This is a genomic window from Enterococcus sp. DJ147D b, from assembly GCF_058216655.1.
In genome coordinates, this window is record NZ_CM177104.1 from 1,153,433 (window position 1) to 1,211,103 (window position 57,671).

A 57,671-nucleotide genomic window follows, 5' to 3' on the forward strand; every position below is an offset into this window, starting at 1 on the left:
CAGATGATTTACCAATTAAGATGACAGTGGTACCAAAAGGGTTGACTGTTTATGTACCAATCAATAAATAGCCTTTACATTCAATAGTAGTTTAGGGTAATCTTAAAAAGTACGATTTGAAAAGGAGAAAAGATGGAAGTTTTGATACACAACCCTTTATGGTTCTATTTGATTATTGTTAATTTGTATTTGTTTTGTTTGATGGGCTATGATAAACACCAAGCAAGAGTTGGCGCATGGCGCGTTCCTGAAAGCAATTTGATTTTTGTTAGCCTGCTTGGTGGTGGATTGGGAGGATTGATTGCTCGTAAAGTTTTTCGCCATAAGACATTAAAGAAAAAATTCACGATTGGCTTTACTGCAGGTGTGATTGTTGATGTAATTTTGATTTATTTTTTCCATTAAGGAGTAACGGATGTCGAATAAACGAACAAAAACGAAATTATTTTTAAACTTACTATTATTATTATTGATTCTTGGCATCATCTACTATTTGATTCAACATTCATTAGCAGACATTTTAGCAGAATTATTATCAACAAGTTTTGTTGTATTACTTGGTGTTCTTTTGTTGGGAACAATTTACCAGATAGCGGAAGGTCGTTCCATTAAAGAAATTGCGAGGCCTTTTGCTCCAGAGTTTTCAACGAAGGATGGTTTTTGGACTTCCTGCTACGTGGCATTTTATCGAATTGTTTCTTTTGGTACAGGAACCTTGATTTCTGAAGTCTATTTTTATAACAAAAAAGGGATGCGGTTTTCGCAAGGGGTAGGGGTAACAGCTTTACACATGATTATGTACAAGATGGCAGTCATCACCTACGCAGTAATCGGCTTATTGATCCAATTTTCATTGTTTTATACGAAAGCACCAAAAATGATCCCTTTTATTTTAGCAGGAATCATTTTAACAATTGTTATTGTGAGTGCTTTGTTAGTTTTATCAATAAGTCTCAATGTCCAAGTATTGTTTGTAAAACTAGCTAATCGACTGTGTAAACGAAACAAGACACGAGCATTAGTTGATAATTGGAATATCCAGATTTATTCGTTACGCGAAACAGTTCAAACAATCGTAAAAGATCGGACAGCATTGGGCTGGATTTATTTTTGGAATTTAGTTAAGTTACTCTTTTGGTACATTATTCCTTATTTGACTCTAGTTGAGAATCACCCATCAGTGGACTTTTTACTCACATTTTCTTTTGTTAGTTTTTCTGTAGTCTTAGCAGGAGTCTTGCCAACTCCAGGTGGGATTGGTTCATTTGAATTTGTGTATTTGTTATTATTCCGTCCACTTGTTGGAACCGTTGATGCGGTATCTTCGTTATTGTTGTATCGCTTTAGTTCATTTGTATTACCATTTATCTATGGCATGTTCTACGTTCTAGTTGAACGACGAGCAGTCATCAAACAAGAAATTAATGAGGTTAGACGAAAAAAAGTCAGTGAGTCTAGCCGAGAAGAAATATAAAAAGTCTAAAGGTAGAGAACCTGTTTCAGTTGTTCTTTTACTTTTAGATTTTTTTTTGAAAAGTCAGAGTTTATTCTTTGACCAATGTTGACCAAAAGGGTATAATGTTTGTTGTAGGATTGATAAGTAAGAAACAATTATCCTTGAACTTTCAATATAGGAGGTAGTTTATATGAATATTGAAAAAATGACAACTACGCTTCAAGAAGCGATTGCAGAAGCACAGCAAGTTGCTGTGACGCGAAAACATCAAGAAATTGATATTGCGCATCTTTGGAAGATCTTTTTACAACCAAGTCATTTTGGACGGAATTTCTATACGGATGCGGGAGTTGACGTTGATCAATTTGAACGCGAAGTTGACCGCTTATTAGATGAATATCCAAGTGTTTCAGGTGGGAATATTCAGTATGGTCAAAATTTAAGTCAAAATTTATTTAGCTTGTTAAATGAAGCAGACCAATTAAAAGAAAGCTTTGGAGATGAATTTCTATCAACAGAAATCGTTATCCTAGCATTGATGAAATTAAAACATTATCCTTTAACAACTTATTTAGTTAAACAAGGAATCACAGAAAAAGAACTTCGGAAAAACATTGAAGACATGCGAGGAGGGGAAAAAGTGACCTCAAAAAATCAAGAAGAACAATACAAAGCATTAGAAAAGTACGGTGTGGACTTAGTACAACAAGTCCGTAGTGGCAAAATGGATCCAATCATCGGACGTGATGAAGAAATTCGAGATGTGATCCGAATTCTTTCGCGAAAAACAAAGAATAACCCCGTTTTGATTGGGGAGCCTGGGGTTGGTAAAACTGCGATCGTCGAAGGCTTAGCACAACGAATCGTTCGTAAAGATGTTCCAGAAAACTTGAAAGATAAAACCATTTTTTCATTAGATATGGGCGCATTGATTGCAGGAGCAAAATTCCGCGGTGAATTTGAAGAACGATTGAAAGCTGTTTTGAAAGAAGTAACAAAAAGTGAAGGCAGAATCATCCTATTTATTGATGAAATTCATAACATTGTAGGGGCTGGTAAAACAGAAGGCAGTATGGACGCTGGAAACTTACTAAAACCAATGCTTGCTCGTGGTGAACTACATTTGATCGGCGCAACAACTTTAGATGAATATCGTCAATATATGGAAAAAGATAAAGCTTTGGAACGTCGTTTCCAAAAAGTGTTGGTGAAAGAACCAACTGTTGAAGACACCATTAGTATTTTACGTGGTTTAAAAGAACGATTTGAAATACACCATGGGGTCAATATCCATGACAATGCTCTGGTTGCAGCTGCTACTTTATCGGATCGTTATATAACAGATCGTTTTTTACCAGATAAAGCAATCGATTTAATTGATGAAGCAAGTGCTACGATTCGTGTTGAAATGAACTCAATGCCTACGGAACTTGACCAAGTCACTCGTCGATTAATGCAATTAGAAATCGAAGAGGCAGCTTTGAAAAAAGAATCAGATGATGCAAGTAAAAAACGTTTGAAAAATCTTCAAGAAGAACTAGCGGACTTACGTGAAGAAGCAAATGCGATGAAGATGCAATGGGAAACAGAAAAAGAAGAAGTAAATACTGTTTCAACAAAGCGTGCGGAAATCGACAAAGCCAAACACGAATTAGAAGATGCAGAAAATAATTATGATTTAGAACGTGCGGCTGTCTTACGTCATGGAACAATTCCTCAACTAGAAAAAGAATTAAAAGAACTAGAAGCTAAAGCTAAAAATGATGATATCAAAATGGTTCAAGAATCCGTGACTGAAAATGAAATCGCACAAGTGGTTGGTCGGTTGACAGGTATTCCAGTAACCAAATTGGTTGAAGGTGAACGTGAAAAACTAATCAAACTAAATGAAACATTGCATAAACGTGTGATTGGTCAAGATGAAGCAGTGGATGCTGTAAGTGATGCAGTTATTCGTTCACGTGCTGGATTGCAAGATCCAAATCGTCCACTTGGCTCGTTCTTATTTTTAGGACCAACTGGGGTAGGTAAGACCGAATTAGCTAAAGCACTGGCAGAAAACTTGTTTGATTCCGAAGACCATATGGTTCGAATCGATATGAGTGAATATATGGAAAAACATTCTGTGTCACGATTAGTCGGAGCGCCTCCAGGTTATGTTGGCTATGAAGAGGGCGGTCAATTAACTGAAGCCGTTCGTCGCAATCCATATACGATTGTTTTACTTGATGAAATCGAAAAAGCACATCCGGATGTCTTTAATATTTTATTACAAGTGCTAGATGATGGGCGCTTAACAGATTCCAAAGGGCGAGTGGTTGACTTTAAAAATACCGTGTTGATTATGACAAGTAACATTGGTTCACAACTATTGTTAGAAGGTGTGACAGCGGAAGGCACGATTCCAGAAGCAGTGGAAGAACAAGTACGCACGATTTTGCGTGGAAACTTTAAACCAGAGTTCTTGAACAGAATTGACGATACGATTCTATTCACACCATTAAGTTTGGAAAATGTTAAAGGAATCGTCAATAAAATGGTTGCTCAATTAGCTCGTCGTTTAGAACATCAAGAAATTCAGTTAGAGATTAGCGAAGCCGCAAGAACATGGATTGCCGAAACGGCATATGAACCAGCTTATGGTGCACGTCCATTGAAACGTTTTATCACAAAAGAAGTGGAAACACCTTTAGCAAAAGAAATCGTTGCTGGTCATGTTTTACCAAAATCAAAAGTAACGATTGACTTTCTTGCTGGAAAACTTCACTTTTCAACAGAAGAATTGCCAGAAGAAGAATAAATGGATGAAATAAAAACACTTCAATCATTTCGATTGAAGTGTTTTTATTATGGTATCAGCGCAAGTAAACAAGGGTTATTTCTTTACTTTTTCTAAACGATAACTTTTGAAGTAAGCTAAATTCTTTCGGCTGTTTGCCCAAGCAAAGATTCCCATGAATAGGGCGCCCATTGTATTCGTAAATAAATCGCCCATTGTGTCCATCAAAGCAGCTCGCCCGATAAATAACGTTCCGTTAGAAGCGGCAAATCGTTGTAAATTCATTCCTAAGAATTGATCACAAAGAAACTCCCAGAATTCCCAAAAAACACCACAGGTTCCAGCAAAAGCAAAACCAAATAATAGAAATAACCAAGGACTAGTTTTTTCAATCGTCGCGTCTTTCATTAAATAACCAATCAAACCATAACCTAATGCTGTTAGAACCATTGGGCTAACAGCATGAAGGATTTTGTCCCAAAAGGGAATGATGCTGATCAAATGCAACCCTGTGCCTAAAAAGACAGAAATGAAAAGAAAAAACCAATAAAACAAAACAATCGCAGCAGGGATTTTTATTTTAACTAGTTTGAAAATAATCTGTGGTAGGAAAATCAAGACGATACCAGCTAAAGATTCGACAATGAAGGTGATTCCTTGGGTAGTAGAATATTTTTGCGTAACAAATTCAAAAATATTGTAACTAACAACAAAAACTCCAAAAGCTAGTAGAGCAATTTGCACTTTTTTTAACTCATTAATAATCATTGTGAGACCTCCTCAGTTAAGTACTCTTTAATTTTTTCCAATAATTCGGTTTCTGAAGCGACCACTTCACCATTTAATTTGATTAAGCCGACGGTATAAAGGTTCAGATAATGAAATTGGTTTTCTGCAACTTCTTGTAAAGCAGCAATTTTTTTAGGATGTGTTCCACCTTGTTGACGGGTATCTGTATATAGACCAATCACGGGAATTCCTTTTGCATAAGCAACACCAATTTCAGATGCCACTCCAGCATCAATCGTTAATCCATCAAGTAATGCAACCATCAACTGACTTTCCAAAACTTTTTCAGTATCTGCCAATGCAATCATTTGACTATTGGCATAAGCTGTTTTATCGTTGATTGCTTCATTTTCTTGTGGTAAATAAACAGCAATTTTTGGTGAAATCTCGCGAATTTGAGCAACAAGATTAGCGTTGTATAAAAGGTCGCTTTTAGCGAACATAGGTCCAGCAAAATAAATGTTCATTGTTTATCATCCTTAATTTTAGATTTTAGAAATAATCACTAAAGTAAGCTTCGGTATCTGGAATGATCCGCTCAAGTGATCGTAAAGTTTCTTTGTCAGTTGTGATTCGTTCGATTCGAGAAAGGTACGCAGCTCGGCGGTAATTCATCATCAAACAAGTTAACGTTTGGATATCTAGGTAAACAGCTTCACCAATAGGTTCATCAAGAACCTGTACTTGATCTTCGTCATCCCAAATCAAGCCAAAGATACCATTGTTCCAAGGTGCAATCGGATCTGTCAAAACAAAATGGAAAGGTTTGGCCGTGCTAGCAAAAGGAAATGCTTGCAAGAATTCTTTGACATCCACGATTCTTGCCATAAAATAGGGTTCGATTTGTTCCGTAATTTGACTATCTTCAAGTAAAAAGGCCAGTGGCTCGTTTTTATAAATATCACCTTTAACCCAATAAATCATGGAAAAATGTGCAGAAATAAAATTCCATAAGCCGTTGCGTGCTTCTTGATTCAAGTAAAACATTTCTTTTACATGGAATACTTCTTCTGCTACCCAGTAAAACAAGACACCAAGAGGTTCTTGATTGGCACCATAGTAAACAGCAGCAGTTCGTTCTTCTTCATTTTCAAAGCGCCAATATTCTTCCCAATGAAAACCACTGCGAAAAAGGGCACCGTGATTTTGACGTGCAAATTTTTCATAGACGGCATAAACATCTTCATGATCAACTGGTAAACGTTCAATCATTCCGTTAACGGGTACTTGTTTAGGCAATTGGGTATCACGTATTTTAAAGGAAAGTTTATCGGACATGATTTCCCAACCTTTACGACGATAGTACGGAATATTATAAGGGTAAAGATAAGAAATCCATTGTTTCTTTTTTCTCATATTATCTAAAGCAACGACAATCAAGTCTTGCATTAACCCATGGTTCGCATACTCTGGATACGTACCGACTCCTGTGACACCACCCATCAAATAAGGTGTACCATGAATGTTGACTTCACATGGATAGATAGCGATTTGTGAAATTAATTGGTTGTCATAAAACCAACCAAATACTTCTGATAGTTCTAAGATAGGGCGTTTTGATTTGATAAATTCTCGTTTACTTTCAAAACCACTTTCCTCGATATCAGATTCTGTCACTTGAAAAACGTAAGACAATAGTTCGTTAAATTGATCTACGTTTTCTTCTGTAACTGGTTTTAATTCAAGATTTTCTCTGAAATCTTTTTGATCCATTCTTTCATCTCCAATTATTTGATTGTTATAAGTATAACAAAAGTTAGGGAAAAAAACTTCTAAACGCTCACTAATGAAAAAGGCTTTAAATTCCTGTATTTCGTTGGTATAATGGAAAGTGCTGATTAAATGAAAAGAGGAGACGCTATGGATATAAATAAAATGAAGCAACGCCAAGAGCAAATTCGTAATTTCTCGATTATTGCTCACATCGACCATGGAAAATCAACGTTGGCCGATCGTATTTTAGAAATGACGCACACTGTGACGTCTCGTGAAATGCAAGATCAGCTGTTAGACTCAATGGATCTCGAACGTGAACGTGGTATCACGATAAAACTAAATGCTGTTGAATTAAACTATACAGCAAAAAATGGCGAGACGTATATTTTCCACTTAATTGATACACCTGGACACGTCGATTTCACTTATGAAGTTTCACGTAGCTTAGCTGCATGTGAAGGGGCAGTTTTGGTTGTAGATGCAGCGCAAGGAATCGAAGCACAAACATTAGCCAATGTTTATTTAGCTTTAGATAACGATTTAGAAATTTTACCAGTCATTAATAAAATTGATTTACCTGCGGCAGATCCAGAACGTGTGCGTAAAGAAATCGAAGACGTGATCGGTATTGATGCTAGCGAAGCTGTACTTGCTAGTGCGAAGGCTGGAATTGGGATTGAAGATATTCTTGAACAAATCGTAGAATATGTTCCTGCACCAACTGGTGACTTAGATGCGCCACTGAAAGCATTGATTTTTGACTCTGTTTACGACAGTTATCGTGGTGTCGTTCTAAATGTCCGAATCACTGACGGGGTAGTAAAACCTGGTGACAAAATTCAAATGATGAGTAACGGCAAAACTTTTGATGTCACAGAAGTCGGCGTGTTTTCACCAAAAGCAGTTGCCAGAGATTATTTGATGGTAGGGGATGTAGGCTATATTACTGCCAGCATCAAAACTGTACAAGATACACGAGTTGGGGATACCGTTACGCTTGCCGACAATCCGGCTGAAGAAGCTCTCCCTGGTTATCGTAAAATGAATCCAATGGTTTATTGCGGTTTGTATCCGATTGAAACTTCTCGTTATAATGATTTACGTGAGGCTTTGGAAAAATTACAATTAAATGATGCTGCGTTACAATTCGAACCAGAAACGTCACAAGCACTTGGATTTGGTTTCCGTTGTGGGTTCTTAGGATTGTTACACATGGATGTGGTGCAAGAACGTTTGGAACGTGAATTTAATTTAGAATTGATTACAACAGCTCCTTCAGTAATCTATCATGTAAATAAAACCGATGGGTCAACAATCGTAGTAGACAATCCAGCTGATTTCCCGGAACCTGTCACAATCCAAGATGTTGAAGAACCTTTTGTAAAAGCACAAATCATGGTTCCAAACGAATTTGTTGGTGCAGTTATGGAATTGTCTCAGCGTAAACGTGGTGAGTTTATTACAATGGATTATCTTGATGATTATCGTGTGAATGTTGTCTATAACATCCCATTGTCTGAAATTGTTTTTGATTTCTTTGATAAATTAAAATCAAGTACAAAAGGTTACGCATCACTGGATTACGAAATGTCAGGCTATCAAAAGAGCAAGCTAGTGAAAATGGATATCTTGTTGAATGGTGAGAAGGTTGACGCACTTGGATTCATAGTTCACCGAGATTTTGCTTATGAACGTGGAAAAGCGATTGTTGAAAAACTGAAGAAACTGATTCCAAGACAACAATTCGAAGTTCCAATCCAAGCTGCAATTGGCCAAAAAATCGTGGCTCGCTCAGACATCAAAGCCTTGCGTAAAAATGTTTTGGCTAAATGTTATGGTGGAGATGTTTCACGTAAGCGTAAGCTTCTTGAAAAACAAAAAGAAGGTAAGAAACGAATGAAACAAATCGGTAGTGTCGAAGTCCCTCAGGAAGCCTTCATGGCTGTTCTGAAAATGGATGAGGATGAGCCGAAGAAATAGCAAGGGTTTCATCATTTTTGATGGTTCAAAAGATCGTGAAATTAAAAAATATTCGCCCTATGTTCGCCCAAGTTTTTGTTTGGGCGAACATAGGGCGTTTTAGTCCATAGATCTTTTTAAACGTTGGGCGAAAATATCTACAGCTTCATTTCTCATTTTCTTTGTAACGTGAACATATTTATCCATAGTGGTTGAGATGCGTGAATGTCCCAGACGTTCTTGAACAATTTTCGGTTTTACACCATCTTCTAACAACATAGTTGCGTGTGTATGACGCAGTGAGTGGAAATTAAACTCTATGTTCAAATCTTTCTTTATTTTACTTGCAGACCACTTAATAGAATTTGGCGTTACTGGTTCGCCGTTTTCTTTTGTGCATACAAAATTACTTTCATAGTAATGATTTCCGTATCTTAATCTATTTTCCATCTGTCTTTTTTTTGCTTTTTTTAGTTCGTCAACGAGCATATCGTCAATGCTAATGGTGCGATAGCTTGCTTGTGTTTTAGGTGTGCCAATTTGAATCCCATTTTTATCTTGTAGCATAATACGCTCGACTGTTAAAGTGTGTTCGCTAAATGAAATATCATCCCATGTTAAACCACAAACTTCACCACGTCTTAATCCTGTGTGAAAAGCAATGATCAAGGGCATATGAAAAGAATTAGCAGGAGGGACAGCTTCCAATATTTTGATGTATTGATCCATGGTAATGATTTTCATATCATCTCTAGATTGCCTAGGCTTAGATTCAAAAGAGGGCATCTCTACATAATCCATAGGGTTTCGATTTAACAATTGCCATGGGAAGACCGCACGCTTAAAAGCTCCTTTAAGTACAGTGAAAATAATTTCTACAGTATGTTTAGATAAATTTTTGCGAAATCCGTTTGGTAATTTATTGACTAGCTCTTGTAATCTAGCTGGGCCAATAGATTGTAGTTGATATTTTCCTATCTCTGGTTTTATATACTTAGTCACTACATTTTTATAATTTAATTGTGTATTATATTTGAGCTTTTTTTCTACATAATTTTCAAACCAGTAGTCAAAGTAATCAGATACACTGATATCTGTGAGATCGATTCGTCCACCACGTTTATATTCATTTAAAGCTTCTCTGAGATGCTCTTGTGCCTCTGTTTTTGTATTCCATCCGCCTCTTTGTATACGTTGGCGTTTTTCATCTACTTTAGCCATTTCTATAACATAATGCCATTTCTTGCCAATTTTTCTTACGTGTCCATTCATTATAAATGCCTCCTTAGATATGATTTGTATAGTTTATGCTGATAAGTATACGAACGTATGTTCTTTTGTGGTTAAAAAGAAAAGCCCGGAGGCTTTCCAGTTCATCAAATTTTTTTGAGCACAATCTTTTCGGTTGAATCTAATTTAGTAATAGGACTTGCAAAAAGATATTCATTAGCCATTCTTTTTTTATTAGCTGAATATTTCAAGGAATATTCAAAGGTTTGTTCAATATTAGCGTATAAGTCTGCTATTTGAGGCGCTTTATCATACGTCAGGATCCAATAATAATCATCCATGCTCAAGATCTTATCCTTCATTTCAGCATGTTGCTCATGATTGTAAAAGGATAAATATAAGGACTGACCTTTATCATAATAAGGAGGATCAAAAAAAGTAAATAATCTATCTTTGGAGTAGTCGTTTTTTAGGATAGAAACTAAGTTTGATGCATCTTCGTTGTAGAGATGTATTCTATTTTTGTGTTTAGCTATATTTTTAATTTTTTTTATTAAGTTATCTTTATTGAATCTACAGTCAATTTTATATTTTCCACTTTGTGATTTTCCGCCAATAGGTCCTCCAGAAATTATTCCACTAACATTTGTACGATTTAGAAAGAAAGTTGCGAAAGCTCCTTTCAACGATTCGGAATTTTTCCCATATTTAAGATATATTTCTTTTTGATTATGCCATTCTTTAATAGTAATTGGAGTAGCATTAACTAAGTTTACAAACTCTTCTGAATTATTAATACACATATTCCAAAAAGAATATATAGCAGGGTCAAAATCGTTTATTATAACTTCGTCAACATGATTTCCTAATAGTAATTCAATTGTTACTCCAGATCCACCTGCAAAAGGTTCACAGTATATAGGATTTTTAATGTTATTCAATTCAATAAGTTTTTTTACAAAATTCCATAATTGGCTTTTTCCACCAGGATAACGTAATGGCGATTTAGTATATGGCATCATTATCACCTCAATTATAGAGTATCATATACGAGAAATTTTGGCCATTATTATATAGAAAAACTATTTATAATTGTTAATTATTTTAGCTCTGTAAATCCATTGTTTTTTCTAATCTCATTTATATAGTTTAAAAGTTTCTTTTTGAATGGAATAAATAAATCTTGATTATCTTTTACATAATAAGTTAGATATTTATTTATTTCATTTTTATTATCAAGATACCATTTTTTAAAATTTTTAACACTTTCTTCTTTATAATTATCGGTTTCTAATGGGATTTCATAACTAACGAAAGTTTGTTTAAACATTTCTTTTGTTTTTTTGAAATTTTTAAAAAATCTATTATCACCATTCAAATTTAGTATATATTTAACAATTTCTTTTTCGAATGGCAATCCATTAAATAATGAAGGTATAGAAAGAACATATTTATAATTTCCAGTGTTCATACTCTCTGAGTCCATATCGGCATCAAAGACGACAATTGCACCGGTCTCTAACAATATTGAGGGAAAACTACGACAGAGAGTTGCAAGTAATCTGTAACTTACTCCAGGATTATCTGGTTTAACCGTGTGCGAAATAGATAATTGATTCAATAATTTTTTAGAAGAAATAATTCTTTTCAAAAGAAGGGAAGCGACATCATCTTCACATAAAATTTTAACCTTTAATAAATCGCTATCTTCATTTAAATTTGAAAGGGTTAACTCGTTGTATGCCACACTATAAGTAGGATTTTCTAAAATTGCTAGTTCATTGTCTTTTTCAAATTGTGAAGCAATAAAATTAATTAATATATCTTTATACTTTAAGTCATTTTCATGATCTAAGTATATATTTTGAATTAAGAATAGAGAATGAGTATTCAAAATAATTTTTACATTGTACTTTATAGCCCATTTATATAGAAAATTAAACAAATTGACCTGCGCAATAGGATGGAGGCTAGCTTCAAATTCATCAATAGATAGTATACCAGTTAGTTTATTTATACCATTTCGTTTATTTTTTTCATATACTCTCATAAAAGACAGTAAAACATCACAAAATGCACTTAGATTGTCTTCTCCTGAAGATATAGAATTTATATCGTAATATGATTCGTCTGGACCATAAGGATTTTTGTGAATTCCCTCATTTTTAGCGGAATATTTTGTGAACTTAGAAAATTCTGTTCTTAATAAGACTTGCTGGTATAAACTAGATATGAATTTCTTTTCCTCCTCTGTATATTCTACAGGTGATGATTTAATTTCTCCACTATCAATTAAGGGATAAAGTCTCTTCAAATTGATATACATAGAAGGAAGTGAAAAGTAGCCATCACCCTTAGCTCTTCCACTAGGAACAAGGCGATGTCGATCTTTTTGGCTAAATTTTGATTCGGGATTCCCAGGTTGAAAGTAAAGAGGGATGGGTTCCTTTAGTAAGATATTATCATCAATATTTAATTTAATATGATACACATAATCATCAGTATCTTTTTCAGAAGATAGTTTAAAGACGTCACTGAATTTTGTTTGCATAAAATTATCATAAATATCTTTTTGATCAGTCCTATATGGTTGAGCAATTAAACCCATTAAGGTAGATTTCATCGTACCGTTTCTGCCTGAAACAACAGTAATCCGTTTTCCTAGATTAAATATTTGTTTATGAAATAGTCTGAAATTTTCAATTTCAATTCCATAAATATCATTAATAATCATGTTCTTATTATTTGTTAAATTATAGTGTTTTTTCCCAAAAAAATTATAATCATTAATTGGATTTTTAGATTGCGTATGAATCACTCCTTTTTTATTTCATAATCCCTAGCGGGAATCGAAACGATAGTCGCCCATAACAAAAAGAAAAGCCCGGAGGCTGATCTTTTTCATTTCTTTCTCTAAGGAATAAAAAAGATTTACTTCTACTTTAGGAAGGAAGTAGTAGCCGCCAATTAAATTAAAAATCTATACACGTTTTCAGGAAGCCCATACAAATTTGTTAATTCCTCAACTTTTCTAGGGTATTTATCGTTGTCTTCTTTATAAAGAGAAACAATGAGATTAGCAGCAAAACAATTTGCTTCGCTTTCAGACTTGCTTCTCGAGTTTCTTGTCGATACATAATAACTAGAGATTTCTTTATGAAATAGGGCATGTCCAAGTTCATGCGCACAAATGTAAAATCTTTCCTCAGAATCCTTTAATTCTTCATTTAAGAATATGAAAGCTTGTCCACGGATTTCTTGAAACTGTCCCTTTGGATTTTCCAAGAAGGGGACATACTTGATTTCTATTTCCATTTTCTCACTTATGACGAATGGATTAACAGAGTTATATTTTCGCTTAATATCTCGAACTAACTTGATAATGTCCATTTCCATAAAATCACTTCTTTTTTTCTCTATCTTTTTTTACAAGATCCCAAAAAGTACCAGAAAGTATATCTTTTACACGTTGAATTTGCTCAGGTGTTAAGGTTTCTCCACCATATGCCATGTTCACGTTCGATTCTAAAAGTTTATCGAGTTCGATTATTTCATCATCAGTCGCCCACTCTGGTGTTTGATTTCTCCCATGAAGATAATCAAGTGTTACACCAAAATAATCAGCGATTTTGTTCTGTAAATCAGCGTCTGGAGTGCGCTTACCTTGCTCGTAAGATGCATATGTGGTTTTTGCAACACCCAAGATGTTAGCCATATCTTGTTGAGTAAGATGTTTCTTTGATTTACGCAATTCTTTAAGCCTTTCAGCAAACATACAAATCGACCTCCTATTTCTATTCTACTATTACAAATTGCGTACATAAAGAGAAATTAAAAAAGTATCAAAAAAAGAGTACTTTTCTATTTACAAAGTACTCGATATGTATTATTATAAAAGTACGCAAAACGTATTACTTTTTTGAAAGGAGATATATCATGACTAAATGGCTAAAAGAAAAACGTGAAAAACTTGGGTTCACTCAAGAAAGTTTTGCCAAGCAAGTAGGTATAGCGAAAACAACGTATTCATCTTATGAACAAGGACATCGAACACCTTCTGTAGCTACTGCACAAAAAATGGCGGAGCTATTAGAAGTTCCCTGGACAATTTTTTTTGATGATGAAGTACTCGAAACGTATGCTAAAAGGAGGTGGTCAAATGAAAGATGAATTAAGGTGCAGTGAATGATGTCCGTATTAAGGATATCTATTTGACTTTATAAACAAAAAGCCCCTCGTTGAGGGGCAGTACATAAGATTTCTTGGGAAAATATTGACAAAAGTTTTTTTTTGTGAATCAACCATGTGTATGATAATATGAAGAAAAACAAGGGTGATATAGAGGTGAGTTTAACATGCTAAAAGTTATGGATATTGCAGATTTTATTTTAAAAAATAGAATTGAGGAAAATGATCCTATTACGAATTTAGAACTTCAAAAATATCTATATTTTGCCAATGCTAAATTTTTGTATGAAACAGGGGAGCCTTTGTTCGAAGAGCCAATAGAAAAGTGGAAGTTTGGCCCCGTTGTTGGCGAGGTATACCATGAATACAAAGATAATAGAGCAAATAAAATTACAGAACTTAGCAAGCATGAGAGTATTAACTTTATGGATACAGGAATTAAAATCATAGAAAATGAATTTAATGAGGAATCAATCCCCAATGATATTCAAGAAAAACTAATTTCGGTCATTAATAATTTATCTAAATACGATTCATTTGATTTAGTTGAAGAAACTCACAAGCATAGTGAATGGAAAAACGATGAGGAAAAAATTCTTAATGGAGTTTCTCATCTTGTCTATAATCAAGATGCATTAAAAAAATATTTTGAAGAACATGAAGAAGCAAGAATATGGCAAAAGTAAAAGATAGTAAAAATTTATCAGAATATTTTACTCAAATAGTGTTAGAGGCTGATAATGAAAACTTTTTAACTGACAATGAATCCTATATAGTTTTTCTTCTGAAAGAGATAAACGAATGGAATAGTCTTTCCCCATATGATTTATTGACTACTTACATTTTTGAGAATGATATAGACAATGCTGAGGAGTTAATTGCCCTTTTTGATTTTACTGAAGAAATATTCAAAAATAATGTCGAAAGTTATAATGACTATGGAAATGTTGAACATTTTTTTGACTCAATACGAAGGCATATAAATTTAGCGGTTATTCAGCAAAAACATATCGTAGCAAGTTCAAAAGCTGCACTAGAAATTAGTAAAGAAGCCGAAAAAAATATAAATCAAACTCAAGAAAAAATAAAAAAATTAGAAAAAGATTTAAATAAAGCAGAAGAAACAATTGATAATATGGAAACAATTAAAGGTAGTATATACACAGAATTTATAGCTATTTTAGGAATTTTTTCTGCTCTTATCTTTGGGCTATTTGGTGGATTTGATGGTCTATCCAAAGCAATTGTTAGTTTAAGTAGCAAATGGTCTATGGGGAAAGTTTTAACAATAAGTTCTGGAATTATGCTGTGTTTAACGTTATTGATATTCGCTCTACTCCAATGGGTTGCTAGAATTACTGGTAGAAAACTAACTTCTTGCGATTGTTATAAAGAAGGTAGAGAATGTACTCATTCCTTATTTAGAAGACATAGAACTTTATTTTCCATTATTTTTTCTTTTATTTTTATTTTTATTTTAGGCGAATATATAGAGTCTTATGAATATATATATGGAATATATGATTTTCAACAAAATCATAGTACAATTTTTGGTGTTTTAGCTTGGGGAATACCAGTAATATTTATTGTAATAATGATAGCAGTAGCTTGGTTCATATTAAAGAAGCCCAAAACAACAAAGTCAACTACCGAAAACCAGTAAAAATAAAAAAGCTCAGTCATGAATAATTGACTGAGCTTTTTTATTTTTCGCCAACACCATATTCACCTTTACGGTAGGAGGCTAAATTATGAACTGTCCTGACAGAAACAGCTAATTTCTCAGCAACCTCTTGTGTCGTAAGCAAGTAACTCATTAACTTTAAAGGTAATTCATGAGCGTTATACAAGCAATAATTTCTTTTTTGGTACATAATTGTTTAAACAAATAAGAAAGGAGAATTATAATGAAAACTTTAGATATTATTGCATTAACTTTGTTGATTGTGGGAGGACTGAACTGGTTGTTGGTAGGCCTGTTCGAATTTGATTTAGTTGCGACGATCGCTGGTGGTTCAACAACCATTTTTGCAAAGATCATTTATGTTGTTGTAGGTATTTGTGCAATCTACTGCTTAAAATTCTTTCCAATGATTAACAGAAAAGTTGATGAAACACATTAAAAAGCTAGCATTTTTTATGAGCCTTCCGATCTATTGATTGGATTGTATGCATTTATTCTCCAAGTAATAACCTTAAGGGACTATCTTAATTTATACTTAAGATAGTCTTTTTTCTATGCTATATTTCATTTTGCTTCTTAAGTAAAACAAGTAAATCCTCAAATGTCATTAGTTTATGCTTTGTATACTTCAAACTCTTAATGTTCTGTTCATAATCTTTACTGTTCTGGTTCTGGTAAATATTTAAAAGTAGCATACGTTATAATAAGTCAATATTTTTACTCCCCTTACTTTTTGTAAAGTTTGAATGCGAATAAACTATAAAAAATAGCCTCTCTTTTTAGAGAGGCAATACTTTTCTATAATTAAATGAAAAAAGCTTATTTATTTCGCCATTTTTTCGCCTAATTAAAAAATATGATACCAACTTTTTTAGTATCTATAAGTATTTATAGAGAAAGAGGTTCTTAATAAAGAAGTTGGTATAATAGTATTTATAGATATTATTAGGTAATAATAGAACTTTGTGAATAACGAAAACTTATAGGAAGCCTTCATGGCTGTTCTGAAAATGGATGAGGATGAACCGAAGAAATAGTAAGGGGTCTAGCCGTTGAGCTAGACCTATTTTTGCATTTTTCCACGACTTTCCCACGGTTGTATGGGAAATAAATTTATTTTTACATAACCATACGCTAACGTTCGAGTCTAAAAGTTTATCGAGTTCGATTATTTCATCATTTACGATTTAAGAAGCCTGTCGACTAAATAATGACACTGGACATACGTTGCTAGCAAATCACATTTTGATAAGACGGCGTAGTAGCAAAAGGAGAGAGTACAGATGCAAATGGTTGGAAATATTCTAACGGAACGAACTCTTAATTATTTTGTATGATAAAATGTAAATATATATTTTTTAGGAGTTGTTTTTTTGAAAAAAGTTGCGTATAGAAGAAAAATTCAAAATGTTTTTTTTCACGATGATGGTGATACTTTTGACATAGAATATTTTGATGGACAGTTAAAAATCAATAATACAAAAAACTTAAAAGAAGGAGACATTCTTGATTTTGAAGATGATGAAGACGATATAAAAGATACAAATAACGAATATTTTGACATAAGTAGTGTTTTTGAAGCTAAAATTTACAAAAATAAGTTTAGCAGTAAATCAATATATATAAGATCTAAAAACAGATTTGTTTTAAAAAAATTTATTGTTGAAGATGATTCTTACCTTTTTCAAATTGACTTTAATTTGTCTCGAGCAAGATTACCGGTTAGCAACTTGTTTATCTCAATTGAAAATAGTAATCCATCTATGTTGAATTTAAGTATGCTTTTAACACAATACAATATAAAAAATAACACAATTACTTTCAGTGTAAAAAAAGATCACTTAGACAATTTCTTTGCAGATAGTAATCAAGTAGCCAGCTTTTTTGTTGGAGAAAATGAACCCGCGTATCGTGTATTCTCTCCTAAAGATGAGACTAGCAATATCTCAAAAGGAGTTTTTGGAGAAGCGCTAATTAAGTCAACATATCGAACCAAGGTATTTGTTTTAGGTTCTTGTTATAGCAGAAGACTTTTTACGTCAACTGAGTATTTCAATAAAAATTATAAAGATTTTTTTGACGTGACGGGTACACAATTTCAATCATCTTTAATTGCCATTACACAAAAAAAACAAGTAGAAAAATTTTCCCATGATATTTTTGTGGATCAACCAAAATCAGTTCAAACGAGTGTTAAAAATGAACTTGAAAATTCATTTTTTTACAATCTTAAAAATTTGGACATAGACTATTTAATTTTGGATATTTACGCTGATGTAGATAGAGGTATTTGCTTCTTGGAAGATGATAAAATAGTAACATTTTCAAATTATGTTTCGAATAAAACATCCTTTTTAAATGGTAGAAAGTTTCAAACGTTAGCTCCACTAAATAGTTTTGGAAAATATAATGAATTATTCAAAAAAGCAGTAGGCGAATTTAGAAAAGAAATATTGAGCATTTTGCCAGAAGAAAAACTAATTTTGAATCACGTTGTACTTGCCACCGAGTATTTTGATGAGAAAGGGCAAGTTAAAAAATTTGTTAAACGATCATCTGAGATAAGAAATAAAAATATTATTTCAGAAGCATTTTTTAATATTTTAAAAAACGAATTTCCTCGTGCCCATGTCGTGAAAACTGATAGTAGAAAATATAGGGCTTCAGCGAAATCCCCTGACGGCTTGACTTATAATCATTATGAAACTGAATACTACAAAGATAAAATGACTGAAATAAAAAAAATAATAGAATAAAAATTAAGGCGTGCTCAATTGAGTACGTCTCGATAAACAGTTAAATTATTGACTGTCCCGACAGAAACAGAGAGTTTTTCAGCAACTTCTTGTGTCGTATAACCACTAGCCAACAGCCTGTTAACCGTGTTTTGACTATTTTTTACTTGGCGTAGACATTCTAGTTGAAGTTCAGTAAAATAAAGGCGTTGCCGTGGGAACCTTTTTCACATCATCTAATTCCAAAAAAATTCTAGTCTCTCGCAGCGACTCCCAAGTACTCTTAGCTCAGTTGGTCAGAGCAGACGGCTCATAACCGTCCGGTCGTAGGTTCGAGTCCTACAGGGGACATAAATGGAAATATATTTAAGGAGGTAGAGGAATGGCTATTACTGTAAATATTTATTATAGTGGCACAAATGGAAATGCAAAAAGATTTGCAAAAGAAATGATTTTAACTGGAATTGTAGATGATATACGTGGAGAAGATGGTAATATTAAATACGAATACTTTTTTCCAATGGATGATGAGGAAACAATTCTTCTAATTGATAGTTGGATAGATCAGAAAGCATTAGACAAACATCATGATTCTCCAATGATGGCTCATATTACTAAACTTAGAGAAAAATATGATTTGCATATGAGAGTCGAAAGATATGTGACAGATATAAACGATATTTCTACAAAAGACTCCGCATTTATAAGAAAATAAGGCGTTTATTTCACTAAAAAAAGCACCTCTTTAAATTAGATTTTTAGTCTAATCTTTTGGGGTGCACATCATTTTTTGAGGGGCAGTACATACACTATCTATTGCATTTTATTCACCTTCACGGTAAAAAGTTACATTATTAACTGATATTTGAATCTACTAAAAGCCCTCAACCCATCAACCCTGGCTGAGGGCTTTTTTTGTTCTGCAATTAACTGTTCTAGTTCTTGAATATCTTCTATAATAGCTTGTTTTCTAATAAATGAGCGCATGTGCGAACGATGACTAAGATATTTATTGCACTCTTTATTTTTTTATTACCAACGTTTGTTAGCTTCAGTTTGTTTATTTTTAGTCATCTTTATTTCACCATTCTTTCGCCTAAATAAAAAAAGATGAGAGCAACTTTTCTAGTATCTATAAGTATTTATAGGGAAAATGGTTCTCAATATAATAGTATTTATAGATATTATTGGATAACCATAGAACTTTGTGAATAACGACAACTTATAGGAAACCTTTGTTTTCGGCGTTCTTAATCCAAAGTCTTTTCCATCTTGAACCATAACTCAACAGTTCGATTTTTTTATCGAAGTCTATATCTGTCACATCAAACCACAGACTTCAACACGCCGAAAATCCGTTTGAAAACTTATTGTCACAGGTAGGTAAAACGAATCACTTTGAGAAATAGCAGAAGAGAGGATTTGGAAATCTTAATTCAATATACCTTTTATATTTTATAACAGAAAGTGTCTGCTTTGAAAAACACCTATTTAATTCTTCATTTAGCAACTTTTTTTGCTCTTTGAATGAAGAGTAAAAGAGCTTAAGATAGTGCAACAGCAAGGACAACCGTTTAATACTTAATCACAAGAATATCTATTTTCCAAGTCATTTAGCATTGTTTTGATTTCTCTCGCATTCTTCTTTCCTGTCCCAAGAGAAGTAATTAACTGATCACAAACAGAGATGATTTCGGTTTGTTCATCTGGTTGATCAAGGGTATCTACAATCGATATTTCTGAATTTTTATTTACCTCGTTTAACATACGTAGAATGGCTTCTAATGAATATTTCGCATCTCGTAGAGTTTTGATGATTCGAATAATGTTTACATCTAGATTTGTGTAGTAGCGATGACCATTGCTTAGTCGTTGTGATCGTAGCAAGCCATTTAGTTCCCAATTTCGTAGTGAGTCCACCGAAACCCCTAAAAGTTCAGAGATTTCTTTGCGAGAGAATGATTTTATTGAAAGATGATAATTCATATGTAACAGTAGTTCACCGCTAATTTCAGCGGCTTTTTGTGCTTTTTTTAGTTCTTCATCAATAATTTGCTGGTAGCAAAGTAGCTGATGGTGTGCTTCGAAAAATTCTTTCTTAGCGGCAGCTTTGACCATTTCAATCATGGTTTTGCGTAAGTTTGAATGAAGCAACTCAATTTGAAAAGCTTTTCTGGATAGTTTGATTAAGTCTACATGAAAATCTGTATATACGCGATAACCATTTGGCAATCTCTGAGGCTGCGGAATTAGTGCCCATTCTTCATATTTACGAATGGTGTTGGGATGAAGGCCAATGATTTTTGCAACCTCTGATGTGCGGTAGGTATTCATAAAAGGTAGCTCCTTTAAAGATTTTTGCTAAAAACAACCCTACACTATACCACCAGCTTTTTCAAGATTGCTAGAATCAAGGTAGGGGATGAAATGTGGAAGGAATGAGCATGTTTACAGACTATGATTCAAGAAATTTAGAGCTAAATATAAACATTTGGGAATTATACAGTGTTGATGGATGATTCGATGAGTATGAAGTTTATACATCACAAATATGCTTCATCAATTGGTATTTTAGCAGAGAACTCTTTGAAATTAAAATATGAGGAGGTTACAAATGAAACAAAATAAAATCGAAAAACAGTCACAGACATGGTGGTGTAATACTGTCCTGTTTATTATCAGCCAAGGAATCACTTTGTTTGGATCATCTATTGTACAGATGGCCATTATTTGGCAAGTGGCATTGGAAACATCTTCTGGATTATGGGTAACCTTGCTTACTCTAGCATCCACTATCCCACAAACGATGATATCATTTTTCGCGGGTGTATGGGCAGACCGCTATCCCCGCAAACGACTGATTATTATAGCCGATGCTGGGATCGCAATGGTAACCCTTTTGCTGGCGTTGATATTTTTGCTTGGAGGGACCTCAAACGTTCTGATGCCGCTTATTTTGGTATCGGTGCTACGCTCCCTCGGTGCAGGTATTCAAACGCCGGTGGTTAGCGCGGTCATCCCACAAATCGTGCCGGAAGAACATTTGATGCGCTACAACGGCATCAACAGTAGCATGATGTCCATTGTGCAGTTTGCCGCCCCGGCAGTAGCAGGAGCTTTATTATCTCTTGGTTCCTTTCACTGGATACTGCTGTTTGATGTGGCAACGGCTGTCATTGGTATTTTCATCCTGTGGTTTGTATCTATCCCAGTACAGAAGAACTTGAGGCAGGAACAAAAGGATAGCTTTTTTGACGATATGAAAGCAGGCATTTCCTATGCGGGAAGCGACCGACTAGTAAGAGAGGGACTGCTTACCTTTGGCACCTTTATCTTCCTCAGTGTACCCTCTAGTTTTTTGACGGTACTCATGATTGAGAGAACTTTTGGTGAAAGCTATATGTATCTGACAGTGAACGAAATGGTGGGCTTTGTGGGGATGGCGTTGGGAGGTATTTCATTGGGTATTTTGGTGGGCATTCAGGATAAAAGGAAGGTACTCTCATTAGGTCTGTTGGGTTTTGGGCTATTTTCGTTGGCTATCGGCTTCACGTATACCTTTTGGCTGTTTGCGACATTCATATTTCTGATGAGCTTTTTCATCCCAATGGTGCAATCGGCAATCACAACAATGCTACAGGAAAATGTACCAGAAGAAAGGCAGGGAAGGGTTTTTGGATTACTGGGAGTTATGTACAGCGGATTCATGCCCTTAGGAACGGCGTTGTTTGGACCATTGGCTGATGTGCTCAAAATCCAGTGGATGGTGATTGCTTGTGCTGGATTGATTCTATTACTTGGACTGTATATTTTGATGAAAAAGCTATAGAAATGAATACTATATAACTCAAAAGTGAAAGACAATAGCTACTTACGAACGGCTTTTTTATTGGTATGATGGTGTTGGATTTCACTGCTAAGGATATTCTGATGTTAATGAGTAGTTTTGCATAGATAACTTCCCCAAGTAAGTAGCATTAGTATATCTGAAGAAATGTTTTTGTTTTAAGAATAGATGTTAGGTTATACTTTTAATCAGATAGAATGAAAACGAAAGGGTGTGAATCAATTTTATATGGAAATTAGGTTATTAAGATATTTCTGGACAGTTGCTCAAGAAGGGAATATTTCAAGAGCAGCTAAACTATTGAATATCACTCAACCAACTTTAAGTCGGCAGATTCGTGAATTAGAAGAACAAGTGGGAATGCCATTATTTCATAGAGAAAAAAATCAGCTTTTTCTTTTGCCAGAGGGGATTTTTTTAAAGGAACGAGCTGCCGAGATTCTTCAGTTAAATGATAAGTTAGAACAAGATTTTTCTAACAAGAGAAAAAAACAGTTGCAAGGAACGATTGTCATAGGGTGTGTGGAGGCCGATAACTCAGATACCATGGCGATGATGTTAGAAGAGATGGTGAGTGATTATCCCGATGTGCGCTTTAATATTGTGACTGGAACTAGCGATGATATCAGTGATCGCTTGGAGAAGGGGCTCCTTGATTTAGTCGTTTTATTAGACCCCATTACACTTAATGATGTGAATGTTTTGAAATTACCTAGAGAAGAAAGATGGGGATTTTTAGTTTCAAATGAATTGTTTATAGCAAAAAAGGATAAACTTACACCGAAAGATATTATCGGCTTCCCGTTATTATGTTCGAATCGGATAGAAGTACAGAAATTATTAACTTCTTGGAGTGGCAAACCCTTGGATCAACTAAATATTATCGGCAATTTCAACTTAATCTTTAATATTTTTTCATTAGTGGAAAACAAAGTAGGTGCTGCCCTCACGATTGAAGGTGCAGTGTCCAAACGGCAATTAAAAAATTCAACATTTATTCCGATGGAACCAGAGGTCAAAACGAACTGTATGCTAGTATGGAAAGAACGGATTCAAACACCAGTCGTTCAAGAATTTATTACTCGTTTCAAACATGCTTTTGGAGCATAGTGGTATATGGAATAAGCATTAGACGTAAATAAAAATGGGTTGTACGATGAGGACATCAATCGTACGACCCATTTTTATTTGTCAAGGAGGAATCAAATTGAATCCAGTTGTGGTCTACTTCTCCCATGCCGGTGAAAATTTCATCAATGGGATTTCAAAAAAAGTTAGCATGGGTAATACAGAAGTGCTGGCCCATAAAATTGTCAACCGGCTTAATTGCCCTTTGATTCAGTTAAAGGAAATGGCATGCTATCCAGAGAGTTACGATGAAACCGTGAAGTGTGCCGAATATGAGAAAAAAGAAAATAGGCGAGTTGCCTATCAGAAAATCGAACTGGATCGTTCAAAAATAGATACGCTCTTTCTTGGTTATCCCAATTGGTGGGGAAGTTATCCAAGGATTGTAGCAACATTTTTAGAAGATTTTGATACAGATGGGCTAGCCATTTATCCCTTTTGTACCCATGAAGGTAGTGCGTTTGGCAGTAGCATGAATGAGCTTAAAAATCAGTGTCCGAATGCAGATATTCGTAGTGGACTTCCTGTTCGTGGTTCACGAGTTGAACGAGCTGATGTAGCAATTGAAAATTGGTTGCTTGCCTATAAATAGAAAAAATATCAAATCCATGGAGGAATGTAAAATGGCAAAAAATGAAGAAGTAAAAAATGGTGTGATCTTTCCAATCGGAGAAAGAAATGATGCCTATGCGCAATATTTTATTGGACAAAGTTACTTACAAGGTTTGATTTCTGATCCAAAAATTAATGTGGGTGTAGCTAATGTGACTTTTGAACCAGGCTGTCGCAATAACTGGCATATTCATCATGATGGTTTTCAATTATTACTTGTAACAGGGGGCGAAGGTTGGTATCAAGAAGAAGGAAAATCTGCCGAATTCTTAAAAGCAGGCGATGTGATTACCACACATGACGGGGTGAAACATTGGCATGGTGCTACCAAAGACAGCTGGTTTGAACATATTGCGATTACTGCCGGCACTCCGGAATGGTTGGAACCTGTAGATGACCAATGGTATGAAAATTTAAAAAAATAAAGGAGGAGAATATTGATGAAAAAACAAACAGCAGGAAGAGAACAGTTAGGTGAGTTTGCACCACAATTTGCGGCATTAAATGATGATGTGCTTTTTGGAGAAGTGTGGGCGAAAGAAAATGAATTGTCTGCACATGATCGGAGTATGATTACTTGTTCCGCACTTTTAGCGATGGGTGCTCCTCAGCTTGAGGCACATCTGAAAATTGCGAAAGAAAATGGTGTTACCAAAGAAGAAATCACTGCTTTGATTACGCATTTGGCTTTCTATGCTGGTTGGCCTAAAGCTTGGAGTGGATTCTCAATGGCGAAAGAAATATTTGCAGAGTAGCTTTTGGAGATAGAAGCTGGTTATCTTATTACTTTGAATAGGATTAAAATAAAAGAATAGAATTTATCAAAGGAACACTGTATGGTTATAGGATGAATTCATTCGATTCACAAGATTTTGTAACATTTTTTAGCTAGAAATTAAACAAAGAATTCAAAGGAGAAATAAATATGATTTTACAAGAAAATTATTCATTGAATAATGGAATGTTGATTCCAAAAGTAGGCTTTGGAACATGGATGATTGATGATGACACAGTCGTTCAAGCAGTTAAGGATGCTTTAGAAATTGGCTACCGTCATATCGATACAGCTCAAGCTTACGGAAACGAGCGTGGGGTTGGTGAGGCTATTCGGAATTCTGGAATTGACCGTTCAGAAATCTTTTTGACAAGTAAAGTAGCTGCGGAACATAAAACTTATGAGACAGCAGCAAAATCGATTGATAAATCATTGGAAAAACTTGGGTTAGAGACAATTGATTTGATGATTATCCATGCTCCCCAACCTTGGGATGAATTTAGAGAAGCCAATTATGATGAAGGAAATGTGGCAGCTTGGCAGGCATTAGAGGAGGCAGTGAAAGAAGGCAAAGTTCGTGCGATTGGATTATCCAATTTTAATCAGCATGATGTCGAAAATATCTTGGAACATGCCACTATCAAACCAGCAGTCAATCAAATTCTAGCACACATTTCCAACACGCCATTTGAACTAATTGATTTTTGTAAGGAAAACGACATTTTAGTAGAAGCTTATTCACCCGTTGGACATGGGGAGTTAATGAAAAATGAAGAAATAAAAGAGATTGCTGAAAAATACGGCGTTTCCGTTCCTCAGCTTGCGATTCGCTATTGCTTGGAACTTGGATTGTTACCTTTACCAAAATCAGCAAATAAAAAGCATATTAAAGCTAATGGAGAACTTGATTTTAATGTATCAAATGATGATTTACAGCTGTTGATAAAGATGGAAAGAATCGATAATTATGGAGATTCTAGTTCGTTTCCCGTTTATAGCAAATAATTTACTTATTTGCTATTTACGAATAATCATGATGAATTTCATCATAATTATCAGCTCGAGCTGTTAAATCTATAGGCAGTTGTTCAATCAAAATCATTATGCATGTGTTTGTTCATCGTCATTCATAGCTATATATAACATATCTATGAAAAGTAAGATAAATCTATTGGCCTTAACCGTTTGTGAGGTGTATAGACATTTTTTGTCTGTATGCCTTTTTTATTTTTTTTGAAAAATGCTCACTCCTAGATTGCAGTAATAATGGAAAGGGATAGAAGCAAAAAGAGTTGAATGAATTTTTTTAGTAGGAGAATTTTTGGGTGACTCATAGGAACCCCACATTCGACACGCGTTTGGCAGTTTTTGTATTCAAAGGACGCAGAGCGGAAAAATTGAAGAAATTGATGAGTTGACTAATATACTCAATATTGTTAAACAGGAGTCTCTCTTCTTTAGAACTAGAGATAAAAGTTTTTATGATAATTTAAGAAAAAACTACAAGGTTTAGAAGACAAACTAACTAAGTAAGATAAATGGATGAGGAACAGTATGATGTTTTTTAGGAAAGAAATGAATCAAGAAATTGAGAATATTTATAAACTGATATTAAATAAAGAAGCTGGGATAGTAAGGGAAAAGAAAAGTAGAATCAACTTTTGAAAGCTAACTTTATATATGTCGTTTTAGTTGGGATAGTTGCAATTTTGTTGATATTCGTAGTCGGCTTATTTTTTTAAGTGATTTTTTTGCAGCAATGTTTAAACTGTAACTGGATAGCCTGTCCACTATTTCTGTATAGTTATATCTATATATTATGACCATATGATAACTAGTTATTTTTAGAGTTAGAATATTTTCAAAAATCCCAGCAAATCATCCTTGGCGGAGTCTTTTTTGCTTCTATAGACATATTACTTTAACTCAAGTAAAATAGATATGTTGTCGTGGGCTCTATCTTTATTGTCCATTAGCTTATGAATGACTCATCCACGGCAGCACACGTACCCTTAGCTCAGTTGGTCAGAGCAGATGGCTCATAACCGTCCGGTCGTAGGTTCGAGTCCTACAGGGTACATTAAAAAAACTAGCTCGTGATGAGCTAGTTTTTTTATCTTATTATTTGTGTTCACGTAAAAAGCGTTTTTCTTTCTTTTTCTCTTTTTCTTCATTCACTTTTTCTTCGGCCTTGTCAATGTTAGATTCAAAATCTCGTTTGTTTCTGGCTTCTTCAAAAGAGCGTCTATTTTCTTTTGCTCCGTCACGTTCTGTATGCATTATAAATTCCTCCAATAAATGATTTACTTTTTGGTTCTAAAAAAACTATATCATATGTATAAAATATAATAAAACAAAAACCCACCAGAGTTGATGAGCGTGGAGGTCATATAAAGGGGGAGAAAAAGAGGCAAATGTTTTAAAGAATTGTAAAATAGTAGTAAATTGTCTCTAAAATACATAGTAAAAAGCTGGTGTTATAGGATTTTAAAAGAAATAGAATATATCTAATCAAGCTAAAAAGAACATAGCTATTAAAATTAAAAAAGTATGTTAAGGTTCCCAAAATACAAGATTTAGCAAAAAGAGAAATAGGTACTTTTGAATATAAAGATACTTTTATTTAGTCGCCGATTTGCCATCAGTGGCGAAGGATTTTTCAGATTATCAAGAGAGATAAGTCGATTTAAGGGCATAAACAACCATTTGAGATACTGACGGATATTGAAGGGAATTTTGAAATAAGCTAAGAAGAACTGAAAGTTTATTTAGCGAAAAGAGGTCTTCATGGCTGTCCTGAAAATGGATGAGGATGAGCTTAAGAAGTAGCAAAGGACTAGCCATTTGGCTAGTCTTTTTTGTTGTGTTTTCTCACGACTTTCCCACAACTATATGGGGAAAATTAAAGCATGCTGTTTTTTTACATCCTTTCAAATAGATCTACTGTATCTTTTTTCATTTTTTGTAACATCAGTGTAAGTGTCCACAGTAATTGATAACCGAAAATGGATATTCATGGATATTAATCCTTTTGTAGATGATGTGTAACTGAAGGATTTTTCGACTGTTCGAAAAGGTGATAAAGGCGGATATATCGAAAAAGAAGGTAATTTAAGCGTTTATGGTAATGCATGGGTCTACAACGATTCAAAGGTTTACGGTGATGCAAAGGCCTACGGTAATGCTGATTTTATAGTTATTTACCCGATCGGTAGTGAAAATGGCATTTTAACAGCATTCAAAGATAAAGAAGGAAGCATTTCAGTGACACGCGGTTGTTTCGAAGGCTCTTTAGAGGAATTTGAATTAGCAGTGAAAGAAACACATGAGGAAAACAAGTACGCAAAAACATATCGTATTGTGGTTGAACTTATTAAAAACAGTCTAGAGAAATGAACTGAACTTAAAAAAAATTTTTAAAATGAATGAACAAATCAATAAAGTAGAATCGTAGGCAAAAGACAAAGGATTAGATCAAGCTGATCCAAAAGCGTAATTTTTGAAAGTTGCAGAAGAATTAACAGATGCAAAAGTCAATCATATTTTGGTAACAAATTTGACTGGCTCGATTTAATTAATTCGTTCTGTCATTCCCATTATGTGAGGACAAGAACAAGGACGAATTATTCAAATTTCTAGTTATGGTTGACAGGTTACCTTACTGGAAATTCGATGTATCATGCAACGAAATGGGAATCGAAGGCTCTGCATAATCAGTGGCATAAGAGGTAGAAAATTTGATGACCGAAGAGAATGGAAATCCAGACAATGGCTTGGCATTGTGACTTCTACAGCTACAGATGTCATCAATTAAGAAAAAATTGATACGTCCTTTATTTTGAAGTATTTTTCAAACCGTGATACTAAAAAACAAAATATTTAGTTAAATTAATATTAAATGATTAGAAAATGCATATCTAAAATAATTATTTTTAATATAACGCAAGAATAAAATATTTAATTGTATATATTTTGTCCATTTTTTTATTTCTAGCTAAATTTTTACTTGATATACTTTACTCCTTGAATGAAAAACTAGAACATTTAGGAGTGACTCAAAATGACAAAACGAATTTCATTAGAAAAAGCAGCAGTTGATTTCAGTGAGGCAAATGCCCCTCATCCACGTATCTATGAATTAGAGCCAAAAGATGGACGTGCATTACTCGAAGAGGTACAAGAATCTCCTGTTAATAAATATAATGTAGATATCGAAGATCAACTGATGGATACTGGAAAATATGGCTCAATCAATGTCCGGTTTATTCGACCAGCTGGCAATTATACTACTCTACCTGTAATTTTTTATATCCATGGTGCCGGTTGGGTATTTGGTAGTGCCAAAACACATGATAAATTAGTGCGAGAATTAGCTGTTCGAACGAATTCAGTTGTGGTATTTCCAGAGTATACATTATCTCCAGAAGCAAAATACCCAACAGCCATTGAACAAAACTACGCAATTTTACAACAATTACCAACAATTTCAGAAGCAAAAAAAATGGACATTTCCCGTTTAACTGTAGCAGGTGATTCTGTTGGTGGAAATATGGCCACAGTAATGACGATTATGACAAAACAACGTAATGGCCTGACAATCAACCAGCAATTATTGTATTATCCTGTAACAGACGCGAATTTTAACACGGAATCTTATAACGAATTTGCAGAAGATTATTATTTAACAAAAGAAGGCATGAAATGGTTCTGGGATCAATATACGACTGATGAAAAACAACGTGCAGAAATCACTGCGTCTCCTTTACGAGCAACTCTTGATGAATTGAAGGGACTACCAGCAGCGATGATCTTAAACGGTGAAGCAGATGTTTTACGTGATGAAGGTGAAGCTTATGCACGGAAATTACGTGAAGCTGGAGTTGACGTCACACAAGTCCAATTCCAAGGGATGATTCACGATTTCGTAATGATCAATGTATTGGATCAAACAAAAGCCGCAAGAGCCGCTATGACGTTGTCTACGGAATGGATTAACCGTAGAAATAATTTATAATCAATCATCGGTAATCTGACACATTCAAAGAATAGTACAAGATTTTTTGTCAAGTGATATTAGCGAAATGATAATATTATCATTTTTTACTGCCTAATATATTTTTTAGTAAGTTAAAATGTATGACTCGCAATGAAAGGAGTGTAAGTTTATGAATTATGATAAAAATTTGACAACAAAAGAAGGTCAACCTTGGGCTGATAATCAGCATTCATTGTCTGCAGGAGAAAGAGGTCCGCTATTAATACAAGACTACGCGCTTTTAGAAAAACTCGCACATTTTAATCGAGAACGTATACCTGAAAGAGTAGTACATGCAAAGGGCGCTGGAGCAAAGGGTGTTTTTGAATTAACTAAGGACATGAGCGAATATACAAAAGCTGACATATTCAATGGTGTTGGAAAAAAAACACCAATGATTGCTCGATTTTCAGTTGTAGCAGGAGAGTCAGGTCATCCCGATACTTATAGGGATGTACGCGGATTTGCTTTGAAATTTTATACTCAAGAAGGAAACTATGACATAGTGGGAAATAATACACCGGTGTTTTTCATTAATGACCCCTTAAAATTTCCAGATTTTATTCATTCACAAAAAAGAAATCCGAAAACACACGCACGTAGTCAAGATATGCAATGGGATTTTTGGGCTCATTCACCTGAAGCCACACATCAAGTTACTATTTTGATGGCGGATAGAGGGATTCCATTAAGTTACCGGTATATGCATGGTTATGGGAGTCATACTTACAAATGGGTTAATAATAAAAATGAACAATTTTGGGTTAAGTATCATTTTAGAACTGATCAAGGTATCAAAAATTTAACTAATAAGTTAGCAACTGAGTTGTCTGGAAAAGATTTTGATTATGCGCAGAATGATTTGTTTAATGCGATTGAGCAAGGAGAATTTCCATCTTGGTCAGTGTTTGTTCAAATTTTGCCGTATGAAGAAGGGCTAGCATATAAACATGATATTTTTGATGTTACTCAAGTTGTTTCACAAAAAGATTTTCCATTGATTGAAATAGGTAAATTTACATTAAATAAAAATCCTGAAAACTATTTTGAAGATATGGAGCAACTAGCGTTTTCACCTGCTAATTTAGTTCCCGGCGTAGAAGCATCTTTAGATAAATTACTACAAGGACGTCTATTTGCATATAAGGATGCAGCACGGTATAGAATAGGTGCAAACTATGAGCAACTACCAGTTAACAGACCAATTGTCCCAGTTCACAGTTATGAAAGAGATGGTGCAATGGTTCAAGGTCAGGATGATCAAGTGAACTATGAACCAAATGGCGAGAACGGACCTAAAGAAGTGCCATCAGCGAAGATTCAAGGAGATAAGGTAACAGGGATTAGTGGAAACTACTCTTATCCTAAACCCGACTACTATAGTGCAGCAGGTAAATTATATCGCTTATTACCTGATGAAGAAAAAGATAGATTGATTGAGACAATTGGTTTGAATTTGGGACAAGTTTCTAAAGAAAGCATAAAAATTATGCAAACAAAGCATTTCTATCAAGCAGACCCAGAGTATGGTACCCGAGTTGCGGAAGTACTAAACATACCAATAGATAAAATTGTGAACTAAAAAATATAAAGAAATAGTTTCAATAAAAAATATTATATGATGTAAGATCATCATTAAGTATTTATTGAAACTATTTTTTTAATGCATTTATTTTTTGAGATCCCAGAAGTAAATGAAATTGCATAGGATAAAAGAATGGAATGACCTGTTCTATTCAAATCAGTTGTATTATTAGTAATAAGGTAAGTATTGCTTAATATATTACATATAACCTGAATTCTCATTAGTAGGTATTTTTAGAAGAGTCTATGGGTATTTCAACACCAATTTTTTTTGAAAATCATTTGATGATAAATGCTAAAGATAAGACAGAAGAATTGATAAACTTGAATAGTAACTAGAAGAACTTCTTAGGAAAGAACTATCCGGTTATTCTTTTCCGATAGTTAAGAAAACTAATCATAAGAATTTAGTCTATGTTTTAGTTTTACTTTTATATAGGAAACTTCCAATTAGTCCTATTAAAGTAAATATTGATTATACTAAAAATTATATATCTAATAGGTTAATACGAAAGACACTCACCAATTTCTTTGGAAGTTCCATTACATTCATAGATAATCGTGAACAATCAGATATTATAATTTCTGATTGTTTTGAAAGAGAACTTTGTGCGAAAGAAAAGTATTTTTATTTTGAAAATATGTATGACTGGGAAACTTGAAATGACTTAACAAAAAAATACAAAGGATTATGTACAATAGATCATTTCAATCTCTTTTAACAATTAAAGAGAAGGGATTCATAATTTTTTTTATGAAGTAAAAAATATGATTGGTGTAAGAGTAGCAGGAGAAAATGAATTAGATTTTGCAGAAGGAGTCGGGGCACTTATTGAAGAAATAGTCGCAATAGATGCAGAATTGTCAACCCCGTCATTTTATTTTGTAACACAAATAGAAGATAAAACATATACAGATATTTTAATAGGATTACAAGAAAAGAATGATTAAAGGGATTGTTAAATAAAATGTGTAAGTCGGGATTTTTTTCACGCTCAGTATTTTTATTTATACAAGGAGATATCATCGTTTTAACAGAATTAGCTCGTTTAGGAAGTAACAATAAAGGAGTGACTTAAACCTTAGTACAATTTTTATGAAGAGGTGGAATAATTAATCGATATATAAGTAAGTCTAGTATGGACATGAATTTATCAAGAGAGAGGAGCTCCTTCTAGTCGACTCTATTCAGAAAGTGGATATAAAGATGGTGATAATTGCTCAAAACTTGTAAGTTTCCAGTTTATAATAAAAAATAGTTAGTATAGTCATTTTTTAGGTATATAGATGTCTGGTCTATATACCTTTTATTTGTAAAATTTTTTGTTCTTTATTGGAAAGTACTCACTTCCAGATTGAACAATAAAGTTTGTTGAATCAACTTTACTGTTCAAAAAAAGAACGACCACATGATCGTTCTTTTACCTAAAACTATTAGCTACGAACTATTTTTCTTTTAAAGAAAACATAGAGTGCTGTGATAAATGAAACAGCAAATGACAAATAGCCAAGTGGAATACAGAAGAATGCAGGTTCAATCAACCAACCATTTGCATCAAGCTGTGAGCCAACAATTGCAGATGTCATAAACAATAGAACAGATACAATAAGAAATAAAATCGAAATGCTATACTTTTTCATAAATATCTCCTCCTTATTTTTGTATTATAGGTGATAAATATTAAGAATAAATAGAAGTGACAAATATGTTAGAATCAATTGATTAGCAAGAATAAAGCTAAGACCTTAGATTGTTTATTAAAAAAAGAAGGGCAGAAATCCTATACAATCGTATATAAAATGGCAAATCCAACTAACCCAAATACTGTTTGATTTTTTCCATATATAGTTTAAAGCGATTCGAGCGGGCATCAAAGTTATCAATAGCTGTAAAGGATGGAATCCATAGGCCGGGATATGCCACATAGCAAAAAGAAAACTACAAATAATTGTTGACCATAAGAATGAGATGTCTTTTTTTTGAAGAGAAATTAGGATATTTGTACTTAATAATTCTTCTCCCATAAGCATGAAAGGTACTTGAAAAAAAATCATCACGAATGAAATCGTTTCTCCAATGGAGTTTGTTGTTGCTTTACCAAAAAAGTAAGAATAAACCAATGAAAATAAAGTCCCTGAAACAAATATCAGAGGGATCCCCCAAAGCAGAGCTTTAAAGCTAAAATGTTTAAACTGTGATAAAAAATCATTTTTTAACAAGTAATAGCCTGCTAATCCAGCAAACAATAAATTCCAAAAGGTTCCCAGTACAGATAAAACAGTGTTGTTAAGTCCTGAATAGGGTAGAAATGAATAAGACAGACCAATAATTATCGTGGTAAAGAAAAGAAAAGTAGAAGATTTTTTTTTCATAAGCATCACACCTTTTTAAATTATTAAGAATAAAGTAAGTATATAGATAAACAACAAAAAATCAATATAAATGTTTTTGCTAAGAATTGAATTGGATTAGTTGTTTAAACTTTTGGGAAAGCGCAAGAATGAGCCGTACATCGATTGCAAGTTATGATCAAAGTAAAAAACAAAAGATCACTTTATTCCATCAGATATTTAGGAGGATTAGTTAATCATAAATAAACCTTTAAATAAAATTTTTAAAAGAAAAAAAGGACCCGAGTGTCACTCGTGCCCTTTTTATGGTGATTCTTTATTTTTTAAATTAGTATCATGTTTCTTCACCTATGTGCGTTAATTGAATAGTCAAAAAAGATAGCTATTTTCATACACAAATGAATAGCGTGATCGATAAAACGATTTTAGCGACTAAAAAGATACTAAACAATTGGCAGTTAAGCATTGAACAGACTAAAAAAATTTTTTAGTCCTCTGATGGTAAGACTTGAGCTAACACTCGGCTCAACTCATCGGCACTGGTTCCATCATCATTGGTCAACCATTCATCCACTGTTCCTAGAACACCTCGGACAAAATAAGTGAAATAATATTCGAGCAATCGGGGATCGTCTTCGTGGTATCGAGCAGCAAAACTTTCAATGGCTACCTCGTGTACTTCTTGAAAAATAGTTTTGATTAGGTGACTATCTTGGTAATTGCGGGTCAAAATAGAAGAAAGAGGTTGTGCTTCTTTTAAAATAGCAATTAGGCGACTTAACCATGAGGCCAACTCTTCGTCACTGTCGATTCTGATTAAGGGAAGAATTCTTTCGATAAGTTGTGCTTCGATTTGGTGAAACAGATCCATGGTATCTGTATAGTAATTGTAGAAAGTACCACGATTGACATCGGCTAATTTACATATATCTGTAACAGTTATTTTTTGGAGCTCCTTTTCAGACAACAAATTTAAAAAAGCTTCATTGATTATTTTTTTTGTATAAATAGTTCGACGATTATTTTTGATTCCAGCCATGAGTAAGCTTCCTTTCATTTAATGAACAGATTAGTAAATTTTGTCTACTCAATGACAACTCCAAGTTCTTTGCTTATTGCCATGAGTGATTGAAATGATTATACTAACAACAGAGTATATAATCAACAGGGTGTTGAAAACATGGCGAGGTGAATAAACATGAGCTATATTGAAGTGAAGAATGAGTTTAAACGATATCAAATGGGGGACACAACCATTACAGCGAATAACGACATCAATTTCTCAGTTGAAGAAGGGGAGTTAGCTGTGATTTTAGGTCCTAGTGGTGCCGGTAAATCAACAGTATTGAATATCTTGGGTGGGATGGATACACCTGATGAGGGGCAGATTATCATTGATGGGGTGGATATTGCAAATTTCAATAATCGACAATTAACGGAGTTTCGACGAACGGATGTAGGTTTTGTTTTTCAATTTTATAATTTAGTTCCTAACTTGACTGCAAAAGAAAATGTGGAGTTAGCCACTGCTGTATCCCCAGATGCCTTAGGCGTAGAGGAAACCTTACGTCAAGTTGGTCTTGGCGAACGGATGAAGAACTTTCCAGCTCAACTTTCTGGTGGGGAACAACAACGAGTGGCAATTGCCCGTGCGTTAGCAAAAAATCCTAAAATTTTACTCTGTGATGAACCGACAGGAGCGCTTGATTACGAAACAGGAAAGCAAGTCTTGACGTTATTACAAAATGTAGCTAAAAAACAAGGACGGACAGTACTTTTAATTACTCACAATTCGGCAATCGCACCAATGGCAGATCGGATTATTCACATCAATGATGCCAAAGTACGTTCGGTAGAAATCAACAAGACCCCGTTGCCTGTGGCAGAGATTGAGTGGTGAGGGAACAAAAATGAAAAATCTCTATATTCGTAGTGTATTTCGCGATATTCGACAAAGTTTAGGACGATTTATCGCAATCATTTTAATTATCTTCATGGGGGTTTTATTGTTTGTAGGAATCAAATCCATCGGGCCAAATCTTGAAAAAACTGTCCAAGAATTTGTTACTAACCATAACGTTTCAGATATACAAATTCAAGGAACTGCTGGTCTGACAAATGAAGATTTGGCTATTGCTGAAAAAATAGCTGGTGCCAAGGGAGAATTAGGTTATAGTTTTCCTTATGTGGAAGAGCAACAAGATCGTAATTTACAAGTTTATTCTTATGCTGAGGATAAAAAGCAAAATAAATTGACACTATTACAAGGAAATTATCCAGAAAATAATCAACAGTTGTTGATAGATGAGAGCTTAAAAGAACAATACCCCATCAAAAGTAAAATCACCATCAAAGATAGCCAATTAAAAGATGAGAACTTTACAGTCACGGGTTATGTGTCTTCACCTATATATGTTGATAAAAAAGAACGTGGTGTGACGACCGTAGGGGATGGGACAATAGATGGATATGTTTACTTGCCTGAAACTGCCTTTGCCAGTGAAACCTATTCTATTTTGTATTTGCGTTTCTCTGATTTACAAGAGAAAGATATTATGTCTGATGTGTATAAAGATCAAATGATCGTTCACGAGGAAAAATTACAAAAACTTTTTGATGAGCGTAAAGAGCAACGAAAAACGGAGTTGCAAGCGATAGCTAATCAAGAAATCATCAAAGGAGAACAAGAATTACAAGAAAACCAACAAAAGCTGACTGATGGGCAGAATGAACTGAATACAGCGAAAGAACAATTGAATAGTCAACAACAACAGTTGGAACAACAAAAAGCGCAACTTGAAACGATTTACGGTCCAACTATCGCGAAAGAACAATTGGCGTCAGCACAAGGTGAGTTAGAAAAAGCTACCACAGGGCTTGCTGAAAAACAGACAGAGCTCATGGAAAACCAACAAACGTTATCAAAAGCGCAAGAGAAGATTGACCAATCAAAAAAAGATGTTGAGTCTATCAAAACGCCAAATTACCTTCTGACTCAACGAAGTTCAAATCCTGGTTTTACAGAGTTTACTAGTTTATCAGACCGGATCGATGCAATTGGGAATGTCTTTCCAGTTTTTTTCTTTTTGATTGGCATCTTGATTACATTTACTACCATTACACGTATGGTTGAAGAAGATCGAAAAGAGATTGGTACGTTGAAAGCATTGGGCTATCGAAACAGTGAAATCGCTCAAAAATATCTATTGTATGCTCTATTGACAGGAACTGTCGGAACTGTTTTAGGCGTTATCATCGGAACCAAAGGACTGCCACCTGTAGTTTTTACCATGCTGAAAAAAAATTATGTTTTTGAAAATTACCCGACGGATTTTTGGTTTTGGCCGATTTTAGTGGCAATACTTGCGGCACTTTTTGCAACTGTTGTATCTACTATTTATATCTTGGTTAAAGATTTACGGGAAAAACCCATGGCGCTTTTGATGCCTAAAGCACCAAAACCTGGAAAAAGAATTTTGTTAGAATACATTACACCTTTATGGAGCCGATTGAGTTTTAATCAAAAAGTGACGTACAGAAATCTTTTTCGCTATAAAGCTCGAGCAATTTTGACGATTCTTGGGATAGCAGGCTGTATGGGCTTAATGGTAGCTGGGTTCGGGTTACAAGATTCCATTGGTGGGGTGGTGGATGTTCAGTTTAAGCAATTGAATCACTTTCAAGGAATCGTTACGGTGAAAGATGAGGGAGATGCCCAAAAAGCGAATGAAGTGCTGAGGGCTCATGACCAAGTCAAAGGTAGTATGAATGTTTTTGCTGATCAAGTGAAATTCAAAAAAGATGGGGTCAGTGATTTAAGTGCATCGTTGTATGCTTTTAAGGATACGGATCGTGCTAAAGATTATTTCACTTTGAAAAAAACAGACAAAAAAACAACCGTAGAGATCCCCAATGGTGGAGCAGTTGTCACGGAAGGTGTAGCGAAAGCTTACAACGCGAAGGTCGGAAGTAATCTGACGATTCAAGATAATGAGGGTAAAAAAGTAAAAATAAAGATTAGTGGAATCGTTGAAAATTACTTAGGTAATACAATTTATATGGATCAAAACTACTATCAACAAGTCATGGATAAAGATTTCACTGAAAATACGATCATCTTCAAAAGTCATGAAATGTCTTCTCAAGATGAAACGAAATTAGCGAATCAATTACAAGCTACCAATCAAGTGACAACAACGACTTTTATGAGTACTCAAGCAAGTAAACAAGCTTTTGCTAGTGATAATTTACGTCCAGTCGTTTTGATTTTTATTGTTTTATCAGGCACGTTAGCCTTTGTTGTTTTATTTAATCTGACGAATATCAATGTATCAGAGCGGGAACGAGAATTAGCGACAATCAAAGTTTTAGGATTCTTTGACGGAGAGGTCACGATGTATATCATTCGGGAAAACGTCATTTTTACTTTGGTAGGGATCTTATTGGGCTGTGGTATTGGTAAGGTCTTGACATGGTTCATTATTACGATGGCTAGCGCCGACAATATGGCTTTTCCACTTTTGATTCCGAAAATGGGCTATTTAGTTTCAGGTGCTTTGACGATTATTTTTTCTGCTATCGTGATGTTCATCACGCACAAAAAGTTAAAAGAAATTGATATGATTAGTGCTTTGAAATCGAATGAGTAAAACAAAAAAGTTTTGTCTGTCACTGTTAAGTGCCTGACAAAACTTTTTTACGTTAGAGTTGAATGTACTGACCTAGTTCTTAAAAAGAGTACAAGATTAGCTAGTCTGATGGCGAGGTAAGAATAGACCTGTGTCTTTTTACATAAACAGATTTTTCAACAAACTGCTCTATCATTATTTACTCTCACTTCTGAATTTGGCTTATTTTTGGCCAAATATAAATTTTTTCTAAATGATTTCATAAGCAACTCTAAAGAAGATTCGGTTTTTTACGATTTATTTTGATATTCTTCGAGAAAAAAAGTAATATTTTTATGAAATTAAATATAAGTAAACTTGTTAGGTGAGGCTCCTAAACAAACACAGGCTATTGCGCAGAAACGTCGAAAGACGCCAATGTGTAAAATAGGAATTGTCGGATTAAGGCTTTTCATAAAATAGCTAAGAGTAATTCTTTACGTTGTTTAGTGCTAAAACTCAGACGATGAGATTAATTGTGTGGGACACCAGATTTGTTAGTTTTTTTGCTAACGTTTGGTGTCCTTTTTTTAAGGCTATTTACTGTTTCTCTCCCGTCTTAAACAGGTGCTTAAAAAGGGGAGAGAACATTGTGAGAAAAAGAAAATCGATCGACTGGCTATTATTATTACCATATTTAGGCGTAAGCGTAGTCGGTCTCTTACTTGTGTTCAGCGCAAGTTCGTACAGACTGACAGTTGAGGGTCAGAATGCATTATCGCTGTTTTATAAGCAAGCCATTTTTATAGGAATGAGTTGGTTTGTGATTGCTGGCATTTATCGGCTAAAAAAGAAAATTTTATTAAAAGGATTCCTTGCCAAAAGTCTGCTGGGTTTGGGAATCGTTAGTTTGATTTTGGTTTATGTCATTGGTGTAAATATCAACGGTGCACAACGATGGGTTTCGTTAGTTGGTATTCAATTTCAGCCTTCTGAAATAACAAACGTTGCATTGATTCTTTATCTAGCGTATTTTTTTCGGGTGGAACGAAGGAAGAAGGAAATGTGGGTACCTTATGCTCTTGTTTTATTTAGTGGGTTGCTGATTTTATTTCAACCGAAAGTGACAGGTGCAATCATTCTTTGGGGAATCGCACTAGTCATCATTACGACAGCACAGTTGCCTTATCAGTTTTCAATTGCCATTTTTTTCGCAACCATTGCAGGAGTTGCTGTGGTAGGAGGAACAATCCTTTTTCTAGGTAATCATGATCTTTTGCCAAATTTATTCATGCATACCTATGACCGTATTCAGTTAGTGAGAGATCCTTTTTTAGATCCTTATGGAAAAGGATTTCAGATGAGTCATTCCTATTATGCGTTATATAATGGTGGTTTTTTTGGCCGCGGGTTAGGAAATAGTATTACAAAAAAAGGATATTTACCAGTAGCAGAAACAGATTTTATTTATTCGATTTTAGTAGAAGAATTGGGAATTATCGTCGGACTAATCGTGTTAGCACTTCTTTTTTTAATCATTCTTCGATTATTTATGTTAGCTGCAAAAGAAACTAGTCAACAAATTAGCCTGATTTATTTTGGTGTCGGGACTTTGTTGCTCTTACAAACAAGTATTAATATTGCAAGTATCTTAGGAATGATTCCAATGACGGGAATTCCATTACCATTCATCAGTTATGGAGGAACAAGTTATTTGTTCTTATCGATTGCTTTAGGAATCTGTCTAAAATTCTCTTCGGAGGTAAGCGTAAATGGTCAAACGTTTGAGCAATGAGTTAAATTATTCTCTGTTTTTGCCAATTTTCCTTTTTTATTTGATGAGTATCGGAGTGCAAGCAAAAGCTGCTGATTTGGATGGGGTCGATGTTAGGCATATTGTCTTCAAACAAACGATTTTTTGTCTAGTTTCATTTATCTTGCTAGTTGCGACTAGTAGAATTCCTGCAGCAACTTTACTAAGATATGCACCAATTTTGTATGTGCTGTCACTGGGATTGATGGCTCTCTTATATTGGTTTTATGATCCATCAATGTATGTTTTAACAAACACAAAACGGTGGTTGCGAATCGGCTCATTTTCTTTCCAGCCTTCTGAGTTGATGAAACTAAGTTTTATTCTTTTTATGGTACGTCTGACAGTTCGTTTTGAAATGGAATGGCCTCAAAAAAAATTAGCAAGAGATTTGAAAAGTGACTTAGGTTATTTAAGAAAAATTGTCATGTACAGTTTACCTACCTTTTTGTTGATGTTTCTGCAGCGAGACTTTGGGACAAGTTTAGTTTTTATTGCGATTCTAGGTGCGCTGTTTATTATTGCTGGGGTACATTGGAAAATCTTGACGATCATCACAAGCATCGGTGCAATGTTAGGTGGTACATTGTTAGTTCTGGTGTTCAGCGAATGGGGAAACAAGTTGCTCTACTCTTTACATTTTAAGACCTATCAATTAGATCGTGTTCGCGCGTGGATCGATCCATTTCAATATCGTGACACGATTGCGTATCAGCAAGTTCAAAGTCTTTATGCAATTGGTAGCGGGGGATTATTTGGACGTGGGATTAGCGGGATCTCTGTGTATGTGCCAGTTCGAGAATCAGATATGATCTTTACCGTAGTTGGTGAGGGCTTTGGCTTTATGGGCGCAGCATTTGTTATTTTTCTATATTTTTATTTGTTTTATCAAATACTTTCTGCAGCGCTGAAGACAAATAACAAAGCGAATCTGTATCTTGCAGTAGCGTTTGTTTTTGGGCTGATGTTTCAAATTTTTGAAAATATTGGTGCAGCAATTGGCATATTGCCACTAACCGGTATTCCATTACCCTTTTTAAGTCAAGGAGGTACTTCACTGATTGTGTTAGGAATTGGGTTAGGTGTCACGATGGGATTCAAGAAAAAATAGCTTGTTATGAACAAAATAAAAGAATAAAAAGTGAGGATACTTTATGCGAAAGAAATTGTTTTTGAACAGTACTGCTGCTTTGTTCTTACTACTCGTAGTTACAAGTGGTGTTATGACGGATGCGCCATGGCTTCATCATGTGGATCAAATTTTCATCCAACATCGGTTACCCGATAATGCCTATATAACTGTTTTGATAGGTTTGGTAGCGAAGGTAGCAACGATTGGTACAATGTTACTTATTTTTGGCGTAATAGCAATTTTTTTACTAAGAAAGAATCGAAAATCTTTAGCAATTTGGTGTTTGGGGAATCTCCTATTTGTTAGTGGTATTGGCTATGTCTTAAAGCATTTGATCCAACGAACACGCCCAGATCAATTGCAATATCTTGCACGTTCGTCCTACAGTTTTCCAAGTGGGCACTCCGTATTGATCATGACATTTGTTTGTTCCATGGTTGTGATTTATGCTTTCAGCAATCAAAAGATTTCTTTACCAATCAAACTGGTTTTCTGTTTCTTATTAGCTGTGATTGCTGGTGGTCGCATTTACTTAGGTGTCCATTATTTCAGTGATGTTTTTACTGGATTGTTGCTTGGGTATGGGACGACTTTTGGAACAGCTGGTCTTTTTTATCCACACTTACGACAAGAAACATTCACTATTCTGCAAACTAGAAAAAGTCGTTTTTCAACAGGACAAAAAGTTTTACTAAGTTTAGTTACTGTGCTTGTTATCATTGTTTCTGGTTTGAGTGTTTTTGCTTTGCGCTTTTACCACAGTAGTCAAAAAATGGCAGATTCAATGTATTCACCCGTTGAACGAAAAGGAAATACGAAAGCGCCGGAAGCTTCAGAACCAATGAGCATTTTACTATTGGGCATTGCAAATGATTCAAAAAGAAAAACGGACTACAGAGCAAACACGATTATGGTGGCAACTTTGAATAATCAGACGAAGAAAACAACTTTAGTAAGTATTCCACGAGATTCGTTTGTAGAAATCGTTGGGGCAGATTACGAAGATAAAATCAATCACGCACATTCGATTGGTGGGCCAGAAATGATTATGAATACTGTTGAAACATTTTTAGATATCCCAATTCATCATTATGTGTCGGTCAATATGGACGGGTTGCAGACACTGGTAGACGCAGTAGGTGGAGTCACTGTAGATAATGATTTTGCTTTTTCAGCTGAAGGAATTGATTTTCCAAAAGGGAAGCAACATTTGGATGGTTGGGAAGCATTACAATATTCGCGAATGCGTTATGAAGATCCTAAAGGTGATTATGGTCGTCAAGGTAGACAACGAGAAGTAATGGAATTGCTAATAGATAAAATGCTATCAACGAAAAGTGTTTTTAGTTATCAGAAAATTATGGATGGCATTGGAGAGAATGGGAAGACGGATCTGACCTTCGACCAAATGCAAAAAATCTTAACAGGTTATTATTCTTGTTTAACAACTATTGACAGTGAACAAGTCCAAGGTGAAGGTTTTACGGGAGATGGAATTACTGGACAAGATGGAATATCTTACCAAAGAATACCGGTAGAAGAAGTTCAAAGAGTGAAAGATTTATTGCATAAACAACTACACTTGTGACGAAGGAGCCTAGTCAGGAGACAAATTAAAAACGAATACGCGGTGTATTAGGAACAAATAATTAATTGAAGAGATAAAATTTATTCACGTATAAAACACATAAAGACCTATCTATAAATTGGGTAGGTCCTTTATGCGTTTTATACGAAACCTAGATTTTGTGCTCAATGATTAAAAATATAGTACCAAATAAGTTTCAATCAATAAATCTGCTTGAAGTATCAGAGCAGAACGAGAAGTAATATCATAATTTTCATACTTTGTTATGCCAACGCCGGCGACATAGAGTGTGGAAGCCCCATGAATTTTTGCGCAATGTCTGTTAATTTATCTAAATCAGTGCCAGTTATCACCGCATCCAAATAAGATCGATAACGTTCAGCCTGGTGGAGAGATGATGGTCTAACTGATTTGATTGGTGATTCTTGTGGTATCATAAAGAAAAACAAACATTCATAAGGAGAAATAATGGTTACTATTAAACAGATTGCTAAAGAATCCGGAGTCTCGAAGAGTACGGTTTCTCGTTATTTGAATAAAGGATACGTGAGTGAAGCAACGGCAGAAAAAATCGAAAAAATTATCAACAAATATAATTATTCGCCTAATGAGTTTGCTCGTAATCTAAAGAGCCAAAAAAGCAATTTCATCGGAGTGATTTCTCCCCGACTAACTTCGCCATCCATCATGGCAATTTTGAATGGAATTGATGAAGTTGCAAGAAAAAATGGGTTTCAAATGTTGATTTCTAATACCGAATTGGAAATCAAACGTGAGATTGAGAATATCTACAGTTTAGTGCAAAACAAAGTAGCTGGTATTATTTTATTGGCAACGGAAATTACGGAAGAACATATCAAAGTAGCGAATTCAATCGATGTGCCAATCTTGTTTGTCGGGCAATCGAATGAAGCAGTCTATTCCGTAGATCATGATAATTATCAAGCAGGTGTGAATCTTGCGCAAACTTTGCTGGAATATGGGCATAAAGAAGTAGTATATATTGGTGTGCCAGAAAATGATTTATCAGTTGGAATCAATCGAAAACAAGGGGTTGTGACCACTTTTCTTGATAAGGGAATCACACCACAGATTGTTTCTTCAACTTTTTATCCAGAAGATAATTATCAGTTAGGATTAGAATTACTACCTCAAAGTAATGCTAGTTTGGTTATCTGCGCGACAGATAGTATGGCGATGGGGGTAATTAAAGCTGCAAACCAATTGAATATTGCTATTGGTACCGAACTTTCGATTGCTGGATTTGGTGGTTATTCTTTTGGCGAGTATCTCTATCCACCGTTAACGACAGTTGACTTTCACCATCAATTTGTCGGTGAGAAGGCAGCGTACTTGATGACTGAGCTTTTAAAAGGAAATGAGGTTGATCGACGAACAATCATTGATACGACAATGATTATCAGAAATAGCGTATGTGCTGTCAAAAAATAGTTGACAGCGCATACATTTGCGTGTTACGCTGACCTTGTCAATAGGGGAACGGTTCCACAAGGCTATGAGGTTTTATTTTATTATTTTTTTAAGTAAAAATGGGAACGGTTCCACAAAAGATGAGGAGGAAGAACAAAATGGAAAATCGAGAGATTGCAACAGAAGTAATTAATGCCGTTGGTGGTACAGAAAACATTCGAAGCGTTGCGCATTGCGCGACTCGACTACGATTGATGGTCAACGATGAAAGTAAGATTGATAAAAAAAAGGTAGAAGATATTCCTAAAGTGAAAGGTGCATTTTTTAACTCTGGTCAATATCAGATTATTTTTGGAACGGGGACTGTGAATAAAATTTATGACGAAGTTGTTGGCTTAGGTGCTAACGAGTCTTCCACAACTGAAATGAAATCAGAGGCAGCTAAAAATGCGAATCCTTTTCAACGAATAGTGCGTACGTTTGGGGATGTCTTCGTGCCGATTATTCCAGTCTTAGTTGCAACGGGTCTGTTTATGGGGCTTCGCGGATTGATTACTCAACCACAAATTTTGCAACTGTTTGGTATGACACCTGATGCAATCAATTCGGACTTTCTTTTATACACGCAAGTTTTAACCGATACAGCGTTTGCCTTTCTCCCAGCTTTAGTCGCTTGGTCAACATTTAAAGTTTTTGGAGGTAGTCCAATTATCGGGATTGTTTTAGGATTAATGTTAGTTAATCCTGCTTTACCAAACGCTTATGCAGTAGCTTCCGGCGATGCTACACCAATTATGTTGTTGAATTTTATTCCGATTGTAGGCTATCAGGGAACTGTTTTACCAGCGTTTATTGCCGGTATCTTGGGTTCAAAATTGGAAAAAAGATTGCATAAGTCAGTACCAGATACGTTTGATTTATTAGTTACACCTTTTGTTACATTGTTAGTCATGAGCTTACTATCCTTGATGGTGATTGGACCAATTTTCCACTCTTTTGAAACAGTGGTCTTGAATGGAACAGAATTTGTCTTAGCTTTACCATTTGGTTTAGCTGGTTTGATTATTGGCTTTTTGAATCAGCTAGTCGTCGTAACTGGTGTACATCACATCTTTAATTTCTTAGAAGTTCAGCTTTTGGCAAATACTGGTGTGAACCCGTTTAATGCAATTATTACTTGTTCTATTGCAGCACAAGGTGGCGCCACTTTAGCTGTTGGCTTCAAAACGAAATCGAAAAAATTAAAGGCATTATGTTTTCCATCTGCCTTATCAGCTTTCTTAGGCATAACAGAACCAGCAATCTTCGGGGTAAACTTACGTTATGTAAAACCTTTTATCATGGGGTTGATTGGTGGTGCTGTGGGTGGATTTGCAGCTAGTTTGCTACAATTAGCTGGAACTGGAATGGCAATTACAGTTATTCCTGGAACGTTGCTTTATTTAAACGGTCAATTATTACCTTATTTATTTGTAAATATCTTAGCAATCGGTGTAGCTTTTGTCTTGACGTACTTGTTCGGCTACCAAGAAAAAATGGAAGAAGAGCTGGGACAAGCATAAACAATTGGCTTTAGTAAGGAAGTGAAAGTTAGATGTTAGATGGTAAAGGAAAAGACAGTCGTTACCCATTGAGTTTTCATTGTACACCAGAAGAAGGGCTACTAAATGATCCAAATGGATTGATTGAATACCAAGGAGCGTATCATCTCTTTTATCAATGGAATTCCAAAGACTGCACTCATGATTATAAATCCTGGGGACATGTCGTTTCTCAGGACATGGTTCACTGGAAACGTTTGCCGGCAGCGTTGATTCCTAGCGAGTCTTATGACAAAGACGGAATTTATTCTGGATCAGCAATTGAAAAGGATGGCAAATTGTACTTGTTCTATACTGGAAATGTAATTAATCCTGATGAAAGTCGAAGTAGTTTTCAGTGTTGGGCAGTTTCAGAAAACGGTGTCGATTTTAAGAAATTAGGCCCACTTTTTGAACATCCTCAGGGGTATACACGCCATGTGCGTGATCCAAAAGTCTGGTTTGATAAAAAAACACATCAATGGCGTTTAGTGCTTGGAGCACAAACCTTAGCAGAACAAGGCACAATTCTCTGTTACTCGTCCACTGACTTTAAACAATGGCAGTTTGATGGTGAGCTTTTTGATCCAAGTGAAATGGACAAAATCTCTCAGCGAGGCTATATGTGGGAATGTCCCGATCTTTTCCAGGTGGATGGTCAAGATCTCTTGCTTTATTCGCCACAAGGATTAACCCCAGAGAGAGAACAGTATCAAAATATTTATCAAACGGTCTATTTGCCACTGACGAAAGAATGGCAGATTGTATCAGAACATGGATTGACAGAAATGGATTGGGGATTTGAATTTTATGCGCCTCAAACGTTTGAAACGACTGATGGGCGACGCATACTCTATGGTTGGATGGGTGTAATGCCACCTGAAAAGGAACAAGCACAACCAACAGTTGCAGAAAAGTGGGTGCATTGTTTAACGATTCCTCGTGAAGTAAACTTCCATGAGGGGCGACTTTGTCAAAAGCCTGTCCGAGAATTACAGCAGTTGCGTGGAAAACAGTCTTCTTTTGAGTTGATGGAAGACTGGGAATCTCCCTTGGCAGAATTTGGTTCAGAAATATGTCTAATATTTGATTCTCCGGTCAAAGAATTTCAATTTGAAGTCACAACAGGTTTCTCGTTAAAGTTTGATGATCAGACAGCGAGGCTCGTATTGAGTCGAATAAATTGGGAGGATGGTAAAAAGGAATCTCGATGCTACCATTTAACTGAACCATTGAGAGAAATACAGCTGATGATTGATGGGTCAGCCGTAGAAATTTTTGTAAACCATGGAGTAGCAGTAGCTTCAGCAAGGTTTTTCGCATCTGCAAAACCACAGCTTAAATACAATGGTAAGAATCAAGGACGGGGCGTACATTTCAGCTTGCGTGATTGTCGTTAAAAGAAAAACCACCATTTTTTTGGTGGTTTTTTGTGTCGATTTGAGACATTCTTTGAAAAGTAGTAAATAATACAAGTTAAAAAGTAGTCTAAGTACTCGTCAACTTTTTTATAGAGAATAGACATATTTTCAACTCTAGATTTTTTTAGTAAGTTAAAATTCTAGCTCAAGAAAATGGAACAGAGGAAGTTAGATTTGTAAACGTCTACTTAATTAAATAAATGATAAACTTTTGCTAGTAATAGACATGTCCTGAACGTTTTCTTGTTGTCAAATTCTATTCCGTGCTACAATTTCTTTAGTATTTTTTTGATAAAGGGGTCATGGAAGATGTTCGGGAAAAAGAGTAAACAAAAAGAGAAGCAGTTTAACCTACTAAGTGAAAAGAAATTCGATGAAATAGATGAGCTAGAGACACCGGAAGAACGAGAAGAATTTCAGTCGTTCTTTGCTGACGTGTTGAAACAATTTCCAAGTAAAACCTCCACTGCTATCATGAAATCCCTTGATAGTACAAAGGATAAAGCATTACAGTTGACGGCTGCTAGTCGGAGTCGCTTCGATAGCATTTTTGATGAATTTCTAGCAGATGTAGATCAAGAAACTCGTAAAAAATGTCATACAACAGTTCATGTGGCATCCTTAACAGCTGCAATCATTGGTTTATCACCAATTCCGTTTTCCGATGCGTTTTTATTAGTGCCAGTACAGTTGACGATGATGGCACGTTTACACAAAATATTTGGACAGTCTTGGTCGGAAAGTCTGGGTAAAAGTTTGACTAAAGAACTGGTAGTTGTTAGCCTGGGTCGTAGTGCAGTAGGTAATATTTTAAAATTTATTCCAGTAGTTGGAACAATCAGTGGCGGTGCGGTCAACGCCGTGGTTGCCATGGCAATTACGGAATCTCTTGGGTGGGTGACGGTCAAAATGTTGAATGATGGGGAAGATATCTTTGATCAGGTAATGTCGTTTAAGGGTCAATTTGATACGTTGTTCAAGGCAATTCAAGGAGTTAGTAAGAAAAAATAGCTAAAAGTTGACTATCTGATAGGTGGTCAGCTTTTTTTGATCATTTTATGAAAATAAATTAAACAAACAAGTTTATTAGACTGATTGATAAATGGTCTAAAATATTTTTCGTTGAAGAGCCTATAAGCATAGTCATAGTCTTTTATTTTGACCTTACGGAATACAAACAAGCTGAAAACAGTGATCTGCTTTCAGCTTGTTTGTTCTTTTTTGTGAGAAGTGTTTTTACATAGTGAAGTTTAGTCTTGAACAATAAAGAACTTTAGCTCAAAAAAATTTAATTTTTTAAGGAGCCTGCCTGTTTCACAAAATCATCCACTTCAAAACGTCGCTTTTGCTCGAGCGCATGGATACAGCGTTCAACCCAATTAAGTTTATCTGCATCATTTGTTAGCCGGTCATAATAGTTACTTACTTCTTGGTTATAGTTTTGGTTAAGTCTGGATAAGTGTTTGTTCCGACAACAAATGATTGAGGTAAACATGGTTTAACTGGCAGTTGTTCTGCTAGATAACCTAAGCACAAGACAAACAATGGCATCACTCGTTCTGGTAGATGAAATAAATCTGCTAATTGATCCATTTCATTTCGTACACCACCGATAATGAACCATCCAAGCCTAAAGTTTGCACTGCAATGAACGCTTTTTGTGTAGCTAAAGGTGCATCAACAACAGCGACTGTACACAATTCTTTATTTTGGTATACTTTCGGATCAGTAACAGTTAAAAATTTTTCACTTCGATGTAAGTCTGCACAAAAAAGTAGAGTTAAGGGAGCTTTTTTCAGCCATTCTTGCCCACCAGAAATAGTAGCCAATTCCTCTCGTTTCAGGATCAGTCACTTCGATAATTGTATAGGCTTGAAGATAACTTGATGTTGGTGCCATTTGACTGGGTGCAAGTATGGTTTATTTAGTTTTTTCATCAATTGGTTGATCGGTATATTCACGTGTGGAACTGTGTTGCATCAAAAGATTGATTAGGCCCCTTTGCATATTCATTTTGTGAAGAAAATAAAGCAGTTTTTATTGACTTACCGGCCTGTGTGCCTATTTCACTATGGCTGTTATTTTTTATATATACTTTTTAGTATTTAGCAGACAAGTTTTTCTATTTTATTTGAAATAGATGGATAGCACTTTCGATGATCAGTGCGATCGTTACAAGAAAGCTAAGTGAGAACAAGATGAAGGTAGTGGGCAAGGTAGCAGTTGCCAAAAAAGTTGCCATGGAAATGACAATCATTAGTTTCCAAAACACCCCAGTATGGTAAGCGAGTTCTTTCGCAAAACGAGAAACATCTAGTTGGCTGTCAGCCTGTTGATGAAAAACTGTGAGTCGTTTGCCTAACGAGCGGATACCAAGTACACCACTTAAAAACATCAATAACCAAATAAGCCAGACAATTCCATTAGTAAAAGAAAAGTTAACTCGTCGAAAACTGAGCCAAATAAGTAAAGCAGCTAGATAACTCAAAGACGAAGTGGCTAGCATTTCTAAAAATAGAGTCAAGGAAGACAATTTCTTTGTTGTAAGTTTGCGAATGAGCATGAAAGCAATCAATGATAAAAGAAAAAAGATCATTGTGCCTGTCATACGCGCACCTCTTTTTCAGAATCATTGGTCATTTGCAAAATGATTTTTCCAGTAGCATGACCAGATTGTGAATAAGTAAGGGCTTCTTCTATTTTGCTCAGTGGAACAATTCGATCAATCACTGGCTTAATTATTTCGGCTTCAATCAGTTGTCCTAAGATATCTAACTGTGTACCACTTGGTTTCATGAAAAGAAAAGTATAAGAGGCCTTTGTTTGTTTTTCTAATTTTGTTAGATTACGTGTCACGATTCCGAACGCAAGTCGTTTCCAAAGAGGGACACCATATTCTTTACCAAATCGATAATTAGGTAACCCAGCAATGCTGACCACTTTTCCGCCAGGTTTGATGATTTTGAAGGCATCTTCTAATGTCGCACCACCACGTGTATCAAATACATAATCGTAGTCTTTTAAAACTTCTGCAAAGTTTGTTGTTTGATAATTAATTGGGTAATCAGCTCCTAATGATTTTACGAGATCAAAATTAGTTGCAGAAGTAGTTGTGGCAACATAAGCACCTAAGTATTTTGCAATTTGGATCGCTATTGTTCCAATCCCTCCAGAACCGCCTTGAATCAAGACTTTCTCACCGGGTTGAATCTGCATAATATCATGTAAAGCTTGATAACTTGTTAGTCCAACTAAGGGGATCGAAGCAGCTTCTTCAAAGTTGATATTTTTGGGCTTGAGTGCGATATCTCCTTGATCGACAGAGATGTATTCGGCAAAGGTCCCAATTCGATTCTTTTGAACTCGTCCATAGACCGCATCTCCAACTGAATAGTTTGTTACTTTTTCGCCAACTGCCGTGACGATTCCAGCAAAGTCACTTCCCATAATCATGGGCATATCATAACTAAGCAACATTTTAAGCCCGCCATCTTTGGTTTTTATATCGATCGGATTGATACTTGCAGCAACGATTTTCACTAATACATCATTCGAACGAATGTTCGGAATAGGAACCTCCTTGATTTTAGGCATCGGTTGTTTGTAAGTATCAATGACAGCCGCTTGCATTGTGTTTTTCATGATTATTTCCTCCAATTTATACGTGTTTGATTTAATCGTTTAATATTTTGAACGAATCACTTTCACGAGTTTAGTTCATTGGTTTAAAAATGTCAACCAATAATCTCTGAGGAATCGAAAAACGACTTTCCTTCAGTACGAAAGTCGTTTTTGGTTTATCCAACGTAAAAACATGTACAATGTTTCGACTAATTGTATCAAGTTTATCAGACTGTCAGAGAGCGAGAGAACGATGTTTTTCTATTTATTGCATATTGACAAAAACGATTGTTAAAACGGGTATATACATGTATGGATATTCATTTGAATAAAATTTCATGTTATTTTTATGTTGACAAAGTAAAACTTACTTGATAAAGTGTCGTTGTTAAATCGTAAAGATTACGTTTTGCGATGAGCAAATCGAAAAAAAGGAGTGTTCCCATCAATGGCTAAAAAATCAAAAATAGCACGCACAAGAAAACAGCAGGAGTTGATTGAGCAGTATGCAGAAATTCGAATTTCCGTTAAAAGCTGTCAACGACTATGAAGGTTTGGCAATGCTAACCAAAAATGCGAATCCTAATCGTTTGAAACGACGCGATCCAATAGATGGCAGACCTCGAGGCTACATGCAAAAATTTGGTATATCCAGAATAAGGTTCCGAGAATTGGCGTTTCAAGGTTTGATACCAGGGGTAAAAAAACCAAGTTGATAAAAAAAAAGAAAATCTGGAGGAATAAAGAATGGCAGTTCCAGCAAGAAAGACATCAAAAGCAAAAAAGAGATTACGTAGAGCACATTTAAAAATAGCGAAACCTGAAATTTCATTAGATGAAGAAATAGGTGATTATCGTCGCAGTCATCATGTTTCACTTAAAGGGTATTATAAAGGTCGCAACGTAACTGGCAAAGAATAAGGGAGGATTAGGATTAAAATGAACATCATTTATCCACCACTAGTTGAACAAAGTTTTCAATTTTATCAGAAAAATAGTAACGAAGACTTCAGTAAAACGGCTCTTTATCGTTCAATGGTTGCTAATAAACTCATTACTGAGAACGGCCATCCAACAGCTGAAGCAATTGAAAGAGGACTTGTACGGGATTTTTATGAGGAAGCGGATCTTTTATTTGAAGAATTTTTAGCAATTTATCCAATTTTTACTGTGTATGAAACAGAACTTTTCCAAAAAATTGATGGGTTTTGGGAGATACCAGTTTCATTGAAAAATGAATTGATGATCCGACTTGATCAAGGAAAATTTAGTTATGATGAACAAGTTCAAGTTGAAGCGTTTTTGTCAGAAAGATAAATCAGAAATGAAGGTGAAACGATTGAGACAAACAATTATTTTAGCGTGCGAAGAAACAGCTGAAGGAATTTATTTAACAAGTAAAAATAAACGAAATACGCCAGAACGTTTAGTTTTGAAAAAATATTCGCCTAAATTACGTCGACGTGTAATTTTTAAAGAGGTGAAGTAAGCATTTTTGAAGAAGAAAGGTGATTTCGTTGGGGATACCGATAACAATCGTATCTGGCTTTTTAGGAGCTGGAAAAACAACCTTGATCAACCAGGCGTTAAACGCATCCGAGCTGCCAAGAGAAGAAATAATTATTATTGAAAATGAGGTCGGACAAACAGGAATCGACCACGAACTCTTACTGCACACAAAGGAGCGTGTTTTACAATTGAACAACGGCTGCATGTGTTGTAGCTTGAGAGAAGATTTGATAACAACTTTAGCAAGCATTGAAGAAGTGACCAAAGAATGGCAAGTTCCTTTGTCTCAAATTATTATTGAAACAACAGGAATTGCTGATCCTCAGCCAATTATCCAAACGATTTTAACTACGCCTATCCTGCGAAATACTTATTATATTGATAGTCTTTTGACTGTCGTGGATAGGCAAAATTGTTCGATATATCAAAATGAGCCAGTCAGCCTGAAACAAATTGCGCTGGCAGATCGAATTGTTTTTGCGTTAAAAGAAGGAGATACCGTCAACAATTGCTCAGAAATAGTAGCAACATTGACTGAAATCAATCCATTAGCCGATTTTATTTATTTTTCGGAAACAGCCCCGATTACTGCAACCGACTTTTTTCACTTAGACAAATTTCAGGCAACGGAAGGGTTAAACGAATCTCTGGCAACCCAAACTGAGGTTGAAAGGACAAATGAGCCTCACTCTAGAGATCATCATCACAAAGACCACCTACATGGTCACTCACACAGGTCAGCCGTTCATCAACATGACGAGCATGGTTTCCAAACCGTCTTACTGACTACAGAATGTGAATTAAATGAAGCTGCATTAATACGCTGGATTGATTGGTTATTATTTGCCAATCAAGAATTGTATCGTTTTAAAGGAATCATTGCACTAGAAAACCGTGAATTAGCAGTTGCTGTCCAAGGTGTCAATCAGCAAGTGAGCTTTCAACTGACTCCGCTAGAAAAAACGACAACGAAAATCGTACTTATTGGAAAAAATTTAGCATCGAAAAAAATAGAAGAAACATTTAATCAATTGTGCATCACTTATAAGCAATAAGAAGGAGAAATCAATGGAGAAAACAGACCTTTCAAGTGCGTATCGACGATTAAAAAGTCCGAATATCAAGACAAGAAAACGAGCATTAAAGATTATCAAAGAATATAAGCAAAATAAAAAGCGAGCTAGTTGAACGAAAAGGAGAAATCAAATGAACAAGTGGAAAATTGGTTTGTTTAGTCTACTATTAGCAAGCGTATTAGGCGCGTGCAGTACGAATAGTCCAACAAGTAAAGAAACCGAAAAAGAAAAACTGTCAGTTATCACAACTTTTTATCCTATGTATGAATTCACGAAGAATATTGTCGGAGATGAAGGCGAGGTCAAGTTGTTGATTCCAGCTGGAACGGAGCCACATGATTATGAACCATCTGCTAAGGAAATCGCAAGTATTCATGATGCAGATGTCTTTGTTTATCATAATGAAAATATGGAAACTTGGGTGCCACAAGCTGAGAAGAGTTGGAAAAAAGGTGCACCTAATGTAATCAAAGGAACCAATGGGATGGTGTTGTTACCTGGAAGTGAGGAAGAACATGATCATGACCACGGGGAAGAAGGACATCATCATGAGTTAGATCCCCATACATGGGTCTCACCTAAGATGGCGATTAAAGAAGTGACATCTATCAAGGAACAATTAGAACAACTTTATCCGAAGAAAAAGAAAACTTTTGAAACAAATGCAGAAACGTATCTAACAAAATTAAAAAAATTAGATGAAGAGTACACAGAAAAATTAAGTACAGCTAAGCAAAAAAACTTTGTGACACAACATGCTGCTTTTGGATACCTGGCTTTAGATTATGGATTGAATCAAGTTCCGATTGCAGGTTTGTCTCCAGATCAAGAGCCGTCACCAAGTCGCCTAGCAGAGCTAAAAGAATATGTTCAAGAAAATGAGATCAAATACATCTATTTTGAAGAAAATGCCGAAGATAAAATTGCAAAAACGTTAGCTGATGAGGCAAAAGTCAAACTCGAAGTATTAAATCCTGTCGAAAGTTTAACAAAAGAGCAGATGGCAAATGGGGAAGATTATCTTTCGGTGATGAAAGATAATCTAACTGCTTTGGAAAAAACAACAAGTGTTGCAGGTAAAGAAATCAAACAAGAAAACGCAGCGAAATCGACTAAGACTGTTGCTAATGGCTACTTTGAAGACGATGCAGTCAAAGACCGAACATTAGCTGATTATGCAGGTGAGTGGCAATCCCTTTATCCTCTGCTAAAAGAAGGCGATTTAGATCAAGTTTTCGACTATAAAGCAAAATTGAATAAAGACAAAACAGCACAGGAATATAAATCTTATTACGCAACTGGTTATAAAACAACTGTCGATAAAATGACAATCACAGATCATACAATTGACTTTGTTGTCGATGGCCAGCATCACCAATATGAATACAACTATGCTGGTTACAAGATTTTAAATTATGAAAAGGGAAATCGTGGCGTACGTTTCCTTTTTGAAACAGCTGATAAGGATGCCGGAGAATTCAAATATGTGCAATTTAGCGATCACAATATTGCACCAGTTAAAGCAGAACATTTTCATGTCTTTTTTGGAGGAGAGAGCCAACAGAAACTTTTCAACGAGTTAACTAACTGGCCCACTTTTTATCCAGCTGATTTGACTTCACAAGAAATTGCACAGGAAATGATTGCACATTAAGACTTATGTATGATAGCAAAAAACGAGGACTTTTGAAGTCCTCGTTTTTAGTTTAGTGTGCGTATAAGAAAGCAGATAGGAGGTGCAAATAATCAACATGACCAATAAACATTCAGACAATCCCCAACATTTTCAAGTCAACTATTGATCGCTATCTTTTAGATGGAACAATAATCAAAAATAATTCTTCCCCAATAATAATTGTATTTTAACAATATAATTGCATGGAAAACCAGTAAAGTAATATGTAACGAGTGAACAATTTAGTTATAAAAAAATAGCAATCGGTAGTTGGGTTAGTAAAATAATGATATACTGAGAAAAAGAACCTTGAAATCTAAATAAGTGAAGACCAATAGAAGCATCCAAACTGAAGCCTTGCTATGGGTGAATAGTGCGATTACGGAACCTCAAAAATTTTTATCCGAGGTTTTAGAGCTATGCTGTTTTGAATGCTTCCAAAACTGAAGGCAGCAAACTTCATGCGGTTATTACGTTTTAGAGCTATGCTGTTTTGAATGCTTCCAAAACCGAATTGTGCGGAACGGTTCAGTTTTACCTGTTTTAGAGCTATGCTGTTTTGAATGCTTCCAAAACTTGTTCCACAATTCGTAGCAGATTGGTTTGGTTTTAGAGCTATACTGTTTTGAATGCTTCCAAAACGACTTACTAAGTTAATCAGCGTGTCTAACAGTTTTAGAGCTATGCTGTTTTGAATGCTTCCCAATTAAGAATAGCTGTGTTTATCAATAGTAGAATAAGCAAAAGAGGATTTCCAACTGAGCCATTTGAAGGAAACGAGTTTGCAGTAACTAGCCATATTCGTCAGAAAAATAGCAAATAATTTTTTGATAGTGATTCCAAAAAAACCACCAACTAGTTGGTGGTTTTTTTATTGGGTAAATATTTGGGAATAACAAACATGAGAAAATATCGTACTAATAAATTAAGTTGGAAGATAGGGATAATTTATTAGTATAGATATTATTATAACGTATTTAAAACACGTTTATGATTTGTTTTTTTTATAGTTATTATTATCTTTTTTACCTAAATCAGGTTGCCTGAAATTGACTATTGTAAAGTGAACGGTAGAGTGTTGGACGTTTCAACAGTTGTTTATGCGTTCCTTTTTCAATGATATCGCCTTTATCCATTACTAAAATTAAATCAGCATTTTCAATGGTAGATAGGCGGTGGGCAATGACGAAACTCGTCCGATTTTGTGTTAACGAGTTCATTGCTTCTTGGATTTGTAATTCTGTTCGAGTATCTACACTCGAAGTCGCTTCATCTAAAATAACCACTGGTGGATTTGCCAAAATGACACGAGCAATGGTCAACAGTTGTTGCTGACCTTGCGATAGGCCTCCGCCATTGTCACTAGTTACGATGGAATCATAGCCATTAGGAAGTGTCAGAATAAAGTGATGACACTGAGCAATTTTAGCTGCTTGGATAATTTCTTCTCGCGTAGCATCCATTTTTCCATATGCGATATTTTCAGCAATCGTACCTTCAAATAACCAAGTATTTTGTAAGACCATTCCAAATAGGGAACGAAGATTTTCTCTTGGAAGATCAGTCGTTGGAATTCCATCGAATTCGATTTGACCGGATTCGATGTCATAAAAGCGCATAAGCAAATTGACGAGTGTTGTTTTACCGGCGCCGGTTGGCCCAACGATGGCGATTTTCTGATTTGCTTTCGCATCAAAATCAACTTTCTTCATCAATGTTTTGTCAGGTGAATAACCGAAGCGAACATCTTTGAATCGGATATTTCCAGCAGGCTGTTGAATGGTTCTTCGACTTGTATCTGCTTGTTCTTCTTCATGATCTAAGATATAGAAGATTCGTTCAATCGAAGCCATAGCAGCTTGAATCGAGTTAATGACATAAGAAGCTGTTGAAATTGGTTCAGAAATTTGATTGATATATTGTAGATAAGCTTGCAAGAACCCAATCGTTATTCCACCACTCAGTACGGTCATTGCACCAAAAATCGCACTAAAAATGAATGCAGATTGGTTAATGAAACGTGACAAAGGATAGATGGCAAAGTTTAAGAATTGCGCACGTTTAAATACAGTGTAGTGCTCCTCAATTGTCTGACTGATAGCAGCCATTTGTTGATTCTCTTGGTTAAAGGATTTTGACACGATGACGCCAGAAAGATATTCTTCCATCTCGTTGTTGATACTACCCAGTTTCACTTGCGCTTTGTCTGCGACTTCTTTATTTATCATTGAAAATTTGTGCGTTACCAGTCCACTAAGAACCAGTAAACCGATCACTAAGATTGACATCTTACTGTCGATATAAATCAACATGATTCCTGCAAAAAGAATAGTTACTATAGATGTGAAT

The 57,671-nt window shown here is 35.1% G+C and carries 53 protein-coding genes, 2 tRNA genes, 2 pseudogenes, 1 CRISPR repeat array and 1 riboswitch (2 of these 59 running past the window's edge); of the genes and pseudogenes, 38 read left to right on the top strand and 19 right to left on the bottom strand.

All coding sequences use genetic code 11. The annotated features are described in order from the left end of the window. The 4 genes from AC4BD1_RS05540 to clpB all read left to right on the top strand — a co-directional run. A protein-coding gene (locus AC4BD1_RS05540) for a diacylglycerol/lipid kinase family protein (RefSeq protein WP_490485952.1) crosses the window boundary here: on the top strand, positions 1-71 show its end. Its footprint begins 826 nt before the window's first position; only the last 71 of its 897 coding nucleotides appear in the window; the start codon falls outside the window, past its left edge; the stop codon is at positions 69-71. A 61-nt stretch (positions 72-132) separates the two neighbouring features. After that, on the top strand, positions 133-405 hold the full coding sequence (locus tag AC4BD1_RS05545; protein WP_490485953.1) for a DUF1294 domain-containing protein: 273 nt from the start codon (positions 133-135) through the stop codon (positions 403-405). A gap of 10 nt (positions 406-415) precedes the next feature. Further along, positions 416-1,474 (top strand): lysylphosphatidylglycerol synthase transmembrane domain-containing protein, encoded by a 1,059-nt coding sequence (locus AC4BD1_RS05550; protein ID WP_206908971.1) that lies wholly within the window; start codon positions 416-418, stop codon positions 1,472-1,474. A 172-nt stretch (positions 1,475-1,646) separates the two neighbouring features. Next, positions 1,647-4,256 (top strand): ATP-dependent chaperone ClpB, encoded by a 2,610-nt coding sequence (clpB, locus tag AC4BD1_RS05555; protein WP_490467194.1) that lies wholly within the window; start codon positions 1,647-1,649, stop codon positions 4,254-4,256. 75 nt (positions 4,257-4,331) lie between these two features. Here the strand turns inward: clpB and AC4BD1_RS05560 are convergent, their stop codons facing one another. The 3 genes from AC4BD1_RS05560 to AC4BD1_RS05570 are packed head-to-tail and all read right to left on the bottom strand — an operon-like array spanning position 4,332 to position 6,737. Beyond that, positions 4,332-5,003, bottom strand: a complete 672-nt coding sequence (locus AC4BD1_RS05560; RefSeq protein WP_490485954.1) for a DUF2238 domain-containing protein — start codon at positions 5,001-5,003, stop codon at positions 4,332-4,334. Continuing rightward, positions 5,000-5,491 (bottom strand): nucleoside 2-deoxyribosyltransferase, encoded by a 492-nt coding sequence (locus tag AC4BD1_RS05565; protein ID WP_206908975.1) that lies wholly within the window; start codon positions 5,489-5,491, stop codon positions 5,000-5,002. Before AC4BD1_RS05565 ends, AC4BD1_RS05560 begins: the two co-directional genes overlap by 4 nt. 25 nt (positions 5,492-5,516) lie before the next feature. Then, the gene (locus tag AC4BD1_RS05570; protein WP_490485955.1) at positions 5,517-6,737 is read right to left on the bottom strand and encodes a GNAT family N-acetyltransferase; all 1,221 of its coding nucleotides are present in this window, start codon (positions 6,735-6,737) and stop codon (positions 5,517-5,519) included. A 147-nt stretch (positions 6,738-6,884) separates the two neighbouring features. Here AC4BD1_RS05570 and lepA point away from each other — a divergent pair, with 147 nt between their 5' ends. Next, positions 6,885-8,720: a translation elongation factor 4 gene (lepA, locus tag AC4BD1_RS05575; protein WP_206908979.1), complete on the top strand. Its 1,836-nt coding sequence runs from the start codon at positions 6,885-6,887 to the stop codon at positions 8,718-8,720. A gap of 99 nt (positions 8,721-8,819) precedes the next feature. Here the strand turns inward: lepA and AC4BD1_RS05580 are convergent, their stop codons facing one another. From AC4BD1_RS05580 to AC4BD1_RS05600, 5 genes are all read right to left on the bottom strand, one after another. Further along, entirely contained in the window at positions 8,820-9,971 is a 1,152-nt protein-coding gene (locus AC4BD1_RS05580; RefSeq protein WP_490485956.1) for a site-specific integrase, read from the bottom strand. Between the two features lie 104 nt (positions 9,972-10,075). Continuing rightward, a complete protein-coding gene (locus tag AC4BD1_RS05585) occupies positions 10,076-10,948 on the bottom strand; it encodes a DNA adenine methylase (protein ID WP_490485957.1) in 873 nt (290 codons plus the stop codon). A gap of 80 nt (positions 10,949-11,028) precedes the next feature. Beyond that, on the bottom strand, positions 11,029-12,747 hold the full coding sequence (locus tag AC4BD1_RS05590) for an AAA family ATPase (protein WP_490485958.1): 1,719 nt from the start codon (positions 12,745-12,747) through the stop codon (positions 11,029-11,031). Positions 12,748-12,896: 149 nt separating this feature from the next. Continuing rightward, positions 12,897-13,325, bottom strand: coding sequence for an ImmA/IrrE family metallo-endopeptidase (locus AC4BD1_RS05595; RefSeq protein WP_490485959.1), 429 nt, complete (start codon positions 13,323-13,325; stop codon positions 12,897-12,899). Positions 13,326-13,329: 4 nt separating this feature from the next. Beyond that, complete coding sequence (locus AC4BD1_RS05600) at positions 13,330-13,704, bottom strand: helix-turn-helix domain-containing protein (RefSeq protein ID WP_490485960.1); 375 nt, start codon at positions 13,702-13,704, stop codon at positions 13,330-13,332. A gap of 161 nt (positions 13,705-13,865) precedes the next feature. Between AC4BD1_RS05600 and AC4BD1_RS05605 the strand changes: the two genes are divergently transcribed. From AC4BD1_RS05605 to AC4BD1_RS05635, 7 genes are all read left to right on the top strand, one after another. After that, positions 13,866-14,099, top strand: a complete 234-nt coding sequence (locus tag AC4BD1_RS05605; RefSeq protein ID WP_490485961.1) for a helix-turn-helix transcriptional regulator — start codon at positions 13,866-13,868, stop codon at positions 14,097-14,099. 185 nt (positions 14,100-14,284) lie between these two features. Then, a complete protein-coding gene (locus AC4BD1_RS05610; protein WP_490485962.1) occupies positions 14,285-14,803 on the top strand; it encodes a Panacea domain-containing protein in 519 nt (172 codons plus the stop codon). After that, positions 14,791-15,780, top strand: a complete 990-nt coding sequence (locus AC4BD1_RS05615; protein ID WP_490485963.1) for a hypothetical protein — start codon at positions 14,791-14,793, stop codon at positions 15,778-15,780. Before AC4BD1_RS05610 ends, AC4BD1_RS05615 begins: the two co-directional genes overlap by 13 nt. Before the next feature lie 244 nt (positions 15,781-16,024). Continuing rightward, positions 16,025-16,240, top strand: a complete 216-nt coding sequence (locus tag AC4BD1_RS05620) for a DUF378 domain-containing protein (RefSeq protein WP_490485964.1) — start codon at positions 16,025-16,027, stop codon at positions 16,238-16,240. A gap of 934 nt (positions 16,241-17,174) precedes the next feature. Beyond that, entirely contained in the window at positions 17,175-18,557 is a 1,383-nt protein-coding gene (locus AC4BD1_RS05625) for a DUF6270 domain-containing protein (protein ID WP_490467198.1), read from the top strand. 256 nt (positions 18,558-18,813) lie between these two features. Next, positions 18,814-18,887: transfer RNA gene (locus AC4BD1_RS05630), tRNA-Ile, on the top strand. A gap of 31 nt (positions 18,888-18,918) precedes the next feature. Beyond that, on the top strand, positions 18,919-19,251 hold the full coding sequence (locus tag AC4BD1_RS05635) for an antibiotic biosynthesis monooxygenase family protein (protein WP_490467199.1): 333 nt from the start codon (positions 18,919-18,921) through the stop codon (positions 19,249-19,251). 866 nt (positions 19,252-20,117) lie between these two features. Here AC4BD1_RS05635 and AC4BD1_RS05640 read toward each other — a convergent pair. After that, positions 20,118-20,870 (bottom strand): MerR family transcriptional regulator, encoded by a 753-nt coding sequence (locus AC4BD1_RS05640; protein ID WP_490467200.1) that lies wholly within the window; start codon positions 20,868-20,870, stop codon positions 20,118-20,120. Between the two features lie 280 nt (positions 20,871-21,150). On the opposite strand from AC4BD1_RS05640, the gene AC4BD1_RS05645 reads away from it, so the two are divergent. The 7 genes from AC4BD1_RS05645 (at position 21,151) to AC4BD1_RS05675 (ending at position 26,978) form a co-directional block, all read left to right on the top strand. Next, entirely contained in the window at positions 21,151-22,365 is a 1,215-nt protein-coding gene (locus tag AC4BD1_RS05645; RefSeq protein ID WP_490467201.1) for an MFS transporter, read from the top strand. Positions 22,366-22,611: 246 nt separating this feature from the next. After that, on the top strand, positions 22,612-23,493 hold the full coding sequence (locus tag AC4BD1_RS05650; RefSeq protein ID WP_206908991.1) for a LysR family transcriptional regulator: 882 nt from the start codon (positions 22,612-22,614) through the stop codon (positions 23,491-23,493). A gap of 97 nt (positions 23,494-23,590) precedes the next feature. Continuing rightward, positions 23,591-24,103 (top strand): flavodoxin, encoded by a 513-nt coding sequence (locus tag AC4BD1_RS05655; RefSeq protein ID WP_490467202.1) that lies wholly within the window; start codon positions 23,591-23,593, stop codon positions 24,101-24,103. A gap of 31 nt (positions 24,104-24,134) precedes the next feature. Then, entirely contained in the window at positions 24,135-24,548 is a 414-nt protein-coding gene (locus tag AC4BD1_RS05660; RefSeq protein ID WP_490467203.1) for a cupin domain-containing protein, read from the top strand. Positions 24,549-24,563: 15 nt separating this feature from the next. Next, positions 24,564-24,878: a carboxymuconolactone decarboxylase family protein gene (locus tag AC4BD1_RS05665; RefSeq protein WP_206908997.1), complete on the top strand. Its 315-nt coding sequence runs from the start codon at positions 24,564-24,566 to the stop codon at positions 24,876-24,878. 170 nt (positions 24,879-25,048) lie between these two features. Continuing rightward, positions 25,049-25,903, top strand: coding sequence for an aldo/keto reductase (locus AC4BD1_RS05670; protein ID WP_490485965.1), 855 nt, complete (start codon positions 25,049-25,051; stop codon positions 25,901-25,903). A 1,001-nt stretch (positions 25,904-26,904) separates the two neighbouring features. Next, positions 26,905-26,978: transfer RNA gene (locus AC4BD1_RS05675), tRNA-Ile, on the top strand. A 41-nt stretch (positions 26,979-27,019) separates the two neighbouring features. On the opposite strand, the gene AC4BD1_RS05680 is transcribed toward AC4BD1_RS05675, so the two are convergent. Then, positions 27,020-27,178, bottom strand: coding sequence for a hypothetical protein (locus tag AC4BD1_RS05680; RefSeq protein WP_206909001.1), 159 nt, complete (start codon positions 27,176-27,178; stop codon positions 27,020-27,022). Between the two features lie 1,780 nt (positions 27,179-28,958). Here AC4BD1_RS05680 and AC4BD1_RS05685 point away from each other — a divergent pair. The 3 genes from AC4BD1_RS05685 (at position 28,959) to AC4BD1_RS05695 (ending at position 32,468) form a co-directional block, all read left to right on the top strand. Next, positions 28,959-29,912, top strand: a complete 954-nt coding sequence (locus AC4BD1_RS05685) for an alpha/beta hydrolase (protein WP_206909003.1) — start codon at positions 28,959-28,961, stop codon at positions 29,910-29,912. Positions 29,913-30,063: 151 nt separating this feature from the next. Continuing rightward, the gene (locus AC4BD1_RS05690; RefSeq protein WP_206909005.1) at positions 30,064-31,515 is read left to right on the top strand and encodes a catalase; all 1,452 of its coding nucleotides are present in this window, start codon (positions 30,064-30,066) and stop codon (positions 31,513-31,515) included. Between the two features lie 770 nt (positions 31,516-32,285). Then, entirely contained in the window at positions 32,286-32,468 is a 183-nt protein-coding gene (locus AC4BD1_RS05695; protein WP_490467206.1) for a hypothetical protein, read from the top strand. A 483-nt stretch (positions 32,469-32,951) separates the two neighbouring features. On the opposite strand, the gene AC4BD1_RS05700 is transcribed toward AC4BD1_RS05695, so the two are convergent. From AC4BD1_RS05700 to AC4BD1_RS05710, 3 genes are all read right to left on the bottom strand, one after another. Further along, on the bottom strand, positions 32,952-33,158 hold the full coding sequence (locus AC4BD1_RS05700) for a DUF3955 domain-containing protein (RefSeq protein WP_490467207.1): 207 nt from the start codon (positions 33,156-33,158) through the stop codon (positions 32,952-32,954). Between the two features lie 117 nt (positions 33,159-33,275). Further along, positions 33,276-33,890 (bottom strand): CPBP family intramembrane glutamic endopeptidase, encoded by a 615-nt coding sequence (locus AC4BD1_RS05705; RefSeq protein WP_490467208.1) that lies wholly within the window; start codon positions 33,888-33,890, stop codon positions 33,276-33,278. Positions 33,891-34,356: 466 nt separating this feature from the next. After that, positions 34,357-34,908, bottom strand: coding sequence for a TetR/AcrR family transcriptional regulator (locus AC4BD1_RS05710; RefSeq protein WP_490467209.1), 552 nt, complete (start codon positions 34,906-34,908; stop codon positions 34,357-34,359). Between the two features lie 159 nt (positions 34,909-35,067). Here AC4BD1_RS05710 and AC4BD1_RS05715 point away from each other — a divergent pair, with 159 nt between their 5' ends. The 9 genes and pseudogenes from AC4BD1_RS05715 (at position 35,068) to AC4BD1_RS05755 (ending at position 48,452) form a co-directional block, all read left to right on the top strand. Continuing rightward, a complete protein-coding gene (locus tag AC4BD1_RS05715) occupies positions 35,068-35,769 on the top strand; it encodes an ABC transporter ATP-binding protein (RefSeq protein WP_206909017.1) in 702 nt (233 codons plus the stop codon). Positions 35,770-35,779: 10 nt separating this feature from the next. Then, positions 35,780-38,518 (top strand): ABC transporter permease, encoded by a 2,739-nt coding sequence (locus tag AC4BD1_RS05720; RefSeq protein ID WP_490485966.1) that lies wholly within the window; start codon positions 35,780-35,782, stop codon positions 38,516-38,518. A 328-nt stretch (positions 38,519-38,846) separates the two neighbouring features. Beyond that, a riboswitch (M-box (ykoK) riboswitch) is annotated at positions 38,847-39,014 on the top strand. 114 nt (positions 39,015-39,128) lie between these two features. Further along, the gene (locus AC4BD1_RS05725) at positions 39,129-40,271 is read left to right on the top strand and encodes an FtsW/RodA/SpoVE family cell cycle protein (protein ID WP_490485967.1); all 1,143 of its coding nucleotides are present in this window, start codon (positions 39,129-39,131) and stop codon (positions 40,269-40,271) included. After that, entirely contained in the window at positions 40,249-41,400 is a 1,152-nt protein-coding gene (locus AC4BD1_RS05730; protein ID WP_490485968.1) for an FtsW/RodA/SpoVE family cell cycle protein, read from the top strand. The genes AC4BD1_RS05725 and AC4BD1_RS05730 overlap by 23 nt, the downstream gene beginning before the upstream one ends. Positions 41,401-41,443: 43 nt before the next feature. Continuing rightward, complete coding sequence (locus tag AC4BD1_RS05735) at positions 41,444-43,009, top strand: phosphatase PAP2/LCP family protein (protein WP_490485969.1); 1,566 nt, start codon at positions 41,444-41,446, stop codon at positions 43,007-43,009. A 468-nt stretch (positions 43,010-43,477) separates the two neighbouring features. Continuing rightward, entirely contained in the window at positions 43,478-44,461 is a 984-nt protein-coding gene (locus tag AC4BD1_RS05740) for a LacI family DNA-binding transcriptional regulator (protein WP_490467215.1), read from the top strand. Positions 44,462-44,598: 137 nt separating this feature from the next. Then, positions 44,599-45,975: pseudogene (locus AC4BD1_RS05745) on the top strand (sucrose-specific PTS transporter subunit IIBC); the annotation flags it as partial. Between the two features lie 59 nt (positions 45,976-46,034). Next, positions 46,035-47,420: a glycoside hydrolase family 32 protein gene (locus tag AC4BD1_RS05750; protein ID WP_490485970.1), complete on the top strand. Its 1,386-nt coding sequence runs from the start codon at positions 46,035-46,037 to the stop codon at positions 47,418-47,420. Positions 47,421-47,750: 330 nt separating this feature from the next. Further along, positions 47,751-48,452 carry a YcjF family protein gene (locus AC4BD1_RS05755; protein ID WP_206909540.1) on the top strand — a complete coding sequence of 234 codons (702 nt, stop codon included), beginning with the start codon at positions 47,751-47,753 and terminating at the stop codon, positions 48,450-48,452. Positions 48,453-48,729: 277 nt separating this feature from the next. Here AC4BD1_RS05755 and AC4BD1_RS05760 read toward each other — a convergent pair whose 3' ends face one another. The 5 genes from AC4BD1_RS05760 to AC4BD1_RS05780 all read right to left on the bottom strand — a co-directional run bounded on the left by AC4BD1_RS05760 (position 48,730) and on the right by AC4BD1_RS05780 (position 51,071). Further along, positions 48,730-48,936 carry a hypothetical protein gene (locus tag AC4BD1_RS05760; protein WP_490485971.1) on the bottom strand — a complete coding sequence of 69 codons (207 nt, stop codon included), beginning with the start codon at positions 48,934-48,936 and terminating at the stop codon, positions 48,730-48,732. Then, a complete protein-coding gene (locus tag AC4BD1_RS05765; RefSeq protein ID WP_490486034.1) occupies positions 48,864-49,034 on the bottom strand; it encodes a hypothetical protein in 171 nt (56 codons plus the stop codon). Before AC4BD1_RS05765 ends, AC4BD1_RS05760 begins: the two co-directional genes overlap by 73 nt. Further along, positions 49,022-49,270, bottom strand: a complete 249-nt coding sequence (locus tag AC4BD1_RS05770) for a hypothetical protein (RefSeq protein ID WP_490485972.1) — start codon at positions 49,268-49,270, stop codon at positions 49,022-49,024. The genes AC4BD1_RS05765 and AC4BD1_RS05770 overlap by 13 nt, the downstream gene beginning before the upstream one ends. Before the next feature lie 293 nt (positions 49,271-49,563). Then, entirely contained in the window at positions 49,564-50,049 is a 486-nt protein-coding gene (locus AC4BD1_RS05775) for a hypothetical protein (protein WP_490485973.1), read from the bottom strand. Beyond that, the gene (locus AC4BD1_RS05780; protein ID WP_490486019.1) at positions 50,046-51,071 is read right to left on the bottom strand and encodes an NADP-dependent oxidoreductase; all 1,026 of its coding nucleotides are present in this window, start codon (positions 51,069-51,071) and stop codon (positions 50,046-50,048) included. The genes AC4BD1_RS05775 and AC4BD1_RS05780 overlap by 4 nt, the downstream gene beginning before the upstream one ends. Before the next feature lie 439 nt (positions 51,072-51,510). On the opposite strand from AC4BD1_RS05780, the pseudogene rpsN reads away from it, so the two are divergent. From rpsN to AC4BD1_RS05815, 7 genes and pseudogenes are all read left to right on the top strand, one after another. Further along, positions 51,511-51,778: pseudogene (rpsN, locus tag AC4BD1_RS05785) on the top strand (30S ribosomal protein S14). A 31-nt stretch (positions 51,779-51,809) separates the two neighbouring features. Next, a complete protein-coding gene (gene rpmF, locus AC4BD1_RS05790; protein ID WP_206909542.1) occupies positions 51,810-51,983 on the top strand; it encodes a 50S ribosomal protein L32 in 174 nt (57 codons plus the stop codon). A gap of 18 nt (positions 51,984-52,001) precedes the next feature. Continuing rightward, positions 52,002-52,379 (top strand): hypothetical protein, encoded by a 378-nt coding sequence (locus AC4BD1_RS05795; RefSeq protein ID WP_490485974.1) that lies wholly within the window; start codon positions 52,002-52,004, stop codon positions 52,377-52,379. 7 nt (positions 52,380-52,386) lie between these two features. Continuing rightward, positions 52,387-52,551, top strand: coding sequence for a 50S ribosomal protein L33 (gene rpmG / locus AC4BD1_RS05800; protein ID WP_490485975.1), 165 nt, complete (start codon positions 52,387-52,389; stop codon positions 52,549-52,551). A gap of 28 nt (positions 52,552-52,579) precedes the next feature. Beyond that, on the top strand, positions 52,580-53,626 hold the full coding sequence (locus AC4BD1_RS05805) for a CobW family GTP-binding protein (RefSeq protein WP_490467221.1): 1,047 nt from the start codon (positions 52,580-52,582) through the stop codon (positions 53,624-53,626). 13 nt (positions 53,627-53,639) lie between these two features. Next, the gene (locus tag AC4BD1_RS05810) at positions 53,640-53,759 is read left to right on the top strand and encodes a putative metal homeostasis protein (RefSeq protein ID WP_206909546.1); all 120 of its coding nucleotides are present in this window, start codon (positions 53,640-53,642) and stop codon (positions 53,757-53,759) included. Positions 53,760-53,777: 18 nt separating this feature from the next. Then, a complete protein-coding gene (locus AC4BD1_RS05815; RefSeq protein WP_206909548.1) occupies positions 53,778-55,301 on the top strand; it encodes a zinc ABC transporter substrate-binding protein AdcA in 1,524 nt (507 codons plus the stop codon). A 429-nt stretch (positions 55,302-55,730) separates the two neighbouring features. Beyond that, positions 55,731-56,030: direct repeats of the CRISPR family, unit length 36 nt; unit sequence GTTTTAGAGCTATGCTGTTTTGAATGCTTCCAAAAC. Between the two features lie 326 nt (positions 56,031-56,356). Here AC4BD1_RS05815 and AC4BD1_RS05820 read toward each other — a convergent pair. Then, positions 56,357-57,671, bottom strand: the 3' portion of a protein-coding gene (locus AC4BD1_RS05820) for an ABC transporter ATP-binding protein (protein WP_206909550.1). 476 nt of this gene lie beyond the right edge of the window; the window shows 1,315 of its 1,791 coding nt (coding positions 477-1,791); its start codon lies beyond the right edge, outside the window; its stop codon occupies positions 56,357-56,359.

Coding starts and splice junctions, on each gene's coding strand:
- AC4BD1_RS05710 (WP_490467209.1), bottom strand. CDS start 34,908: ATGGCTGGAATCAAAAATAATCGTCGAACTATTTATACAAAAAAAATA.
- AC4BD1_RS05720 (WP_490485966.1), top strand. CDS start 35,780: ATGAAAAATCTCTATATTCGTAGTGTATTTCGCGATATTCGACAAAGT.
- AC4BD1_RS05670 (WP_490485965.1), top strand. CDS start 25,049: ATGATTTTACAAGAAAATTATTCATTGAATAATGGAATGTTGATTCCA.
- AC4BD1_RS05605 (WP_490485961.1), top strand. CDS start 13,866: ATGACTAAATGGCTAAAAGAAAAACGTGAAAAACTTGGGTTCACTCAA.
- AC4BD1_RS05755 (WP_206909540.1), top strand. CDS start 47,751: ATGTTCGGGAAAAAGAGTAAACAAAAAGAGAAGCAGTTTAACCTACTA.
- AC4BD1_RS05560 (WP_490485954.1), bottom strand. CDS start 5,003: ATGATTATTAATGAGTTAAAAAAAGTGCAAATTGCTCTACTAGCTTTT.
- AC4BD1_RS05730 (WP_490485968.1), top strand. CDS start 40,249: ATGGTCAAACGTTTGAGCAATGAGTTAAATTATTCTCTGTTTTTGCCA.
- AC4BD1_RS05650 (WP_206908991.1), top strand. CDS start 22,612: ATGGAAATTAGGTTATTAAGATATTTCTGGACAGTTGCTCAAGAAGGG.
- AC4BD1_RS05765 (WP_490486034.1), bottom strand. CDS start 49,034: ATGGATCAATTAGCAGATTTATTTCATCTACCAGAACGAGTGATGCCA.
- AC4BD1_RS05705 (WP_490467208.1), bottom strand. CDS start 33,890: ATGAAAAAAAAATCTTCTACTTTTCTTTTCTTTACCACGATAATTATT.
- AC4BD1_RS05685 (WP_206909003.1), top strand. CDS start 28,959: ATGACAAAACGAATTTCATTAGAAAAAGCAGCAGTTGATTTCAGTGAG.
- AC4BD1_RS05750 (WP_490485970.1), top strand. CDS start 46,035: ATGTTAGATGGTAAAGGAAAAGACAGTCGTTACCCATTGAGTTTTCAT.
- lepA (WP_206908979.1), top strand. CDS start 6,885: ATGGATATAAATAAAATGAAGCAACGCCAAGAGCAAATTCGTAATTTC.
- AC4BD1_RS05570 (WP_490485955.1), bottom strand. CDS start 6,737: ATGGATCAAAAAGATTTCAGAGAAAATCTTGAATTAAAACCAGTTACA.
- AC4BD1_RS05780 (WP_490486019.1), bottom strand. CDS start 51,071: ATGCAAGCGGCTGTCATTGATACTTACAAACAACCGATGCCTAAAATC.
- AC4BD1_RS05815 (WP_206909548.1), top strand. CDS start 53,778: ATGAACAAGTGGAAAATTGGTTTGTTTAGTCTACTATTAGCAAGCGTA.
- AC4BD1_RS05795 (WP_490485974.1), top strand. CDS start 52,002: ATGAACATCATTTATCCACCACTAGTTGAACAAAGTTTTCAATTTTAT.
- AC4BD1_RS05640 (WP_490467200.1), bottom strand. CDS start 20,870: ATGAATACCTACCGCACATCAGAGGTTGCAAAAATCATTGGCCTTCAT.
- AC4BD1_RS05695 (WP_490467206.1), top strand. CDS start 32,286: ATGATTGGTGTAAGAGTAGCAGGAGAAAATGAATTAGATTTTGCAGAA.
- AC4BD1_RS05545 (WP_490485953.1), top strand. CDS start 133: ATGGAAGTTTTGATACACAACCCTTTATGGTTCTATTTGATTATTGTT.
- AC4BD1_RS05740 (WP_490467215.1), top strand. CDS start 43,478: ATGGTTACTATTAAACAGATTGCTAAAGAATCCGGAGTCTCGAAGAGT.
- AC4BD1_RS05700 (WP_490467207.1), bottom strand. CDS start 33,158: ATGAAAAAGTATAGCATTTCGATTTTATTTCTTATTGTATCTGTTCTA.
- AC4BD1_RS05620 (WP_490485964.1), top strand. CDS start 16,025: ATGAAAACTTTAGATATTATTGCATTAACTTTGTTGATTGTGGGAGGA.
- AC4BD1_RS05565 (WP_206908975.1), bottom strand. CDS start 5,491: ATGAACATTTATTTTGCTGGACCTATGTTCGCTAAAAGCGACCTTTTA.
- AC4BD1_RS05610 (WP_490485962.1), top strand. CDS start 14,285: ATGCTAAAAGTTATGGATATTGCAGATTTTATTTTAAAAAATAGAATT.
- AC4BD1_RS05595 (WP_490485959.1), bottom strand. CDS start 13,325: ATGGAAATGGACATTATCAAGTTAGTTCGAGATATTAAGCGAAAATAT.
- AC4BD1_RS05580 (WP_490485956.1), bottom strand. CDS start 9,971: ATGAATGGACACGTAAGAAAAATTGGCAAGAAATGGCATTATGTTATA.
- AC4BD1_RS05600 (WP_490485960.1), bottom strand. CDS start 13,704: ATGTTTGCTGAAAGGCTTAAAGAATTGCGTAAATCAAAGAAACATCTT.
- rpmF (WP_206909542.1), top strand. CDS start 51,810: ATGGCAGTTCCAGCAAGAAAGACATCAAAAGCAAAAAAGAGATTACGT.
- AC4BD1_RS05715 (WP_206909017.1), top strand. CDS start 35,068: ATGAGCTATATTGAAGTGAAGAATGAGTTTAAACGATATCAAATGGGG.
- clpB (WP_490467194.1), top strand. CDS start 1,647: ATGAATATTGAAAAAATGACAACTACGCTTCAAGAAGCGATTGCAGAA.
- AC4BD1_RS05615 (WP_490485963.1), top strand. CDS start 14,791: ATGGCAAAAGTAAAAGATAGTAAAAATTTATCAGAATATTTTACTCAA.
- AC4BD1_RS05660 (WP_490467203.1), top strand. CDS start 24,135: ATGGCAAAAAATGAAGAAGTAAAAAATGGTGTGATCTTTCCAATCGGA.
- AC4BD1_RS05810 (WP_206909546.1), top strand. CDS start 53,640: ATGGAGAAAACAGACCTTTCAAGTGCGTATCGACGATTAAAAAGTCCG.
- AC4BD1_RS05680 (WP_206909001.1), bottom strand. CDS start 27,178: ATGCATACAGAACGTGACGGAGCAAAAGAAAATAGACGCTCTTTTGAA.
- AC4BD1_RS05585 (WP_490485957.1), bottom strand. CDS start 10,948: ATGCCATATACTAAATCGCCATTACGTTATCCTGGTGGAAAAAGCCAA.
- AC4BD1_RS05665 (WP_206908997.1), top strand. CDS start 24,564: ATGAAAAAACAAACAGCAGGAAGAGAACAGTTAGGTGAGTTTGCACCA.
- rpmG (WP_490485975.1), top strand. CDS start 52,387: ATGAAGGTGAAACGATTGAGACAAACAATTATTTTAGCGTGCGAAGAA.
- AC4BD1_RS05775 (WP_490485973.1), bottom strand. CDS start 50,049: ATGACAGGCACAATGATCTTTTTTCTTTTATCATTGATTGCTTTCATG.
- AC4BD1_RS05760 (WP_490485971.1), bottom strand. CDS start 48,936: ATGTTTACCTCAATCATTTGTTGTCGGAACAAACACTTATCCAGACTT.
- AC4BD1_RS05735 (WP_490485969.1), top strand. CDS start 41,444: ATGCGAAAGAAATTGTTTTTGAACAGTACTGCTGCTTTGTTCTTACTA.
- AC4BD1_RS05550 (WP_206908971.1), top strand. CDS start 416: ATGTCGAATAAACGAACAAAAACGAAATTATTTTTAAACTTACTATTA.
- AC4BD1_RS05645 (WP_490467201.1), top strand. CDS start 21,151: ATGAAACAAAATAAAATCGAAAAACAGTCACAGACATGGTGGTGTAAT.
- AC4BD1_RS05635 (WP_490467199.1), top strand. CDS start 18,919: ATGGCTATTACTGTAAATATTTATTATAGTGGCACAAATGGAAATGCA.
- AC4BD1_RS05690 (WP_206909005.1), top strand. CDS start 30,064: ATGAATTATGATAAAAATTTGACAACAAAAGAAGGTCAACCTTGGGCT.